Raw genomic sequence first — 57,671 nt, forward strand, 5'->3', positions numbered from 1 at the left:
TCTCGCCATTGCGGAAGATCAGGCCTTCTCCGTTACCGCCTGCAACACCGACGTCTGCCTCGCGCGCTTCGCCAGGTCCGTTGACGGCACAGCCCATTACCGCTACTTTCAACGGTACTTTAAGCGTTGAGACCGCATCTTCTACACGTGTTGCCAGCCCGATCAGGTCGATGGCACAGCGACCGCAAGACGGGCACGCAATCACCACCGGATCGTTGTTGACGATATCGAGACTGCGCAGGATCTGTTTGGCTACCTTGATCTCTTCCACGGGGTCAGCTGTCAGCGATACGCGGATCGTATCACCTATCCCCATCGACAGCACGGTTCCGATTCCGACGGCGGATTTAATGCTCCCCGAAAATTGAGTTCCGGCCTCGGTAACACCAACATGCAATGGATAATTGCGCTTTTGTGCCATCAGCGAGTAGGTCTGGATCATTGTTGGCACATCCGACGATTTCAAGGAAATCACGATGTTGTCGTAATTGAGATCTTCCAGAATTTCCACGTGATCCATCGCAGACTCTACGATCGCTTCAGGAGATGGGTATCCATATTTTTCCAAAAGTCGTTTTTCTACCGAACCGGAGTTGACCCCGATGCGAATCGGCACATTACGCTCTCGGCACGCCTCGACGACTCTTTTGGTTTTTTCCTTGGAGCCGATGTTGCCGGGGTTGATCCGAATTTTATCTATACCGCTTTCGAGGGCAATCAATGCCAGCTTGTGGTCGAAATGAATATCGGCCACAAGCGGCAGCGGTGAACGTTCCTTGATTTGTTTGATGGCGCGGGCTGCATCTTCGTTGATGACAGCCAGGCGTACAATTTGACAACCGACATCATGCAGTCGTTGAATCTGGGCCAGTGTGCTTTCTACATCGCGCGTATCTGCGGTTGTCATGGATTGGATGACCACACTTTTTTGGCCTCCGATCTGCACTCCTCCTACAAATACCGGTTTCGTCTCCTCGCGCTTGTACATTTTGCACCATCCTTTTTCTTTGTCTGTCTTGTATCATCTGTTATTACGTTTCTATGCAAACAATCGTTGCAAATCGTTCCAGGTCACGACCAGGATCAACAGCATCAAAAAAGCAAATCCGAGGAAGTGGACCATGCCTTCCTTATGTGGATCGACTGGACGTCCTCGCAACGCTTCTACTGCCAAAAAAGCCAACCGTCCGCCATCTAGCGCCGGCAACGGTAAGAGATTGAACAATCCCAGGTTGATACTCAGGACGGCAGCCCATTGCATGAGGACCGCAAGTCCTTGTTGGGCGAACTCTCCGGTCATCTTGAAAATCCCCACCGGTCCGCTCAAATCATCCAGGCCTACGCCTCCCGTGAACAGCATCCCTAACCCTTTCAGGATCATCACGGTAAATTTGTACGTAGAGGTTACACCGAATTTCAGCGCTTCTCCAGGTGCAGATGTAAGGGACTGCGTGACCATGATCTTTCCGACATTATTTTCGTCACTGACTACCTTAAGAGGTACCTTGGAGATTTGTCCATCACGTTCGATCTCAAAAAGCAGCTCTTTGTTAGGGGAACTGCTGACGATTTCCACAACTTGCTGCCAGGTAGCCACTTTCGTCCCCTCAATCGAGATTACCTTATCTCCCTTGAGCAGTCCAGCCTCAGCAGCAGGACCTCCGGCTTTCACCTCGCCGATGTAGGGAACATCATTCGGTACGCCAAAGGAAAGTCCAAGTGCTACGAAGAGCACGAAAGCCAGCAAGAAGTTGGCTGCAGGACCGGCAAAAATCGCCCAGAAGCGCTGCGAAACCGTCTTCCCTTTAAACTGGCGGTTCAAAGGTGCAATTTGAGCTTCGCGCCCGTCCTTCACCAATTGGGCTTGGGGATGTACCGAAAAATTGCGCTGCTCCCCGTCCACCTCGAGCGTCAAGGTAAGCGCATGTTCAAGATCGTAGCGAATCACGGTTCCCGTAATCGCTCTTGCAGAAGCTCCTTGTACGCCGTCCAACAAAAGATGGGTCACCTTCCCGACCGCATCACGTTCTATGGCGATTTCCATATTGGGTTGCAGCATATCCATTTCGGGATCTTCGCCAGCCATTCGCACCATTCCACCGATGGGGAGCAGGCGAAGGGTATATTCCGTCTCTCCACGCTTCACACTAAAGATTTTGGGTCCCATGCCAAGCGCGAACTCACGACATAAAATGCCTGCCCTCTTGGCTAAGAGAAAGTGACCCAACTCGTGGAAGAATACGAGAGCGCCAAACACGACTACAATCGCGACAATGGATTCGACGGAATCTAAATTGGGTAAAGGCAATTGAGCAGCCACCTTTCATTCCAGTTTCGTACTGCCTTAACCGTCTTACATAAATGCCCGGGCTTGCGAGCGCGCCCATTGGTCAGCAGCAAAAATCTCATCCAGCGTAGGATTGGGAATCCCTTTATGGGCATCACAGGTTTTTCGCACGATGGTTTCGATCGTCAAAAATCCTATAGAGCCTTTCAGAAACAGATCAACGGCAACCTCGTTGGCTGCATTCAATACAGCCGTGTAGGTACCGCCAGCCCTTCCGCATTCATAGGCCAATTGTAACAGAGGATAGCGCCCAAAATCCATGCCAGCAAAATGCAGCGTACCCAATTTTACCAAATCAAGCGGTTCGGTCATCAGCGGCATGCGATGCGGATAGCTTAAAGCGTACTGGATTGGCACCCGCATATCGGGAGTACCAAGCTGAGCCATGACCGCACGATCCTGAAACTCCACCATCGAATGGATAATACTTTCGTAGTGCAGGATCGTTTCAATCTGGTCGTAAGGCAGATCAAACAGCCAATGGGCTTCGATCACCTCAAAACCCTTATTCATCATGGTAGCGGAGTCGATGGTAATCTTGGCTCCCATGCTCCAATTGGGATGAGCCAATGCTTGTTCAAGTGTTACGTGGGAAAGCTCTTCTCGCGTCAGGTGTCGAAAGGAACCGCCAGACGCCGTAATGATCACCCGTGACAGCTCTTCTCGCCTTTCCCCCTGCAGGCATTGATAAATCGCGGAATGCTCACTGTCGACCGGTATGATAGCTACTCCTTTTTCGCGTGCTGCCTTCATCACGACAGGACCTGCACATACCAAGGTCTCCTTGTTTGCGAGTCCAATCGTCTTCCCCTCTTCAATCGCTGCCAATGTAGGTGCAACCCCAACGCTTCCAACCACGGCCGTCATGACAAATTCAGCTTCAGGATGACGAGCGACAAGCTCCATCCCCTCGCTTCCCACGACGATCTCTGACTGATTGTCGGGACCCAGCTTGGCCCGCAGGTCAAACGCTGCCTCCTCCGTAGCGACCGAAACCAACTGCGGTCGAAACGTCTTCACCTGCTCTGCCAAAAGCTCCACATTGGTCCCCGCAGCGAGTGCGACAACCCCGAACTGTTCCGGATGTTGTGCCACAACATCTAACGTGCTGGTACCGATTGAGCCTGTGGAGCCCAAGAGCGCTATTCGTTTCACGCGTTTCACCCTCTATATCTCTTTCTATATGCAAGCTTGCTCAGACAATACCTAACAGATGCAGAACCGGAAAGACAAGAATCATACTGTCAAATCGATCCAATACCCCTCCATGTCCAGGTATGATCTGACCGGAATCCTTCACACCGTAATGGCGTTTGAATGCAGACTCCACCAAATCGCCCAACTGACCCATGACCCCGGTCACCAGGGCAATCAGCAAGGCCTGAGAGGTCGGAATCCCTCCGAACAACATGTTTGCCACCATAACGATCACAAGCGACGTGAGCAGACCTCCCACAGCCCCTTCTGTGGTCTTGTTCGGGCTGATTTCGGGCCATAGCTTGTGGCGTCCTATGGCTTTCCCAATAAAATAGGCTCCCGAATCAGTGGACCAGATGCCCAGAAAAACGAGAATCGTCAGCATCAATCCGTCCGGAAGATTGCGTGCGGCAGCCATGTAAGTAAAACCGTACCCTATGTATAACGCTCCCACTATCGTAAGAGCGATGTGTTCAATGTGAAACTGATTTTTCCGTAAAACGGAGTAAATCAACAGCAAGAAAAAGACAGGCAACATTAGATCCGGCGTCCCAATGTCTACCCTGGCAGAAAATGCGAGCGACGGCCAAACAATGCCGAGCATCAATACATACGCCAATATTCCTGCCGGTACAAACGATTGAAGATTTGCCATCCGCAAAAATTCATATAAGCCTACAATGGCTAAACTCAAGACAAGCAGGGAGTACCAAGCACTTCCCAGATAGATCAGGAAAAGAAAGCCGATACCTCCAACCACGCCTGTTATAATCCGTTGCTTCAACTGATTCCACCTCTCGGCTATACCGCTCCGTAGCGACGAGCTCGGCCTTGGTATTCCACAATGGCTTGATAAAAGTGTTCACGGGTAAAATCAGGCCAAAGCACATCCGTAAACCACAATTCTGTGTAGGCCAATTGCCACAACATAAAATTGCTTAAACGAATTTCACCACTCGTGCGAATTAACAAGTCAGGGTCCGGGATATCGCTTGTGTACAGGTAGCGGGAAATGTCTTCTTCTTGAATATCGTCCGGGCTGAGTTCACCCGCTTTCACGCGTTCTGCCAATTCGGCAAATGCCTTGATCATTTCATGGCGCGCCCCGTAGTTCAGCGCAAAATTAAGTTGCAATCCTGTATTTTCACGAGTTTTTTCTTCTGCTGTCAATAGAGCCTGCAAGGTATGCTTCGGCAACTCATCCTTGCTGCCGAGCATGCGAATGCGCACACCTCGTTCTATCAATTCATCCAATTCTGTCGACAAAAATTCTTGTGGAAGCCTCATTAAAAAATCAACCTCGTCGCGAGGACGCTTCCAGTTTTCGGTTGAAAAAGCGTACATGGTCATGTAGCGAATGCCAATTTCGTCAGCCGTTTTCACGACTTCCTTCACTGTTTTCATACCCGCTCGATGTCCGGCCACTCTGGGCAGATTGCGCATATTGGCCCATCGCCCGTTGCCGTCCATAATTACCGCAACATGCACGGGAATTTTGCCAGACGGATCAACCTCAGTTGCCTCCGGCTGTTTTTCCTTTCGGGTCCATTTACGCGCTAGATGTTCTAACATAAGTGTTCCCCCGTAATGAGAGATATAGACATACATCCCCCTCCATAGAGGGGGATTTCTTCTTCCTTACACTTCCAAAATATCTTTCTCTTTATCTTTTACGATTTTATCAACTTCTGCAATAAATTTATCCGTTGTCTTTTGGATGCTTTCCTGGTGGCGACGAGATTCGTCTTCGGAGATCGTAGCAGACTTCTCCAGCTTTTTGATCTCATCATTGGCATCGCGACGAATGTTGCGAATCGCCACTTTGGATTCCTCACCGCTTTTTCCAGCCAGCTTTACCAATTCCTTGCGGCGTTCTTCCGTCAACGGTGGAATGACAAGTCGGATAATCACACCGTCATTGGAAGGCGAAATGCCCAAATCGGATTGCTGCAGAGCACGATCAATCTCTTTGAGGGCCGATTTGTCCCATGGTTGAATCGTCAGCATGCGCGGTTCTGGCACACTAATATTCGCCAACTGGCTGATCGGAGTTGGCGTGCCGTAGTAATCGACGACTACGCGATCCAGCATTGCTGGGTTTGCACGTCCTGCACGAAGACTTGCCAGATCTTTTTTCAAGCTGGCGATCGCTTTGTTCATGCGATCTTCCATTTCTTTGATTACACTTTGTGGCATCAGGATTCCCCCTTCACAATCGTTCCGATTTTTTCGCCCATCACGGCGCGACGAATATTTCCTTCTTCAGAGATATTAAAGACAATCAACGGAATGTTGTTGTCCATGCACAAGCTGGACGCCGTAGAGTCCATCACACCCAGGCCCTTGTTCAATACTTCCAGGAAGGTAAGATTGTCGAATTTTTTCGCGTTCGGATCCAGACTTGGGTCAGCTGAGTAGACGCCATCCACCTTGTTTTTCGCCATCAAAATCACTTCTGCCTCGATTTCAGCTGCTCGCAGCGCGGCTGTCGTATCGGTAGAGAAGTATGGGTTTCCGGTTCCCGCAGCAAAGATCACGACACGCATTTTTTCCAAGTGCCGGATGGCACGTCTGCGTATGTATGGTTCCGCCACTTGCCTCATTTCAATGGAGGTTTGAACACGGGTCGGTACATCCACCTGTTCCAAACCGTCCTGCAAAGCCAAAGAGTTCATGATCGTAGCCAGCATCCCCATATAGTCGGCTGTAGCACGATCCATTCCTTTGGAACTGCCGGAAAGTCCGCGCCAGATGTTGCCTCCCCCGACTACTACAGCTACCTGTACGCCCAATTCTACAATTTCCTTGATCTGGTTGGCGACGGAGAAAATGACTTTCGGGTCAATTCCGTAACCGAGATCTCCTGCTAGAGCTTCCCCACTCAACTTTAACACAACGCGTTTATAGGCAGGAATTGGCATGTGAAACGGCCTCCATTCATGAGTCATTCTCTGTGTATTGCCGGATTCCTTCCGACACACGCGGGCGCTATCGCTTTTACGTACAGGAGAGTTTCACTTTATGTGAAACTCTCAGTTCGAAAATAGGGAACACGAAGGTGTTCCCTATTCCCTTATTACTGCTTATTTACTTGCGCCATAACCTCAGCAGCGAAATCTTCTTGTTTTTTCTCGATTCCTTCGCCCACTTGGAAACGAGCGAATTCTTTCAGCGTCGCACCCGCTTCTTTCAGCAGAGTAGCCACTTTCTTGTCTGGATCTTTAACAAATGGCTGTTCAACGAGCACGTACTCTTCGAAGAACTTGGAAAGGCGGCCTTCCACCATTTTTTCTACGATATTAGCAGGCTTTCCTTCAGCCAGCGCTTGGTTTTTCAATACTTCGCGCTCGCGGTCGATCTCGTCTTGGGAAACCTCGTCACGGTTTGCAAAGCGAGGGTTGGAAGCGGCTGCATGCATGCCCAGGTCTTTTGCCAGGGAATCGTCTTTGGTGCCTTCCAGAGTCACCAGAACGCCGATTTTACCGCCCATGTGCAGGTAGGAACCAAATGTGCCAGCATCCGATTTTTCACTCAGGAAGAAGCGGCGGAAGGTGATGTTTTCTCCGATAGTGGAGATTTTTTCGTTGATGACATGTGCAAGGGTTTCGCCTTGGCCTTTGAATGGTTGTTCCAAAGCTTCCTCAACGGTAGCTGGGCGTTGGGTCACTACGTGTTCAGCAACGTCTTTCACCAGTTGTTGGAACTCAGGGTTTTTCCCTACGAAGTCTGTTTCGCAGTTCACTTCTACGATTGCAGCGAAGTTGCCTGCTTCTGCAGTTGCAGTCAGACCTTCTGCTGCGATGCGGCCCGATTTTTTCGCCGCTTTCGCGATCCCGCGCTCACGCAGCAAATCAATTGCTTTTTCCATATCGCCTGCAGTTTCTTCCAGTGCGCGTTTGCAATCCATCATACCTGCACCTGTACGCTCGCGCAATTCTTTAACCGCTTGTGCACTAATTGCCATTGAGTGAAACCTCCTTGAAAAGTTACGTTCTAAGTATAGTCTGCCTTACAACCAGCTGGTAAACCCTTCATCAGTCTGGGCCAAAGCCAACCAGCTTGCCGACTGATTCAGAAAAAAAGGATGGACGGGGTTTCTGACACCCTCAGTCCACCCTCTTACACTTGCTTACGCAGTTGTTGTGGTTTGTTGCTCTGTACCTTGGTTGCCTTCAAGCAGGGCGTCAGCCATTTTCGCAGTAAGCAGTTTTACCGCGCGGATAGCGTCGTCGTTACCTGGGATCACGTAGTCGATCTCGTCTGGGTCGCAGTTTGTATCTACGATCGCAACGATTGGGATACCCAATTTACGAGCTTCTGCAACAGCAATGCGCTCTTTGCGAGGGTCGATGACGAACAGAGCGTCCGGCAGTTGATCCATATGAGCGATACCGCCGAGGAATTTCTCCAGGCGATCCATTTCTTTGCGAAGAACGATTACTTCTTTTTTCGGCAAGACTTCAAATGTGCCATCTTCTTCCATGCGTTTCAGCTCAGCCAAGCGAGATGTACGCTTTTTGATGGTTGTGAAGTTTGTCAGGGTACCACCCAACCAGCGTTGGTTGATGAAGTAGTGACCTGTGCGTTCTGCTTCTTCTTTTACGGATTCTTGTGCTTGTTTCTTCGTACCTACGAAGAGCACTTTTCCGCCGTTTTGGGAGAGTTCACGTACGAAGTTGTACGCTTCCTCAACTTTTTTCACGGTTTTTTGCAGGTCGATAATGTAGATACCGTTACGTTCGGTGAAGATATAGCGAGCCATTTTCGGGTTCCAGCGGCGAGTTTGGTGACCGAAGTGAACACCAGCCTCGAGCAGCTGTTTCATCGAAATTACTGCCATATTTCACACCTCCTTCAAGAATGGTTTTTGTGATGCTTACCTCCGCCTCACCGCATCTCCCAGACAAAACTGCCCTTCAGGCAGCACCATTGCTGGAATTGGTGGACGTGCGAATTCAACACCGTTAATGAATATATCATATGGGTCTTTCATTTGCAACAAAGGGATGCCTTTTTTCGCAAAATGAAAGCCGCCTATTTTTTCGGCGGCGTTGTGATCAGCTTGACGATGTCTTTTTCCGTAGCCGGGACCGCGATTTCATACGTCCCGACCCGGATCCGATTCAGCATGTTTTGCGAGCGCAGTTCGTCTACCAGACCGTTATTCTCCGGAAGTATTTTTTCTTGCACAAGGATCTTTGACACGCTTTCCGCTGTTGCCTTGTACGGGATTGTAAAAGAGGCCAACACTGGCTGTTCCGGTGTTACTGCTTCGGCTGGAGCCGGCGCTGGTGCTGCGTTAGCCACAACCGGCACCTGGGCGGCGGCAGAATGCTTCGGCTGCGTTACAGCTGGAGCAGACACGGGATCCACCACTGGCTCTGCGACATCTGCAGACTCCGGCTTCTCGGGCGCTGTTGGCGGGGTAGCGGCAGGTTTTACGCTTACCTTCTTCTCACCCTGCAATTGCTCATACTCTTCTTTTGTAAGGACGACCATGTCCATACCGTCTGCCGCTGCTTTCATCTGCTCCGCCGTAATTGGTGTGGAAACGGAAGCTGGCTTGGGTACGGACAGACCAATGACCGCTGTAGCGACCAGGACTCCCGCACCAAAGCCGAGCAAAAGTTCACGTTTATGCATGAATCTGCCTCCCCTCATGCTTGGCGGCCAGCATGAAGATCAAGTCAATCTCGCCTCGCCCGACACCCAGTCGTTTCGCGATTTCATCCGGAGACAGCCCTTCTCCTTGCAATTCAAACACTCGGCGGTAACGTTCCCGCAAAGCGAGCATATCGACTTCAGAAGGTCCTTTTGCCGCGTTCCCTTCTTCGCCGGCTGTAATCGACGCATCATGGGCTTGAACCACAGGATGACGCTGATTCTCAAGTTCCTCTAATCGCCTGCGGAGCATGGCGACTTCCTGCAGCAGTTCATCATTGGACCGCTGGATTCTTTCCGTGGCTGCTGTCTGCTCCTGCCTGATCTGTTTGGCTAATCGCTGGATCCCTTGCTCCAGCTCGGCCTTCTCTGCGCTACGTTGTGTCCGAATCTCCGGCTGATTGCCCGTCCCTTTTTGCCTGACGAGCAAAGCGAGCAGCATAATTGCGAGTCCTGCTCCTATCAAGATGATATACACTACATCCATTTTAGCCACCCTTGCTTTGGCATAACTGTTATCAAGAATAATGATTGCGCCTCGCCTACAGCGAAATATCGATAAAACGACCCCTCATTGGATCTCGCATATCAACGGCCTCTCTCGCCTTTTCTACTGGCGTCTCCTCTGACCCTTCCGTCGAAATGACGATTACCGCAGGCTCGTCTTTTTTCTTCTGTTGCTGCTCCCGTTCACGAATCTGATTTTTTTCAGTCTGATCAACAATATGCGGCCGCTGCCGGTTCTGCTCGTCCAATTGCTTGCGCTCTTCATGCAACAAAAGCTGTTCTGTAGTGGGCCGTTGCTGCTGCTGGTCTTGAATCCGGCCTACTTCTGTCATGCGAGGTATTGCCACCTGCAACTCAACCGCCTTCAGACTCATTTGGCTACAGTCCTTTCTCCCTTTACAATCCAGCTTTCCTAGCTACATCAGTGTCGCGCCAGTGATTTCTCCATCCAAAACGATAAAACGCGTTCGAGCGTATTCATGTTTGATAAAGTGAACGAGCTTTCCAAATGTCATTTTAATGCCCGGATACATGTTTGAATAGACCTCAATGGCAGCAGGGCCACCTCCAACCAGTTCTGCTTCCACTTCTTTGCGGCGTGCTTCCAGGTTTTTTACTTCCTTTTCCAGCACTAGTCGGGTATTCGCTAGCTTGACTTGCATCATGCGTTTGTCTGCTGGTAGCTCGCCGTTCGCTTGCAAGATCTGATTGAGGACAGAAAGACCCTGGTCTGTTTTGCGTAAATTTTCATACGCGTTCTGCAGCTCTTTTTGAATCGAGGAAAGCTCTTGGCGAAGCTCCGGCTTCACACCTACCTCCAGAACAGTCGGCGTAGCATTTGTATTTCCGTAGACCCGAGCGACGATTTTCTCGCCTGCCTGGAGAATTCCTCCAATAATAATTCCCTTTGGTCCATTACAGATAATATGTTTGCCTGCACGGACAGTGGAAAACATGATGCTTTGCGAGACGATGACCTGGTTTCCGGCGGTGACATTGGCGTTTTGAATAAAGGAGGTTTGCACATTGTGTCCGGCTTTGATCGAGCCCTTATCCTGCGCGACAATCCCGCTCTTGATCTCGATGGAGCCTTGAGCTTCCAGTTCGGCTCCTTCAACACTCCCGAGCACACGGATATCTCCAGATGCTTTTACCCGAAATCCATTGAGAACGTTCCCGCGAATGACCACCGTTCCCACGAAATCAATATTTCCGACTCCGAAATCCACATCCCCGTTCACTTCAAATATAGGGAACACATTCAGCTTGTCCTTATCCGTGAATGAAACCTGGCCGTCGATCGCGGCATAAATCATGGTTCTCTCCTGATTTTGCACGACGTTTTTACCAGGTTTTAATACGGGTTCCTTTCCGGCTTTGGGCGCGATGGGCTCTCCGGTAACAGCCGTGCCCGGTTTGCCAGATGTGGCCGGTTTTTTCCGTGCCAAAAGCTGGCCTTTCGCAACATTCGGGATACTCGTCAAGTTGTAAAAATCAACGCGTCCGTCTTCCATTTCTTTGGGGCCATTCTCTTCGCCCACACTGGCCAAGTATGGATACTCAATCGTACCATCCTGTCCGGGTACGGGCGGCTCCCCATTTGCTACTGTCAGCATGGTATTTACAAACTTCGCAGGCATCAAACAAAATTCTCGTACTGCGTCTTTTCGGATGCCGAATGTCACCCGATGTTGTTCCAATGCCTGATAGACGTCTTTTTCCGTAATCAGGATATGTTCCAGATCTTTTTCTTCCGCTCTTAGAATGATTCCGGCTTCCAATTTGTCGGGCGATACCTTTACATCGATTTGAAATTGCCTTGTCGCTTCCATCATTCTACCCCCTCTTAGCCTACGGGAAGAATCCTACGTCGTTCGTTCCCACGGGCGTTAGATTAGCTGTGACTTCCACCTGGATAATGTAGAGCGCAGTCGGAATAAAGCCTTGGAGTGAAGTTGAGAAATGCGGGATGGAGACAAGCACATGATCTCAGCGATTTCTGATAGGGTCATCTCTTCGAAGTAGAACAACGAAACCACCGTTCTCTCTTTTTCGGGCAGCTTGTCAATCACATTAATCAACACTTCTTTTAAACTGGATACCTCAGCAACACTCTCGGGTCTTGGAGTGAATTCATCCACAATATAAGAATGCCTTGCTGTTTTTTGTTCCTCTTCATCCCCGACCGTCTCATCGATGGAGACCATCGTGGCCAGAGAGGTTTCATAAAACACCTGCTGCAATTCTTTTTCACTTATCCCCAGATACGTGGATACTTCTTCATCGGTCGGCATACGCAGTGACTGTTGTTCCAAATAGGTATATGCTTCTTCAATTTTCTTGGCCTTGTCTCGAACCGTACGCGGAATCCAGTCGTTCTCACGCAGTCCGTCGATCATGGCACCGCGGATCCGCCACATTGCATACGTTTCAAACTGGAGACCGCGCGTATGATCGAACTTGGCCAATGCGTCCAATAGACCAAAACGCCCGTAGCTGATCAAGTCGTCCTTGTCCACATTGGAAGGAAGGTTGATCGCCAAGCGGTTCGCCACTTTGTCGACCAAAGGCAAAAACTTTGTAATCAGATCGACTTCCGCCTCGCGACTTCCTTCTTCTTTCCACATTACCCATTTATCAAATTCTTTTGCTTTTTCCTGACTGGTTAGCCGTGCCACGAATTAGTCACCAACCTTTACTCATCTGATAAGCGCCGAATAACCTCTGCAACGGTGGTGGGATCCTCAGCTAAATGAGTGTGATCCTGGCGGGAAAATGTAAGCGGAGTAAAGGAATCCTCCTCAGCGGAATCCGAAACCTCTATCCCTTCCACCCCTTCTTCCGAACTCTCCGAAGTCATGGGAGACGCAGCCACTACTCCGTCTTTGCTCTCTTCAACTGTAGATGGAGTTGACGTCTGCGTGATGATGCCAAACAACCAGCGTATTGGGAAAGCAGCCAGGAAAAACAGCAGAAAGGCAAGACCGGCACGCTCCAAGGAAACCAGCCAGACGTTGCTCATCATAGCGACAATGAAGGTAACAACACATGCAAGAAGGGCCAATCCTGTATTAATCCACATGGTTCCCAGCATACCTATACTTCCTTCACACCTTGATTTACGGTCCGGATTTGCAAAACTCCTGTCGAGGAATCAAACTCAATGGTTCTTCCGCAATTTCCTCCCGTATCTTCCGCAATAATTTTTATTTGTGCAGCCTGTAAGGCCGTTTTGCAGGCTTCTACGTTGCGCGGCCCAATTCGCATCATGTCATTGCCTCCGAGAAAGGCGAACATTTGGGCTCCTCCTGCTAGCTTTGCAATCATATTCCGAGATGCTGCTCCTTCTTTTTGCATCTGCTGGATCAAATGGGGAATTGCCGTATCCGCGTATTTACCCACTGACAGCTCCCCGCCCTTTGCCAAAGACGATTCAGGGAGCATCACGTGGGCCATGCCGGCGACCTTGTGGATATGATCGTAGAGTACGACGCCTACACAAGAACCCAAGCCCGTGGTACGCAACCGGCTGGGCGGTTTCGCCACGCCGAGATCGGCCATTCCTATCTTAATAATCTCCATCGAACGGAACTCCTAGTGAACGAAATAGTATCGGTAATGATTCCGGGTCTGGTATCAAAAAGAAGTTTCCTTTTACTTGCTCGTTTCCTTCAAAGAAAGCCGTATCTATGGTGAGTGCAAAATCTCCAGTCTGTCCTAAAGCATACAACCCGTAGCTGAGAATCGCCCCTGCCATATCGACGGCAAGACCAGGAACAGATGGCTGAAGATTTAATTTTGTCAGATCAGCCAGTGAAGAGAGATAGGAGCCTGTGAGGATGTTCCCGACCTCGTGCAAGGCAGAGATCTGGAGTTCATCCCACTCCTCCACTTCTTTGTTGAACCCTGTGATCTGCGTAAGGAGGTGTTTGGCTGAATCCAGGTCAAGGATGAAGAACATGTTGCCGGGACTGTCTCCCTCCACGCGAAGAAAGACGGTCACGACTACATTCTCAGCTCCACCCACACAATCAGCTACTTCATCGAAAGGGATTATCCGTACTTGCGGCACCTTCATATCGATCGATTTCTGCATGAGTTGCGACAGAGCCGTAGCCGCATGTCCGGCACCGATGTTCCCGATCTCACGCAATACGTCGAACTGGAAATCCCCGAATTTTGTAAAGTAGGCCATGTTACTTATCCCTCTAATGCGTCCAACTGATTGATTTCCTCTGTGCTCAGCACCTTGTCGAGGTTCAACAGGATCAACAGGCGATTGTCCAGCTTGGCTACACCGCGCAGATAGGCAGCTTCTACTCCACCAACAACCTCCGGAGGCGGTTCGATCGCATCCACAGGAATATCAATGACATCATTGGCCGCATCAACAATTAAACCAACTTCCAAATCTCCTACTGCGACGATAATGGTTCTCGTCGAGTCTGAATACTCGCTTTCCTCCAGATCAAAACGCTTTCTCAGGTCAATGATCGGAGTCACGACCCCGCGCAAATTGATGACCCCTTTGACAAACTTCGGCGTACGAGGGACGCGTGTGATGTGCTCCAGCTTTTCGATAGCCTTTACCTGATGCACTTCCACACCGTACTCCTCATCTTGTAACCGAAAGACAATCACTTTCACTTCGCCTACGATAGCTTTTTGCTCGAGCATGTGGCTGCCCCTCCTTCTACTTGATCAATGCGTTGCAGTCAATAATGAGTGCTACTTGTCCATCCCCGAGAATGGTTGCGCCGGAAATCGCGAAAACATTCACCAAATACTTGCCGAGGGATTTCAAGACGATTTCCTGTTGTCCGATAAAGGAATCGACGACCAACCCCGCCATTTTTTCTCCTTTTCGCACAATGACTACTGCAACTTCGTCATCGGTCTCTTCCTGATTGCTCGGTACTTGGAAGATTTCTTCAAGCGAGACAAGCGGTACGACACGACCGCGGAAGTCGATGACTTTTTGACGATGCGCCAGCATGATTTGGTCCTTTTTGAATACAGCCGTCTCGATAATGGAGCTCAGCGGCACGGCATACTTCTCGTTTTTCACCTGAACCAGCATCGCCGAAATAATCGAGAGAGTCAGCGGCAGCTGTACGAGGAAGGTGGTGCCTTTCCCGCGGACTGAGTCCACACTGACACTTCCGCCCAACGCTACGATTTTGGATTTTACGACATCCAGCCCCACACCACGGCCGGAAATATCGGATATGACATCTGCTGTACTGAAGCCAGAAGCGAACAAGAGCTCATGGATCTGCTTGTCAGTCATCGTCTCAGCTGCCGACTGCGTGACGATGCCGCGCTCGATTGCTTTTTTCAACACCTTATCCTTGTTGATTCCGGCGCCATCGTCCTTCACTTCAATGAAGACATGGTTGCCGCTATGGAAGGCGCGCAGCTCAATTGTTCCTTCCTCCGGCTTGCCGGCATTCCTGCGATCGGTCACGGATTCGATACCGTGGTCGAGGGAATTACGCAGCAGGTGAACGAGCGGATCGCCAATCTCATCGATTACGGTGCGGTCCAGTTCTGTCTCTGCCCCGAAAATTTCCAGGTTCACTTTTTTATTCAAATCTTTCGCCAGGTCGCGAATCATCCTTGGGAACCGGTTGAATACCTGTTCAACTGGCACCATTCGCATGGTCAAGATAATATTTTGCAAGTCTCCGCTGATCCGGCTCATATGCTCAACCGTTTCTTGCAGCTCACTCTTTCCGATCTCTCGAGCCAATTGTTCCAGTCGACCTCGATCGATGACCAGCTCACTGAAGAGATTCATCAAAATGTCAAGACGCTCAATATCAACGCGGATGGTCTTTCCTCCAGCAGCAACTTTGCGAGTAGCGGCAGGCTGTGCCGTCTCTGCCTTTTTAGGCGCTGCAGCGTTCGAAACAGGTGCTTCGGGCTGTGCCGCCGGGGGCTCTGCCTGAGGAGCCTTCAGATCAATCGTCTCGATCTGAACCTCTTGAATCTCCGAGATGTTCTGAATCGCTGTACGTACCTTTTCCATGGGATGCATCGTGACGAACACCACTTCAAAGGAAAGATCAAAACGTTCATTTTCAATCTCTTGCACGGCTGGCGTCGTCTTGATTACTTCACCCAAAGACTCGAGTTGATCAAAGACCATGTATGCGCGAGCAGCCTTTAGCAAGCAGTTTTCATTCAAGATCACTTTGATCCAGAAAAGATTGTTGCCCGAATCTTTGGACTGCTTCAATACAGTCTGGGCATAATCATCCAGATCGAGATCAGGCTTGGCGGTTTCGGTGCTAGCAGACGCTGCCAGGACCTCTGGCTCTGCTACGGAAGCCGTTGCAGCCACCTCCTGCTGCGCCGTAAAGTCACCTGCCACGATTGCGCGAAGCTTGCGCACAGGATCGGATACGTCTGCCGAGCCGTCTCCGCCTTCCGTGATATGTATCACCATACCCTCAATCAAATCCACACTCTGAAAAATAACATCCATAATATCGCTGTTGATTGTCAGCTTGTTATTGCGGATCAGATCCAGCACATTCTCCGCTTCATGTGTCAAGCTCGCCATGTCCTCGAAGCCCATGGTCGCCGACATTCCCTTGAGCGTATGGGCGGATCGGAAAATTTCATTGACAATCTGGATATTTGCAGGATCATTTTCCAGGATCAGAAGATTTTCATTGATCGCTTGCAAGTGTTCTTTTGACTCTTCAATAAACATGTCCAAATACTGATTCATATCCATAGGTGATCCACCTCCCAAAATCAGTGCAAGAGCTTGCACAACAGCTCTGGTATCTTGTCCAAAGGAGCAACATGATCAGCAAGACCAGCTTGAAAGGCCGCTCGCGGCATGCCGTAGACGATACAAGTAGATTCATCCTCAACAATGCTCGTCACGACCCCGCTCTGCTTCATCTGTTGTAGTCCTTTTGTACCATCATTTCCCATGCCTGTCATGATAATTGCCCATTTGTCGACATTTGTCAATCTGCTTGCCGATTCAAATAGTACGTCGACTGATGGACGATGACCGGCACGTGGTTCTTGCTGGTGTAAATGTGCTTGCAAGCGCCCGTTGTTTGCATGCACCTCAAAATGAAATCCTCCTGGTGCGATATACGCGGTTCCTGGCTCCAGGAATTCACCATCCTTCACTTCTGTCACCTGTATCTGGGACAAAGAATGAAGACGCTGCGCAAGCGATTTGGTAAATCCGGCAGGCATGTGTTGAACAATTGCGATCGGAGCATCAAAGTTGCCAGGCAAGCTCGTCAACACGGTCTGCAACGCTTTCGGTCCCCCTGTCGAGGTTCCCAAAACCACCAGTTTCTGCTTTCCTCGTTGCAGTGGTGTTCTGGTAACTGGAGTTGAGGGAGGAGCAGGTGGTGTAAAAGCAAGTGGCTTGGTTGCCCTCACCTCTGGAAGCGAACTCTGAGGAGCTTTCTCGCTTTTTGTTTCCTCCGCTGCCAGCAATCGTTTGCGCGGCTTGGAAGCAGCTGCAGCTCTTACCCGTTCGACCAGCCTTTCCGCCACCTTGTGAATATCGAGCGAGATCGGACCGGAGGGTTTTGTCACGAAGTCAAATGCGCCCAGCTCCAAGGCCCGAATCGTTGCATCTGCCCCTTCTCTTGTCAGACTGCTGATCATGACGGTTGGAACAGGATTCTCACTCATCAACCGTTCAAGTGCTTCCAATCCGTCCATGACCGGCATCTCAATGTCCAGAGTCAGTACATCCGGCTTTAGTTTTTTGCATTTTTCGATACATTCCAGGCCATTTCTCGCCCGATCAATGACCTCGATATCCGGATTTTCAGCAAGGATATCGGAAATCACTTTTCGCATGAACGCGGAATCGTCTGTGACTAGAACGCGAATTTTGCTCATATCCTCTGTCTCTCCTTCCTATCTCCTGTTGCCCTATCGAATGAAGTGTTTCAGTTTCGCAATGAATCCCTTGAGCCCACTCGTTTGCTCTGGCGTTGTTGACGAATTTTGCAGATAGTGCCCCACCAGCTTGCGAATGCTCTTGGAGGCTTGCGAGTCCGGATATGTAAGGAGAAACGGCCGTTGCTGCTTCACTGCCTTTGAAACATGTGAGTCATCGGTGACGTACCCAAGAGATTGGATGTTCATGTTCAAAAAACGTTTTGCCACCATCGCCAGCTTGTCAGTGGTCTGTATTCCTTCTCGCTCCGAAGTAACGCGGTTAATGACAAGACGAATTGAAATTTCTGGATTGCGGCTGTGCAGCATTTTGATGACCGCATAGGCATCCGTGATCGCAGGCGGTTCCGGCGTCGTTACGAGAATCACTTCATCCGATGCAAGCATGAAGCGGATTGATTCGTTGGAGAGTCCTGCACCCGTATCAAAAATGATCGTGTCCGCATACCCTTGCAAGGGATCCAGCTGAGAAAACAAGCGATCCAGCTTCTCGTCCTCAAGCTGCATGATTTGGGTAAAACCCGAACCACCTGCGATAAACTCCAGATTCCCTGGCCCTTTTTCCAGAATATCCCAAACCGTCGTATCTGGCTCCAGCAGGTGAAAAAGATGTTTCTTAGGTGTGATTCCCATTAGGACATCCAGATTGGCCATCCCCAGATCGACGTCGAACAGTACGGTCCGATGACCTCTTTCTATTAACCCAAGACCGAAATTCAGGCTGAAATTGGATTTGCCAACGCCACCTTTTCCGCTTGTCACTGTCACCAGTTTTGTTGTCCGCGGCTGGTTCGTTCGTTGCATCCGTTCACGAAGTTGTTCTGCTTGGTCTCGCATGCTCGTCAGTCTCCCATGATCATGGCAGCGATCATTTCAGGTGTGGCCACCATGATGTCATCAGGTACGTTTTGTCCTGTCGTAATGTAGGAGAGGGCAAGTCCCGTCTCCCTGGCTACATTCAGCATGCTGCCATAGCTATGCGTTTCATCCGCTTTCGTAAAGATGATCTGACTGACGGGTACTTCCGAAAAATTTTGGATAATGGCTTTCATGTCGCTGTATTTGGAGGTCAGGCTAAGCACCAGGTAATTCACGCTGTTTTTTCCGTGCTGAATCAACTCGCGAATCCCTTCCACATACTCGTCATTGCGGAAATTGCGCCCTGCCGTATCCACAAATATCAGATCACAATCACTCAGGCGTTCCATTGCTTGAGTCATTTCCTTCGGTGAGAAGACTACTTCCAAAGGAACATTCAGGATATTCGCATAGGTTTTCAATTGTTCGACCGCTGCCATCCGGTACGTATCGGCAGTGATGAAGCCGATTTTTCTTTTGTCCTTCAACATGCTGTTAGCCGCAAGCTTGGCAATCGTCGTCGTTTTCCCAACCCCAGTGGGGCCAAAGAAAAAGGCGTATTTGATCTGCTTGTCCAGTTTGACATGAGGTTGCCTGCTGCTCTGCAAAATTTCTGCAATGATCGTCTGGCTAGTCTTGCGTGCTTCCAACTCCGTCCAGACCTGACCAGGTGAACTTGACTCCATCATGCGTCCGATGATCTCGGCAGCCCATTCCTCCATTACCTCCTGCTCAACCAGCCTGCCTCGCACTGCTTGAATTGCTTCGGGAAGCTGCTGACTCAGGTCGTGGACCAACAGCTTTTCGAACATCTTGCGCATATCCCGTACTTCATTTGCTAATTGATCCGCCGTGTTTGCATCAGCTTGATGTGCGATTTCCCGGATTGTGGCATTTGCCCCTCCCGCAGGCTGGGAACGCAGCTGGCCCCCTTCTCTCGCGGCTGGTACAGGCAAATCTGGAAGGTCGTCTTTGAGGAGTGTCGGGCTGGTCCTGCTTGCGGTTTCCTCGTTTGCTGTTCTTGTTGCTGTGTGCACTGCTGCTGTAGACGACGATCGGCTGTACGCTTGCTTGGCGGTGTACGTGCCAGCCATCGCGTGAGACGGTACATCACCTTGCCGATTCGATGCAGGGGTTCTTGCCTCCTCTGCCGTCTTTTCCTCGACAGCAGCTATCACTTCAATTCGTTGTTTGCCGAACATCCCGAATACGCCACCCGTCTTGATCGGCTTCGAATTCAGGATGACAGCATCGCTCCCCAGATCCATTCTGATTTTTTCCATCGCTTGTGGCATGGAATCGACTATGTACCGTTTCACTCTCACGAAATGTTCACCATCCCTACACTTTGCACTTCAACATGAGGCTCCAGTTCGCTGTACGACAAAACCGGGATGTCGGGCATCATCCGATCCAACAATTGGCGCAAATACATGCGAATTGCCGGGGAGGAAAGAAGAATCGGCTGCTGTCCGGAATTCACCATTTTGCTCACCTCTGATGACATCACCTGGTAGATCCGTTGTGACGTTTCCGGGTCCATCGCGAGATAACTTCCCTGCTCAGATTGTTCAATGCGTTCAGAAATCGCTTTCTCAAGACCCGCACCTGCCGTCAGGACACGCAAGGGTTGCCCAGGCTCTGTATACTGCAGGGTGATTTGACGGGACATGGCCTGTCTTACATACTCCGTCAATACCTCTGGGTCCTTCGTGTAGATTGCGTGATCTGCCAACGCTTCAAGGATGACAGGAAGATTGCGGATCGAGACTTTTTCCCGCAGCAATTTTTGCAGAACCTTCTGTACATCGCCAATGGAAAGTGCACCTGGGATCAACTCATCCACGAGTACAGGCGCTGTTTCGCGGACATTGTCGATAAGAGCGCGAGTCTCTTGTCTTCCCAGCAATTCATGAGCATGGCGTTTTACTACTTCTGTCAGATGGGTCGCAACCACAGATGGAGGATCGACTACGGTGTAGCCAGACATCTCGGCTATTTCCTTATTCTCTTCTGTTACCCATAATGCGGGCAATCCAAACGCAGGTTCCACGGTTTCTATACCAATTACGGAATCATCCTCAATACCGGGGCTCATTGCCAGGTAATGATCCAGCATGATCTCCCCTTTTGCCACCTGGTTGCCCTTGATTTTAATCATATATTCATTGGGACGAAGCTGAATGTTGTCGCGAATCCGAATGACCGGCACAACAATCCCCATCTCCAAGGCGATCTGGCGTCGAATCATGATGACGCGATCCAGCAAGTCTCCACCCTGCCGCACATCAGCCAAGGGGATCAAGCCATAACCGAACTCGAACTCGATCGGGTCGACCTGCAGAAGATTGACGACGCTTTCCGGGCTGCGTACTTCTTCGATCTGCTGTTCTTCCACCATGTCCGCCGATTCCTGCAGCTCGTTTTTTTGTTTACTGGCGAGCTTCCACCCTGCAAAGGCCATAATCCCGACTACGGGTATGACCGGCAACAGGCCAATCGGTGTGAACAAGCCAAGCAGCAGGATGCATCCCGATACGATGTACAGCAAACGCGGGAAGCCAAACATCTGCTTCGCAATATCCTCACCCAAACCTTCTCCCGATGTGTTGCGGGTAACGATAATACCGGCAGCCGTGGAGATCAGCAACGCCGGAATCTGGCTGACTAGAGCATCCCCGACGGACATGGTGGTGAAGCGAGAAGCTGACTCTGCAAAGCTCATTCCATGAATCAGCATCCCGATGATAAAGCCACCGATGATGTTGACAATAAAGATGACAATTCCGGCAATCGCATCCCCTTTAACGAATTTGCTCGCACCATCCATCGAGCCGTAAAAGTCTGCTTCATTTTCGATTTTCTTGCGCCTTGCCCTTGCATCCGCTTCCGTAATCATTCCGGCATTCAGGTCCGCATCGATGCTCATCTGCTTACCTGGCATCGCATCGAGCGTAAAGCGAGCGGCTACTTCTGCAACGCGCTCGGAACCCTTTGTGATTACGATAAATTGAATAATAATGAGGATCAGAAAGACAACGAAGCCTACCACCTGGTTACCGCCGACGACGAAACTTCCGAAGGTCTCGATTACCTTGCCACCCTCTCCTTCCGAGAGAATGTTGCGCGTCGTCGATACGTTCAGTGCTAGGCGAAAGAGTGTAGTAATGAGCAACACGGTAGGAAAGATAGAAAAATCCAGAACTTCCTTTGTATACATCGAAACAAGCAAAATGGTTAACGCAAGGGAGATATTGAGAATCAGCAGCAAGTCAAGCAGCTCTGAAGGGAGTGGGATCACCATCATGACCACAATACTGATAACAAATAAGACGGTTCCTAGCTCTTTATAACGAAATCCCACTGTAGATCCTCCTTCCTCTTATTTCACTTTCCCCTGCAGCTTGTAGACGTACGCGAGAACTTCCGCGACCGCTTTAAACAACTCTTCGGGAATTTGTTGACCAATCTCGACCTGACTATAAAGAGCCCTGGCCAAGGGCTTGTTTTCCATTGTAATAATACGGTGCTTCTTGGCGACTTCCCTGATCTTCAAAGCAAGGTAGTCCTGCCCTTTGGCGATCACCGTAGGGGCACTCATATCATTCGCATCGTAGCGAATCGCTACGGCGAAGTGAGTAGGGTTGGTAATGATGACATCCGCTTTGGGCAAATCCTGCATCATCCGTCTGACGGCCATGCTTCTTTGTCTCTCGCGGATTTTTCCTTTAATTAACGGGTCACCCTCCGCTTGCTTATGTTCATCCTTGATGTCCTGCTTGGACATGCGCAGATTTTTCTCATGCTCATAGCGTTGATAGATGTAATCCAGGATCGCAAAGATGAAAAGCAGCAATCCAATATAGACGCCCAGCTTCACCACTTTTCCAGCGGCAAAGGTCAGAACAGCTCCAAGTGAGAGCAATGATAGCTGTACCAATTCTTCTTTTGCGTCCCATAAAATAAGATAAGCGATAAAAATTCCGGCACTAATTTTTAATAGTGATTTAAAAAGTTCAACAATGGATCGCAGGGAGAATAGTTTTTTCGCTCCTTTAATCGGGTCGAGCTTCTCCAGTTTCAATTCCAGAGGTTTGGTTGTAAACAACCATCCCACTTGCATGTAATTGACGATCAATGCGATAAGAAAAGAGACTGCCATCACGGGTGCCACGATCTTAACAGCCTCAAAGATCAAATGCGTGACGATAAATCTTAAGTTATCCGGCGTAAGCTGCAAACCGCTGTATGTAACGAGCGACTCCCGCATGATTCCTTGAAACGTCTCAAGCATGGAGGAGCCAGTCATGAGCAAGAGGACAAAAAAGGCAGTCAAGGCAATCGCCGGAGAAAGATCTGAGCTTTTGGCAACCTGTCCTTTTTTTCGGGCGTCATCCCGCTTCTTGGGGGTTGCTTTTTCTGTCTTTTCTCCATTGAAATACTGCAAGTCAACAGGATAGGCGAACTGTATGCGTTTCATGCTTATCCTCCGAGCCATTTCATCATCTCCGCAAGCCCGCGGAACATTTTTTCAAACAAGCCATTCAGCGTTAGCAGAAATGCCGGCATCAGAACGACTAAAAGCGCAAACCCAGCCAACAATTTGATCGGCAAGCCGACAACAAAGATGTTAAATTGCGGTACGGATTTCGCCACAATCCCAAGTGAAACATCGACCAGGAACAAGGCAACGACCAATGGTGCTGCGATCATGAAGGCGCTCAAAAACATTTGCAAAAAGACTTTTACGGCTGTCATCATGACCTGCTCACTGCCGATCGGAGCCCACATGCGATCCAGAGGAATGACCTGGTAGCTGCTGATAATCCCACGAATCAACATATGATGTCCGTCTATACTAAAAAAATATAACGTAGCTAAAATGTTCTTGAAATTACCCGTAACGGGTACATACGCTCCTGTATTCGGGTCTACGACGTTCGCCATCGCTAAGCCCATCTGCAAATCCATCATTCCGCCTGCTACCCGTATCGCTGTGTACATCATCTCACAGATTAACCCGAGGATAATTCCGACAAGAACCTCCTTGAGTACATGGATCACAAAAGTCAGATCCATCGGAATAGGTCCAATCGCCGGTACGAATTGGTAGCTGATCAACGCCATGAGAAAGCCCAGAGCAATTTTAAATTGGCCTGGCACATTGCGCAGATTAAAAAACGGTGCGGAAACAAAAAACGCCGTCATGCGAACAAAAACGAGTAGGAAAGCAGGTAATTGCATGAGAATCAGATCCATACGCTACCCTACAAACCGATGGAGATTCCCGAGAATACCCATCGCAAAATCTAGCATGGTCTGCAGCATCCATGGTCCTACTGCAAGGATGATAACGAAGACACCCACAATTTTTGGAATGAATGCGAGAGTCTGCTCCTGGATTTGTGTCGTTGCTTGAAAAATACTTACACTCAAACCGATCAACAGGGCGATCCCGAGTGCAGGGGCAGCCACCAGAAGGATGGTGTAAACAGCATTTTGGGCAACTTGCATCAGCAGTTCTTGTGTCATCCCTCTACCTCCTCTTGCCCTTTACAAATTAGCCAAAGCTCGTCAAAAGCGACTTCACTACTAAATACCAGCCGTCCACCATAATGAACAACAGGATTTTGAACGGCAATGAAATCATGACGGGCGGCAACATCATCATCCCCATCCCCATCAAGATACTGGAGATAATCAAATCAATCATGAGAAACGGGATAAAAATCATAAAGCCGATCTGGAAAGCTGTTTTTAATTCACTGATTGCATAAGCCGGTACGAGCGCACTAAGAGGAATATCCTCGATCGTAGTAGGCCTTTCCGCCTTCGTATATTCCAGAAAAAGCTTCAAGTCTTTTTCCCGGGTCTGTTTCGCCATGAATTCCTTAAAAGGGACGACCGCTGCATCAAACGCCTGCTCTTGCGTAAGCTGGCCTTGCATAAAGGGCTGCACAGCCACTTCATTTACTTTGGCAAAGGTAGGAGCCATGATAAAAAAGGTCATAAACATCGCGAGTGCAATCAACACTTGGTTGGGAGGCATCTGCTGCGTCGCCAATGCATTGCGAACGAAGGAGAGCACGATTATGATGCGCGTAAAACTAGTCATCAAGAGCAGAATTGCAGGTGCGACAGACAACACCGTCAAGATCAGCAAAAGCTGAATGGCTGAGGATGTCTCCTGTGGCGTACCGTTTCCGCCCCCTATCTGCAAATCAATGGTTGGAATAAGCGGTGTCCCCACGGGAGCTGCCAAGACCATATTCGGGATTGCCAGCAAGATAACGGCAACCACCAGCAACTGCCAAAAAAATTTCATCTCCGGTCCCCTCTGTCCTGTGGTTCCTCGCTTCCCCACTCCTTTTTTTGAACGGGGCGCTTCTTTTGATCGTTCCACTGTGAATTCAGTAATTCCTCAAACGACTTTCCATCCATATGGCCGGTAAACAGCATTTCTTCCTCAACGTCTTTCTTTTTGCCGAATGGCAGCCAAGAAAATGTCTTTCGTAGCGGAGGGATTTCAGCATCTGCCAGGATGACATCCGCTTCTTCTCCCGGCTCGATCTCTTTAAGCAATTGCACGTTCTCTCCTACACCTACGATGTAAAGCCGATCGCCGATCATGATGACCTGCAACGTCTTTCCGTTGCCGAGTGGCGCAGCACTGATAATTTTAATGGGGCCTTGTGTCTGACCAAGCTGCTTTTTTCCCAAAAAACGCAGTACTCCATAGATCAAAACAATGATGAAGCCGAGAGAAAAAATCACCTGAACGAGATAACCAAGCATACTGCCTGTCTCGCTACCGGGAATGGCCGCCGGCTGTTGAACTTCTCCGGCGGGCGCATTGCTCGATGTCGTCTTTCCATTGTTGATCTCATCGAATACGGTTCCTCCTTCAGCCATGGCCAAAGTCGGGAGGGAGGCGACGAGTAGCATCGTGAGACAGACAACCCAAAAAAGTCGCGTCCCTGGAATCCAAATTCGTTTCATCAGCTCAAGGTCTTTTTTATCGCTTCCAAGACGCGATCTGCCTGGAACGGCTTCACGATGAAATCTTTTGCGCCCGCCTGAATCGCATCAATGACCATCGCTTGTTGCCCCATCGCAGAACACATGATGACCCGCGCGTTTGGATCCATTTTTTTGATTTCCTTCAATGCGGCAATCCCGTCCATCTCTGGCATGGTGATATCCATGGTTACGAGGTCAGGACCAAGTTCTTTGTATTTTTCTACAGCCTGTGCTCCATCGCTTGCTTCTCCAACGACGGTATAGCCGTTTTTCGACAGAATTTCCTTGATCATCATGCGCATGAAAGCAGCGTCATCTACAATTAGTACCTTGTTAGACATGGATCGTTCCTCCTAATGCTTGACAATGAATTTTGTTTTATTGCAACTTTTGTACACGATCAATCGGGCTGATGATATCCGTCACACGGACACCGAAGTTCTCATCAATGACAACAACTTCCCCTTTGGCAATCAGCTTGTTGTTCACCAGAATGTCTACATGTTCTCCAGCGAGCTTGTCCAACTGGATGATGGAACCTGCAGACAAATCGAGAATTTCCCGGATCAGCTTCTTGGTGCGTCCCAACTCAACGGTCACTTGCAACGGAATATCCATCAACAAGTTCAGATTCTGCTCTTCTGCGTAACCCATAGGACCACCTCCAAGTGGGGCAAATTGTGCTGGTTTGACATTTGCCTGGTTCACCATCGGATTGCCGTAGTGCTGCGGTGCCTGCGGTACAGGAGGCGCTTGATACGGCGGCGGGTAAGGCACGTAGCCGGGAGGAACAGCATACGCGTCCGGATACATCTGTTGACCGGGATAACCCATTGGCGGTTGTGCATACCCCGATGGCGGCTGTTGGTACATCTGGTCTGGCTGGGATGGTGCGCTTGGAGGTGCGGATGGTGCTTGTGCCGGTTCTGGCTGCACATGGACTGCTTGTGGTGCAGCACTTGGTATTGTCGGCATTTCCATTTCGGCCACAGGTGCGGCGGCGGCAGCTTCTTCCTCAGACCCGCCAACTAGCCGTTCGATCATGCTCTTCGCAAAATGGAGCGGCAAGAGCTGCATGATGTTCGAATCGATCAATTCTCCCTGATCGCCCACCTTCAAACGGAACGAGACCTTTACCAGTGGACTATCGTCCTCTTTAAAGCTGTCTCCGCCCTTTCCTTGCGCCAGATCCATCACATCAATCCCAGGCGGAGTGATATTGATAAACTGGTTGAAAATCGTCGACATGGATGTTGCGGAAGAGCCCATCATCTGATTCATGGCTTCCTGTACGGCACTTATGTGCAATTCAGTAAGCTCTGTGTTTTCAGGACGTCCTTCGCCCCCCATCATCAGGTCGGCAATAACGGCGGCGTCCTCCATCCGAATGACCAATACATTCGTTCCTGTAAATCCATCCGTATATTCAACATGCACGGCTACGTGGGGGACTGGAAATTCATTTTCCAATTCACTGACGTTTACGACCGAGACAGTCGGTGTCGTGATGTCTACTTTTCGGCTCAACAGGGTAGACAAAGCTGTAGCAGCACTTCCGAAGGAGATGTTTCCGATCTCTCCCAGCGCATCCTGCTCGAACGGGGACAGATAATCGGTGACGTCCGTGCTGCCTGCAGCGTCGGCTTCCTCTTCATCTTCAACCAGGTTGTTAGCGCGTAAAAGCGCGTCAATCTCGTCTTGAGAAAGCATGTCTCTACTCATTTTGTTCCTCCCCCTCCTCTATGACTTCATCGATCTGAACGGCGATTCGTCCTTTTTGCTTTCCCGGTTGACCCAGGAACTTCAATTGGCTGCCTACCTTGATTTTCAGCTTGTTATCCAACGATTGATCGAGTTGAATCACATCGCCTTTTTGCAATTGCATAAGATCGCCTACGGTAATGGTGGCTGTTCCCATTTCTGCAATGATTGGCAGCTTGGCTGTCTTCACTCGCTCTTCCACGCGAAGCCGCTCCTCTTCGTCGCGCGTCTTCTTTTGTTTAGAGAACCAGTACTGTCCTGAAAGCTTGGACATGATCGGTTCCAACACGACGTGAGGCAGACATAAATTGATCATGCCGGTTGTATCGCCAATTTTTGTACTAAATGAGATAACCGCAACAATTTCGTTGGGAGAAACAATCTGCATGAACTGCGGGTTCATCTCCAGGCCTTCCAGGTACGGATCCAACTCAATGATTTGTTTCCATGCCTCGTGGAAGGTGTCCAACGCCTTTCCAAACACTCTTTCCATCACCGTTGTTTCAATTTCCGTGAGTGCCCCCAGCTTGTCCGGGATGGCGCCTTGCCCACCCAAAAGCCGGTCCAGCATGGTATAGGCGATGTTCGGATTCACTTCCAAAACCATGCGGCCCTCCAAAGGCGGTGCCTCGAAAATATTGAGGATCGTCATCTTGGGAATGGAGCGAATAAACTCGTCATACGGCAATTGATCGACGGAGGCAACCGTAATTTGCACGAAGGTACGGAGCTGAGCAGAAAAATATGTCGTCAACAGTCTCGCGTAGTTTTCGTGGATACGCGTCAGACCGCGAATCTGATCTTTAGAAAATCGCAAAGCTCGCTTAAAATCGTATACTTTTATCTTGCGCTCAGTCTCTTCTTTTTTCAGCTCATTGGCGTCCATTTCTCCTGAAGAAAGGGCAGCCAATAACGCATCAATCTCACTCTGTGAGAGAACCTCGGCCATCTATCGTCACCTCCTTGCTATGTATACATCCGTGAATCTCTATGACAAGACACGTTTGGTAGTAATGACTTGAACAATCTTGCCTTCCTGCATCAAGGAGCTGATCTCATTCATGATCTTGGCCTCCAGCTTGTTTACGCCTTCCGTCCCCTTGATGTCTTCCGGCGTCAATCCAGCCAATGTCTTAATGATCACCTGATTTACTTGTGGGAGACGCTGCTCCAGCTCTGCCTTCGCATTTTTGTCCTCAGCCGTAATGGTAAAGCGGATAATCATGTAGTTATTGGTGAGTAGATTGGTCGTAATTTCTCCCGTATCGACTGAGTATTCCTGCATTTCTTTCGCAGATAGCACTTTTACTTCCTTTACATCCTGATTGGCTGTCTGGGAGGTAGGCGAAAGAAACGTTTGCCAAAGTACGAAAGAGATGACACCCAGAAGAGAAATCGCGATGATAATAATAAGTGCCATGTTAAACAACCGATTTTGAAACATCGCAATGCCCCCCGCTATTCATTTGCATCATCCGGGATTCTGGGTATTCCTGTCGCCGGATGAACATTTTGATAAAACGCTTGAACACGGTTCGCGACAGACTCCGCAGAATCCTTGACGATGTATTTTCTGTCGTTGAAGAGTGTGATTACCGTATCGGGAGTCGCCTCGACAGTCTCGATATGCGTCGCATTCAAATAAAAGACAGACCCGTTAAACCGCGTCAACTTGATCACATTGACAGCTCCTTTTTGCTATCTGTGGAGAAGGAGAGACTCTCTCCTCCTCCCTACTCAGCCACTATCCGATTAACGCTTCAGGTTTACCAATTCTTCTAGTACTGTATCGGATGTCGTAATGATGCGGGAGTTCGCCTGGAATCCGCGCTGGGCTACGATCATCTCTGTAAATTCCTCGGACAGGTCAACGTTGGACATCTCCAATTGGCCTGCAATGACGCTGACACGCGCTTCTGCTGCTGTCGTCGGCGTCATCGGATCATCATCACGCGGACCGGCGTTCACGGTATTCTCGTAGAGAGAGTTTCCGATTTTTTTCAGACCGCCCGGGTTGTTGAAAGTCATCAAGCCGATCGTATAAGGCGTATCGAGAGCACCCGTATCGTCCACAGTGGTGATCGAACCGTCTTTTCCGATCGAGTAGGAAATGATGCCGTCTGCCTGGTTGATTTGGATAGCTCCCCCGCCAGAATCGAGAAGCTTGAGCCCCTGCGGGTTAACCAGGAAGCCTTGTGCATCGCGAGTAAAGTTTCCTGCACGAGTGTAGTAAATCGTTTCTCCTTCATCCGGGCTCACCATGAAGAATGCGTCTCCCTCGATCGACAAATCTGTAGGAAGGTTGGTCGTCATCGGGCTTCCCGCATTAAACACGGTATCGATGGAAGCAATAGAGGAACCAAGACCGATCTGAGTCGGGTTCGTACCGCCTTTCCCTCCATCTTCGGAAGGTGCGCCAGCGCCTTGAATGTTTTGGCTGAGGATGTCCTGAAACATAACACGGCCTTTTTTATAGCCTACCGTGTTGACGTTGGCGATGTTGTTACCGATCACATCCAATTTCGTTTGAAATCCTCGAAGTCCGGAAATACCGGAATACATGGAACGCAACATGAGTGTTTCCTCCTTTTGCAAATTGGTTTTGGCTGCCTCTGTCATTCAGCAACCGCAGGCCTCCATCATCGTGGTCCAGCCTGTTTTATCCCACCTTTGATCAGACAAAGATGGCGCTGTCGATATTGGTAAACACGTTGTCCTTCATGTTTCCTCCATCTACAGCCGTAATGATCTTCCGATTTACGATGCTCACGACGTAAGCCACATTGTCCATCAAGATCAACGATTCTTTTGCTCCCTTGGAAGCCGCTTTTTGTACCGCTGATTCCAGTCGTTCGAGCTGCGGGCTCTCAAGCGAAATGCCCCGTTCACGCAATCGGTTCGTGGCGTGCTGGCTAAATGTCAGCGATTTGCTTCTTGCTGTCTGGCCAAGCGATTCCGTCAGATACTGATGAAAGGATACGCCACTTCCTGTTGCAGCTTGTGGTGTAGCTTTCGGTACGTGATTCGTTTTCGGAGGAAAGTAGGTTTGCCCCACATGAAATTGGTTCATGCTGCTTCCTCCTTTATACCAATCCTAGACGATATCATCGATCTCGCGAGATGGCATGCCCGGACTGCTCCACTGGTCGACTGCTTCACTTTCTTCAACCAAAGCATCCAATGAAAATTCAGCTTGCTCATCCTGTTGTTTTTGCTGGGACTGTTGCTCCTGCTGCTGCTTCGCCTGTTCGCGTTGCTGTTGGAAGCTGAAGTTCTCAGACTGCTGATGTGTCGTCACTTCCAGGCGCTCGACCTGTAATCCTTGCTGGCTCAATGCTGCACGCAAAGATCCCAGCTGGTTGTCCAGCATGTCCTTGCCGGCTTGTGTCTCAGCAGCGAATTGGGCTGTAATGACGCCGTTCTTGGAAGTAATCGTCACGTCTACCTTCCCGAGCGATTGCGGATTCAAAATCAATTTTGCCGTATGCACGCCGTTGACTTGGGTTAGGTTCATCTGCTTGACAAAAATCTGCGTCACTTGCTCAGGCAATTGATTGGCTGTCACCTGGTGAGCAGGCACATCTGCACGCTGGAACGATTGTCCTGATTGGACAGGCGCAGGCGTTGCAAGAGGAGCTTGTCCTCCGAATTGTGGTAAATTGCCGCCCTCGCTGTTGTCCTGATTCAACATCATACCGGACGTTTGCACATTGGCTTGTACGGTTTGGGACTGGATACCTGCTTCAGCCTTATAAGCGGACAATCCTTGGCTGATGCGAAGCGGTTGGATCGGCTTACTTGAATCCTCCTGCATCAATGCTCTCACCGCGAAGGTTTCGTTTCGAACCAGCGATTGATTTGTCTTGTTTCCGAGATCTGTCTGCTCATTCTTCAGCTTGGCAAGAAGTGCAGCAAGCTTTTGCATTTCATCGGAAACCGACTCTTTTTGGTTAAGATTGGCAAGGAGCTGCTTCACATCCACGGCTACCTGCGGGAGCGGAACCTGCACCTTCTGAATCAATTGATCCATCGCTTTGCTGTTGTTTGCGAGGAATGATTCCATCTCCTCATTCCCTTGGTCATGTGCTGCGAGCAACTGTTGGATGAGAGCCATCAGTTCTTCCAATGCTTTCATCTCTTCCTCACTCATGCCTTGACCCAACAAAGTGTCCGTCTCTTCACCCTGCAGATTTTGAAGAGCGAAGCCCATTTGTAGGGAAAATAAGTCTCCCAAGCCACTTGCGGCAGATGTACTGCCTGTTGCCGTTCCCACCTGTGCCGTCACAGTACCGGAAGCACCGTTCGGCAGGGAAAGATTGGCTACATTCATCTCATTCACCTCCCTGATTGGTTTATTGTTGCTTATAGAATCGACCCGAGTGTCCAGAAGACGCTCTATTGTCGCAGCAACTCCTCCGAGATACGCGCCGCCAAATTGTCACTGCTTTTCTTGTCTTCTTTGGCAATGGCAGACAAGGTTTGGGCGCGCCTGTCTTCCGGCAAAGCCGAAAGGAGCGATAAGGCTTTTTTCTTGTTGGTCGTCATCATGGAGCGGATGACAGCTGCAGAGTCCTCTGCAGGCATCTGGGCAAACGTTTTGACGAAGTCCTCTTCGTTATTCGCACCAGCTCCATCCCGCGTTTCGCTCAGAGCTTTTGTCAACAGCTGTACGCGTTCTTGCAAGGCTGCAATGTCATCGTCCTTGTTCACTACAGAGTCTTTTAGCAGGATCGATATATCGGCAGCCAGCTTCGGATTCATTTTTGCTAGAATCTCTGCCCGCTGATTGGGCTTCATTTTCGTCATGACTGTAACAGATTCATCCAAACTCAAATTTTCGATGATTGCGGCTGCATTTTTGGCGGACATGGTTGTGTATACTTTCGCCAAATCCTGATACTGCTGTTGGCGTTCGGCCTCTGTGGCTCGTTTGTCCTCCAAAAGCTTGCTTAAGTCTTGCACCTGTTTTTCCAGGGCTTGGATGGTAGCATCTTTTTGGGCGGACTCACCCTGCAGAGCGGCGATTTCCTGGTGACTATTGGCCTGTTCAGCTTGCAAGTTGACCACTTTCTCGCTCAGCTCTTCTTTTTCATCCACATTCGAGGGAGCCGCATATTCATCCGGCACAATTTTTTCCACGTACGGGATCTTATTTGCCCATTGGAGGACGTTCCCCAGCACATTGACACCTAAAAAGCTGAGGAGCACGCCACCAAGGAGGCTGGCAAACAATGCAGGGATGACGATCATGTAAAAGAACCATTCCCACCTGCTGTATTCCCGTTCTTCTTGGATCTCTTCCATGTGGTACCTCCTCAGTTGCTTCTGCGAAGATAGAGCTGGGTGCCGATCTCGTCCATCTCTTTTTGTTCCTTCAGCTTTTGAGCGTCGAGGAATTGCGTGAGTGAACGTTCGCGCAGTCTCTGCCACAGCTCCGATTCCTTCATTCGCTCTCTCAGACTGGATTGGCAGCGTTCCACTTCCTGCTCACAACCCCGCAGTGTTTGTTTCTGATGGTTGATCGAGCGTTCTACGGACTGCCGATACTGACTGATCATGATGAGTTCAGCAGCACTGCATGATTGATTTTGAACCTCTTCAAGCTTCAACGTCATCGCATCGTGGTGTTCGTACATCTGATACAGCATCCACTCCGCTTCGTTTTTCTGCTGAACCGACTTGCCAAATGCCCACTCCGCCTGTTCTTTTTCTTTTTCTTTCAGATCCAGAACCTTTTGGAGATGAAACTGGAACATTTTCATCTTAGTTCACTCCTCCAAAATGAGCTGTCAAAGCCTTGATCGTACTAGTAAGATCAGATGGTTCATGGGTGCCCTGGGCCGTAAAGTCCCGAATGATGTCACGATAGCGAATCGCAGCATCGATGTCGCGATTTGTCCCCGCTTTGTAGGCTCCGATATTGATCAAATCTTCCGCTTCCCGGAACGTCGCCATATGCCGTTTTAACTGTCTTGCGGCTTCTTGATGATCGTCACTCACGATCTCGGTCATGACACGGCTTACACTCTGCAAAATATCAATGGCAGGAAAATGACCTTTTTGGGCAATTTTACGGTCTAGCACAATATGGCCGTCCAGAATCCCACGTACAGCATCGGCGATCGGGTCATTCATGTCGTCTGAATCAACCAGCACCGTGTAGAAGGCCGTAATGCTGCCCCGATCCGCCGTTCCAGCACGTTCCAGCAGCTTGGGTAGGAGCGCAAAAACCGAAGGCGTGTATCCCCGTGTGGCTGGAGGCTCACCGATCGCAAGTCCAATCTCACGCTGGGCCATGGCAAAACGGGTGACCGAGTCCATCATCAGCATGACGTTCATCCCGCGGTCGCGGAAATATTCGGCGATTGAAGTTGCAATCATTGCACCCTTGATCCGGATCATTGCAGGTTGATCGGAGGTGGCGACAATCACAACGGATCGCTTTAAGCCTTCTTCCCCCAAATCACGCTCGATAAACTCCATTACCTCGCGGCCGCGCTCCCCGATCAGCGCGATAACGTTGATATCGGCTGTGGTATTGCGGGCAATCATCCCCATCAATGTACTTTTTCCGACCCCTGATCCGGCGAAAATCCCGACGCGCTGTCCCTTCCCGATCGTCAATAGACCGTCAATCGCTCTCACGCCTACACTCAGCGGTTCTTTAATCCGCGGGCGAAGAATGGGATTGGGCGGCATGTTGTTCGTCGGATAGGAGGTCAGCCCAAATGGCAACGCTCCTTGGTACGGCCGTCCCAATCCATCGAGAATCCTTCCCAATATCTCCGGTCCCACTTTGACATCCAGCGCACGTCCGGTTGCTACTACATCACATCCGGGTCCGATTTCCGTCAGTTCGCCGAGCGGCATCAACAGCACCTTGTTCTCCCGGAAACCGACGACCTCTGCAATGATCGGCTCCTGACTGTGATGCGGGGTTATGTGGCAAATTTCCCCGAGCTTGACTTCAGGCCCCTCGGATTCGATCGTCAGGCCGACAACCTGTGTCACTTTCCCATTCACCCGCATCGGGTCCAGTGCTTGCAGCGCTTGCTTGTACCTCGACAAATCAAGAATCGTCATCTTTGTTCACTTCCTCGGGCGATCTCCAGAAGTACTTGTTTGATTTCAGTGAGTTGCGTATCGATTCTTGCATCTACACTACCGAGCGGAGTGCGAATCACACATCCCCCGTCCTGTACGGTATAGTCCGGGTAGATGGACAACTCAGCTTGTCCATCCAGCAAGGAAAGCAACTGGGCGCGGCTATCCTGCACCAGTTCAAAATACTGATGGTTGACACAGATGGTCACATTTCCATGAACCCTTGAGCGGCGCAGAACTTTTTTGGCTATTTCCAAGACATAATCGGGCTTCTGTTCCACTTCCAGTCCAATGACCTTTTGGGCAACCTCCATGCTCAGTTCGACCATAAAAGGTTCTGCCTCTGCAATGATCCTGTCTTTTTCGGCAAATGCTTTTTCGAGTACTTCGCGTGCCTGCATGACAGCCGCAGTCTCTTCTTCATAAGCTTGGCGGCGGCCTTCGGTACGCCCCTCTTCATACCCCTCTCGGGAAGCATTCAAGCGAACATCTTGGAACAGATCATCTGCTTCGGAGCGCTTCTGCTCCCACCATTCGGCAATCTCCTGCATCGTCTGCTGCTTCAGCAGCTCTGCTTCTTCAACTGCCTGGCGAAGGATATTTTGAGCGGATTCTTCCGCGTCCTGAATAATTGTTTTTGCTTCCTCTTCAGCTTGATGCAAAATTTGTTGATTTTTTTGCAACCTTTCGGGATCAATCTCCGTCTGTAAAAGTACAGGCTTCACGGAGAGGAGAACAGAATCTTCTGAGGGCTGGTACGTAGCGCTCTTGATGATCCTAGACAATGATATCATCTCCTCCACCGCGTGCGATGATGATTTCACCCGCCTCTTCTAGGCGACGGATAATCGCAACAATGCGGGATTGCGCCTCTTCGACATCACGAAGTCGGACAGGCCCCATGAATTCCATTTCTTCTTTGAAGGTGTCAGCCATACGTTTGGACATATTGCGGAAAATGACTTCTCGCACTTCTTCGCTGGATACTTTGAGCGAGAGTTGCAGATCCGCGTTTTCCACATCACGAATGACACGTTGGATGGAACGATTGTCCAAAGTAGCAATATCCTCAAAGACGAACATACGCTTCTTGATTTCCTCAGCCAGCTCGGGGTCTTGAATTTCCAGGGAATCGAGAATCGTGCGCTCTGTCCCACGGTCTACACCGTTGAGAACAGCAACAATTGCTTCGATACCGCCAGCCTGCGTATAATCATGCGTCACTGTAGCAGAAAGCTTCTGCTCCAAAACTTGCTCGACCTGAGCGATCACTTCCGGAGAAGTGCTGTCCATTACGGCGATCCGTTTTGCGACTTCTGCTTGTCGTTCTTGCGGCAATGCGGAAAGGATCATAGCAGCTTGCTGGGCTTCCAAATAAGACAGCACCAGTGCAATCGTCTGCGGATGCTCGTTCTGGATAAAGTTGAGAATTTGTCCAGGGTCCGCTTTTCTGGCAAAATCGAACGGCCTTACCTGCAAGTTGGCCGTCAAACGATTGATGATATCCATGGCTTTGGTTTCACCAAGCGCTTTTTGCAGAATCTCCTTGGCGTATGTAATACCACCCTGAGAAATAACCTCTTTTGCGACAGCGATTTGATGAAACTCGGATAAGATCTTATCTTTTTCGTCGGTATCCACTTTTCGGACATTGGCAATCTCCAACGTCAATTGTTCAATCTCATCTTCACGCAAGTGCTTAAACACTTGTGCCGAGATTTCGGGCCCCAGCGAGATGAGCAGGATAGCCGCCTTCTGTCGTCCAGTCAACTCTTTAGCGCCGCGAGCCATACCTTTCACTCCTTAATCTTCTGCTAACCATGTACGAAGCAGTACTACGAATTCATCTGGCTTGCTTCGCGCCAACTTCTCAAGCTGTTTTCTGACGACAACCTGATCATTATCCTCTTGATACATCAAATCAGGGATTTCCAAAGGTTGCTGCGCATCCATCAATTCTGGATCATCAGTCTCCTGAAGTTGATTCTGACGCCGTCTGCGAATAAGCAGAAAGGCTACTGCTGCAAGAGCCAAAGCCGCGATTCCGCCTACAGTCCAAAGGAGAGCTGGATTGAGCGATGTAGAATCCGCTACATTGACTTTACCCGAGAATTCACGTGGCAAAACAGAAATATGCTGATCTAGTTCCTCTTGGGTCAATTCCAATCCACTGTTGCTCAGCGTCACACGTACGACATTGCGAAGCACTTGCTTGATGCTCTCGATTGTCGCATCATCCAGTTGGCCGCCCGCCGGAGGTTCGACACCAACGTTGATGGTAATGTCGTCGATCTTGTACGGGCTCATGACAACATTTCGAGTGATCCGGTTCACTTCCCGGTTGATGGTATCGTTCAGTTCTTCGTATTGGCTGTTTGTTCCTTGGGTGTTGGCACCAGGATAACTCGGCACTGCATTATCGCCTGTACCGGCAATTCCGCCTGGAGGTGCGCCTTGTCCGGAAAATGCTTTGGATAAACGTTGGGAAGAAATGATAAGTCCTTCGTTATTTTCTTTATCAGGAGCTTCCACAATATTTTCTACGCGGTTCTCCTTGTCAAAGTTCATATTGATAAACGTATGGACGATCACTTTGTCTCTGCCCATAATCGTACCGAGCAGGTTGTAGAGATTCTGCTGGATTTTCTTTTCGATTTCCGCCTTGATCTCTTCTTGCTGCTTGAAATTGCTTATAGACGCTTCACTGTCATTCCCGTCAGTCCGTTCCAATGGATTGGAGTATTGATCCATGATTGCGATAGCTTCCATTGGCAACTTGGGAACACTTCGGGAGACGAGCAAATACAGCGAGTTGATCTGCTTTTGATCCAGCGTTGTCCCAGGTTCCACATCAACGACGACAGATGCAGTCGCGGTATCTGCAGTTTGGGTTACCCACAGGCTTTCCTGAGGAAGAGTCAACATAACCTGCGCACTTCTTACGCCTTTGACCCGCTCCAATAATTTCTTTAATTCTTGCTGCAATGCTTCTTTTTTCATGACGTCAAATTGACGATCAGTCATGCCCAGTGTGCTGGAAAACAATTCCGTGTTAAACCCTGCTTCACTCGGAATTCCTTGTGCCGCCAGGTCAACGATCACGTCCTGTGCCATTTTTTCCGGTACCTCGATTCCCGTACCGTTGCCTGTGATTTTGTATGGGATTTTCTTACTATCCAGCTCTGCCTTGATTGCTCCGATTTCCTGTTCACTCAGTCGCTGATTATAGAGTGGCTTGTACACTGGTTGAGAAGCGATGAATATGTATAGTCCGAGTGAAAGGAGCAAAAACAAGGAAATCCCTGCGATCATCCACTTTTGTTTTTTTGAAAACTGGTTCCATTTTGCCCCCAGCTTTTCTCTGTATAAAGCTATACGCTCGTTCATGATTCACCTCTCGAAGGATACCAACAGCACTTAAATAGACATCCGCATGATCTCTTGATAGGATTCAATGACCTTGTTTCGCACTTGCATGGTCAAATCAAGCATGACAGATGCCTTTTGACTTGCGATTGTAACCTGATGGATCTCCACATTACCTGCAGCAAAACGGTCGGCCATATTGGCAGAATCGACTTGTGCTTGATTGACTTGATTCAAGGCATCTGTCAGAAACGCGGAAAAACCTTTCGTTACCTCTGCAGGAGTTTGGAGATTCTGCATCGATTGTGTCCGGATCGGACTAATTTGCGAGAGCGCGTTGATGTCCATTCTTCGTTTTCACCTGCCTTACCCTTATCTGATTTCCAGTGCTTTCATCATCATGCTTTTCGTTGCGTTGAGAACCGTAACGTTGGCCTCGTAGGCGCGGGAAGCGGAAATCATGTCCACCATTTCCTTCATCAAGTCAACGTTTGGCTTTAATACGTAACCTTCCGCATCCGCATCTGGATGCATCGGTTCATATACCCGCTTGAAAGGCGTATTATCCTCTCGAATTGCGGTTACACGTACCCCTTGCTCTGTTCCTTGCCCCGTAACAGTTCCTACAGCAGCTTGCAGAAAATTGTCGAAGCTTTGTTGCGACTTCGGAGACATCTCTACCATTTTTCGCTTGTACGGCTGCCATGCCCCATCTACAAAGGTCGCTCGAGTTGATTCATAGTTAGCGACGTTGGCGGCAATCGTATCCAGACGTAGACGATTGGCCGTCAGTGCCGAGCCACTGGTGTTAAGACCGTGAAACAAGTTCATAACCTATTTCCCCCCACCTTGAATCACATTTTTCAGTTTTTGGAATGATCCGGCTGTCAGCTGGGTCAAACCGTTGTACCAAATCGTGTTTCTTGCCAATTGATTCATCTCGGATTCCATATCGACATCATTCCCATTATTCTGCACGGTCTGATCAGGGTTGGAAATGATTTGCGGCGTTACACCCAACCCGTTTTTCGAAAATGGAATATGCCGCGCATCTGTACGATACGCTTCCAGCTTCCGTGTTCCTTGAATCCCGGTCAATTCTTGCTGCAAGAATTCTTCAAACACGACTTGTTTGCTTTTGTATTGAGGGGTATCTATGTTCGCAACATTATTTGCGATGGTTCGATGTCTCAGTGTTGCAGCATCCAGTGATCGTTCCAAGATCTGCAAATGATTGCTATTCAGCAAAGCTTCTCCCCCCATAATTTGATTTTGTTTGTGCAAATTCCACAAATGCACCAATAATTCCTCTATTTTCGACATTATTACGTAATCATCATAGCAAAATCGCTAATATTCAAAAAGCCCCTATTTCTTGTTCTTTCACAAAATGATTCAATGGGACTAATCAGGGTGAACGCTTATCATAAATGCTTTATTTGTAGAATGTTTCGTGCAACTGTCAGATTTTCACAGGTTAATTTACCCTGTAAAAACTATGAAAATTGGTATTTTTTAGGTAATCACATTTTATTGAATAGGACTAATTACCCAGTAAAAAAGACGGGGCAGCCGTAGCTGCCACGTCCATATGGTACGTTACGTTCCTTTTTTAAGCTCCATTATTACGAGCTTTTCAATTTCTCCAGTTCAGGCAATAGTTTTTCATTCAGTACTTTGATAAAAGTACCTTTCATTCCCAGTGAACGGGATTCAATCACGCCTGCACTCTCCAGCTTGCGCAACGCATTGACGATTACGGAACGTGTGATTCCGACACGGTCTGCAATTTTGGATGCTACGAGCAAGCCTTCTTTGCCTTCCAACTCTTCAAAAATGTGTTCAACAGCTTCGAGCTCACTGTAAGAAAGTGATCCGATCGCCATTTGCACAACAGCTTTGCTGCGAGCTTCTTCTTCAATTGCTTCCGAACGCTCACGCAGGATCTCCATTCCTACTACAGTCGCGCCAACCTCTGCGAGAATCATGTCATCGTCCACAAATTGTTCATTGATTCTACCCAAGATCAAGGTACCCAAACGATCCCCTCCACCGATAATCGGTACGAGAGTGGTCCAACCGGTACGGAATACTTCTTTCATCTCTTCCGGGAAAATCGTGTAAGGGCTGTCGACGTCCAGGTTTGCTGAGGTCTCTTCAACCTTCAACAGACCTTGGCTGTACGATTCAGGGAAACGGCGCTCCTCCAGCATTTTGCGCATACGCGCATTGTTCATTTCCTGGTGGATGGCAAAACCAAGCAGTTTGCCTTTTCTGCTTACGACAAATGTGTTGGCTTCAATGACATCGCTTAATACTTGTGCCATTTCATTGAAGTTCACGGCATGACCTGCAGATTTCTGCAGCATGCGGTTAATTCTTCTTGTTTTTGATAAAAGATCCATTGGTATTTTTCCTCCCATGGGCAGATCATCGCTGCCCAGCGTGCTATTACAAGATATATTGGCTTAAATCTTTATTTCCAGCAATCGTTCCCAATTTCTGTTGAACGTAATCTGGCGTGATTTGGACAACCTCAAGATGGATGTCCGGCGCTTCAAAGGAAAGGTCTTCAAGCAGCTTTTCCAGGATCGTGTGCAATCTCCTGGCACCGATGTTATCGGTCGATTGGTTGACTTCCGCAGCCATGCGCGCGATTTCCAGGATCGCTTCCGGTGTAAATTCGACTCGTACCCCTTCTGTTTCCAATAACGCCGTATACTGCTTGAGCAAAGCGTTTTTGGGCTCCGTCAAAATTCTGACGAAATCTTCGACGAGCAAGCTGGTCAATTCTACACGGATAGGGAAACGGCCTTGGAGCTCCGGAATCAAATCAGACGGTTTGGCAATATGAAAAGCTCCTGCTGCGATGAACAGCACGTAATCCGTTTTGACCGGACCATACTTGGTCATGATCGTCGAGCCTTCCACAATCGGCAAAATGTCGCGTTGTACACCTTCTCTGGAAACATCCGGGCCGCGCCCGTCTTTTCCCGCGATTTTGTCGATCTCGTCTATGAAAATGATTCCATGGTTCTCAGCACGGCGAATGGATTCCTGCGTAACTTCATCCATATCCACCAGTTTTTGCGCTTCCTGCTGAATTAATACCTTTCGGGCATCTTTAATTCGCAATTTTCGTTTCTTCGTCCGTTTGGGCAAAAGGTTGCCGAGCATATCCTGCATTTGCATACCCATTTGTTCGCTGCCCGGAACCTGAAACATGTCGAACATCGTGGGTGACTGGTCCTCTACATCGATCTCGATGACCTGGTCCTCCAGTTGTCCGTTGGCCAGCTGCCAAGCAACCTGTCTTTTTTGCTGCTGCACAGACGCTTCATCTGGATCTGGATTGTTTTGTTGCTGCTGCTGTTGTCCGCCGAAAAACATTTCAAGTGGATTTTTAAAGGAGTTTTGCTGCTTGCGTGAAGGAACCAGAACATCTACGATTGCTTCATTCGCGACCTTTTCCGCCTTTTCCTTTACTTCATCCATCTTTTCCTGCTTCACTGTGCGAATGGAGGCTTCAACAAGGTCGCGCACCATGGACTCCACATCTCGGCCGACATAGCCCACTTCTGTAAATTTGGTCGCTTCCACCTTGATAAAGGGAGCTCCCGTCAGCTTGGCAATCCTGCGAGCGATCTCTGTTTTCCCTACCCCTGTCGGCCCGATCATGAGAATATTTTTGGGCACGACATCGTCTTTCATCTGCTCCGGCAGCTTGCTTCTGCGATAGCGATTACGAAGGGCTACGGCAATCGCCTTCTTCGCTTGCGCCTGTCCGACGATGTATTTGTCCAGATGTTCGACGACCTTTCGCGGGGTTAACTGCTCATCATTTCGCACGGATAAACCTCCCTTTTGATCAGTTCAACTCATCCACTACTAGATTATGGTTCGTAAAGACGCAAATATCGGCTGCCGTATGCAATGACGCTTCTGCAATTTCGCGGGCACTCAGATGCGGGGCATATTTCTTCAAAGCGCGACCTGCAGCCAGCGCAAAGCTGCCTCCGGAACCAATCGCCAAGATCCCATCATCCGGTTCGATGATTTCGCCATTTCCTGACAGCAAAAGGATATGTTCTTTGTTGACTACGATCATCATCGCTTCGAGCCGGCGGAGGACCTTATCCATTCGCCATTCCTTTGTCAGTTCGACCGCTGCCCGCTGCAGATTGCCATGGTACTCTTCCAGCTTCCCTTCAAACTTTTCAAAGAGAGTGATCGCATCTGCAACTGATCCGGCAAAACCAGCAAGAACTTCGCCTCGGTAGAGACGTCTTACTTTTTTTGCTCCGTGCTTCATGACTGTGCTTTGGCCAAAGGTAACCTGACCATCCCCTGCCATCGCGACTGACCCATTGTGATGTACGGCAAAAATAGTTGTGGCATGAAACTGTTCCATAATATCGGCTTCCTTCCGATTACGTATTGGTGGAACCGGAATTACGCATCGATGCGCGCGGATGAGCAGTGTCGTATACATGACGAAGCCGCTCCTTTGTCACATGTGTGTATACCTGTGTCGTCGAAATATTGACGTGCCCCAACAATTCCTGAACAACGCGAAGATCGGCGCCTCCGTTCAGCATATGGGTCGCAAATGTGTGACGAAATGTATGCGGTGATACACGCAGATGAAGCGCATAAGTCTCGACATATTTGTCCACGATCCGGCGAACACTTCGATCCGATAACGGCTCTCCCCGGTAGTTCACGATCAGTCTGCCGTGGTCTTCCTTGCCCGCCATCAGCTTATCTCTTCCATATTCTAGGTATTGCCGAAGAATGTCACAAGCATAACTTCCGATTGGAACATATCGTTCTTTTGCGCCCTTTCCGTATACGAGGGCGACTCCCATAGATGGATTGACATCCTGTATCGTTAGCATGACCAATTCAGACACGCGCATGCCGCTTGCATAAAGCAGTTCAAAAATCAGTCGATCACGAATTCCCAATGGAGTAGTCATGTCGGGAAGGTCAAAAAACGCCTGCACTTCTTGCGGATACAAAAAGGAAGGGAGTTTCTTCTCCATTTTAGGAGTCGAGACCATTTGAAATGGATTCTGTTCCAACTGACCTTCACGCATTAAAAAACGACAAAGGCTGCGCAAACTGGAAAGCTTGCGGGCAATACTGCGACGGGAAAGCCCCTTTTTTGCCAAGTGTGCCAGGAAGGAGCGACCATGCAAATAAGAAACAGCAGCAAATGCAGTGATTTGGTGCTGTTCCATAAAAGCGACAAATTCTCGGATATCTGCCACGTATTGCTTCACCGTATGAGGAGAGGCGTTTTTTTCGATTCGCAAATAGCGAGTAAACATCAAAATCTCAGCTTGATATTGCGGCGAAGTGTCCATATGGGATGCACCCTCCTCGAAGCACCTATATAGTAACACAGTGGAAAATCAGATTTCAATGCAAATTGTGTCGTTATTGTGTAAAATTCTGAATTGTATCTAGCGCCCGCTCAGCAAGTTTTTCGTTTTTCTCCCGTTTGTTCCGAATTCGCTCCGGCCACTCTGGAACCAGACCAAAATTGGCATTCATCGGTTGAAAATGGTTCGGATCTGCAGAGGTGATATACTTCGCCATACTGCCCATGATCGTCTCCGGTGGAAGGACTAACAGCTCCTCACCCTTGGCCAGTCTGGCAGCGTTCATCCCAGCCAGGAGGCCGGACGCGGCCGACTCCACATATCCTTCCACGCCTGTCATTTGACCGGCAAAGAACAAGGTATCGCGATCTTTATATTGGTAGGTCGGCTTCAACAGCTTCGGAGAGTTGATGAAGGTATTGCGGTGCATGACCCCGTAGCGGACGATCTCACAGTTCTCTAAACCGGGGATCAGGGAGAAGACTCGCTTTTGCTCCGGCCATTTCAGGTGAGTTTGAAAGCCAACGATATTATAAAGCGTCGCAGCACCATTGTCCTGTCGAAGCTGGACAACAGCGTACGGTTTCTTGCCGGTATGCGGATCGGTCAATCCGACTGGCTTCATTGGACCGAACAGCATGGTTTGGCGTCCTCGTTTGGCCATGACTTCGATGGGCATGCAGCCTTCAAAGAAGATCTCTTTTTCAAACTCCTTCAGCGGAACTGCCTCCGCCGCGATCAACTCGTCATAAAAACGATTGAACTCCTCTTCCGTCATCGGGCAATTCAGGTAAGCAGCCTCACCCTTGTCATAGCGGGAAGCCATGAATACCTTGCTCATATCAATCGATTCTTTTTCAATAATCGGAGCTGCGGCGTCGTAGAAGTACAGATAATCTTCACCTGTCAGGCGCTTCAACTCCTCCGATAATGCCGGAGAAGTGAGAGGGCCTGTCGCGATCACGACAATGCCGTCAGGAATGCGGGTGATCTCTTCTGTCATTACTTCGATCAGGGGATGATTGCGGACGGCATTCGTCACGTATTCCGCAAACTCGTGCCGATCCACCGCCAATGCTCCGCCTGCCGGGACCGCACAGCGATCAGCTGCACCGATTATCACAGAATTGAATCGACGCATTTCTTCCTTTAATACTCCGACCGCATTGGTCAGTGCATTGGCACGCAAGGAGTTGCTGCATACCAATTCCGCAAACTTGTCTGTATGATGCGCAGGCGTCTGCGTCTTTGGTCTCATTTCATATAATCGAACCGGAACCCCGGCCTGGGCGATCTGCCAAGCGGCTTCACTCCCAGCCAAGCCGGCTCCGACGACGGTAATCGCTGCTTGTGTCATGCTGTCCATCCTCCAAGCCTATTGAAAATCACATCAGGAGTCTGCTTCCTCCTGATAGTCACAATTCGTGCATACGATGCTGACACCCTGTTTTTTACGTTTCTTCTCGACGAGCATATGCGAGCATTTTGGACAAGGACGAGCAATTGGTTTGTCCCAAGAAACGAAATCACATTCCGGATAACGATTGCATCCATAGAAAATTCTGCTCTTCTTAGATTTACGTTCGATAATGGATCCAGTTTCACAGTTCGGGCACTTTACGCCAATTTCTTTGACGATTGCCTTCGTGTTCCTGCAATCCGGGAATCCCGAGCATGCCAAAAACTTTCCAAATCGGCCAAGCTTGTAGACCATCACACTGCCGCAGAGCTCGCAGTTCTCGTCCGACTCTTCATCTTTGATTTCGACTTCCTTCATCTCTTCCTCAGCGTAAGCGACTCGCTTGGCAAAATCATGATAGAACGAATCCAGAACCTTTACCCAGTCCGTGATCCCTTCCTCCACCGCATCCAGACCTGATTCCATTTTTGCCGTGAATTCAACGTCGAGGATTTCCGGGAAGAACTCTTCCATCAGTGTAATAATGATTTCGCCAAGTTCGGTAGGGACAAATCGCTTCTCTTCCAGTGCGACATAGCCGCGTTTTTGAACGGTTTCTAGCGTTGGCGCATACGTGGAAGGGCGTCCGATTCCTAGTTCCTCCAGAGTCTTGACGAGTCGAGCCTCCGAATAGCGCGGCGGTGGTTGAGTGAAGTGCTGATTCGGTTCCAATTCACGTGATTCCAGAATCTGGCCTTCCTCGATCGGCGGCAGGAAGCTCTCCTCTTCCGTGCCATCATCATTTCCTTCAATATATACTTTCATAAAGCCCGGGAATTTCACCTTGGATCCCGTAGCCCGGAAGATCACTCCTCCCGCCTCAATATCAACGCTCATCGTGTCCAATACGGCAGAAGCCATTTGACTGGCGAGGAAACGCTCCCAGATCAAGCGATACAAGCGAAGCTGGTCACGCGAAAGAAATTGTTTGATTTCATCCGGTGTACGACTCACAGATGTCGGACGAATCGCTTCGTGGGCATCCTGAGCATTTTCTTTCTTGGCTTGGACGCGAGGTTCGGTCAAGATGTAGTCTTGGCCATACTTTTCGAGTATGTAGTCTTTCGCTTCCTTTTGCGCAGTCTCGGAGATGCGTGTCGAATCGGTACGCATATACGTAATCAAACCGACTGCGCCTTCCTTGCCTCCGACATCGATCCCTTCGTACAGCTCTTGCGCGATTCGCATGGTCTTGGCCGTACGGAAGTTCAATTTGCGGGCTGCTTCCTGCTGCAATGAACTGGTGATGAATGGGGCTGCCGGGTTGCGTTTGCGCTCCCGCTTGGTCACCTTTTTCACAGTAAAGGGCTGGTCTTTGATTTTCTCGAAGACCTGCTTCACATCATCTTCAGAGGAAAGCTCTACCTTCTCTTCCCCATATCCATAAAACTTAGCCTCAAATTCTTTGCCGTTGCTCAACAGCTTGCTTGCGATTGTCCAGTATTCTTCCGGAACGAACTGCTGGATCTCGCGTTCACGATCGATGATTAACTTTACAGTCACTGATTGAACGCGCCCCGCGCTCAAGCCTTTTCGTACTTTTTTCCAAAGGATCGGACTGATGTTGTATCCGACAAGCCGATCCAGAATACGCCGTGCCTGCTGGGCATTGACCAGGTCCATGTTGATGTGGCGCGGATGCTTGAACGCCTCTTTGATGGCATCCTTGGTAATCTCGTTGAAGACGACGCGCAACGGCTGACTCATATCCAAGCCCAGGTATTGCGCCAGATGCCAGGCAATTGCTTCCCCTTCGCGATCCGGGTCAGCCGCCAGATAGACTTTTTTCACCTTTTTTGCAGCGTCCTTCAGGCTCTTTAATACGTCACCTTTGCCGCGAATGGTTATGTATTTCGGTTCGAAAGACCGTGTCACGTCCACTCCCGTTTGGCTTTTAGGAAGGTCTCGCACATGGCCCATTGATGCTTTTACAATATATTTGCTGCCAAGGTATTTCCCGATGGTTTTCGCTTTCGCAGGGGATTCTACGATTACGAGCGTGTCAGCCATTTTTTTCCTCCCCTTTTAGTAAGGAATCTCCCCTATTATTAATGATGCTAATTAGATTTGTCAAACACTTGAACGCGCAAATGGCGCATCAGATTGACAATGGGGACCTATCGACGGGCATAATACCCACCTGGGAGACAGGCAATATGCCCTTTCGCTTCTAATACCAGAAGTGTCTGATGCAGCATTCCTCTTTGGGATGCGGGAACTGCCTGCAGCAACTCATCGGTGTGAATGCCTTCTTCTGAAAGCTTTCGGTATACAATCATCTCTTCCTCTGACATCGACAAGATTCGTGTTCTTTCTATATTATTATCTGCTCCGAACGAGGATAAAATATGCTCCCACTCTTCCAGGATGTCACTGACTTTTGTCACGAGCTTGGCACCTTGCTTCAGCAGGTTATGCGGACCGGCACTCAACGCTGAAAAAATCGGTCCCGGGACTGCAAACACATCCTTTCCTTGCTCAAGCGCACAATCGGCCGTGATTAATGAACCGCTTCGCTCCGCCGCCTCCACGATTAGTACGCCGGCACTCAATCCACTGATAATTCGGTTGCGCTCCGGAAATAGCCCTGGAATCGCCCGAGTGCCTGGAGGGTATTCAGAGATGAGCAGTTCCGTCAACTCCATTTTTTGGTACAGTTTCCTATGCCCTGCCGGATAGACCTGATCGATCCCGCAGCCCATGACTCCGATCGTTCTGCCTCCGTTTTTTAAAGCTGTGTCATGCGCTTCCCCATCGATTCCATAGGCAAGGCCCGAGACGATCGTAAGCCCTGCATGCACCAATTCTTTCGTCAGGGTAGCGCATACGGCACGACCATAAGGTGACGGCTTGCGTGATCCTACTACCCCAATCGTTTTTTCCTCCAGGAGCAAAGTAGGGTCTCCTCGGTAAAAAAGGGCAAGAGGCGGATCCGGAATCTGCCGCAAACGCTCTGGGTAACCAGGATCGGTACAAGCCAGGAAGCGGATCTCCCTCTCTTCACGTTCACAAGCGAGCTGCTTCACGACCTCCATCGGTGACTTTTTGACATTCGGCGGAAGAGTTGTGTCCTTTATTTTCAACAGGTGAAATAGATCTTCCCAATCCTCCAAGGCCGCTGCATACGATCCGTAGGTTTCATAGATAGCACGGATTCGCTTGCGGCCAAGCCCCGGAATCATGATCAGGAAATAGAGTATGTCCCGCTCCCGGGTGGTCAGATCGTTCATCATCCATCTCTCCTTCGTCAATGACTGGATTTCTTGACGTCATTGTACTCCAGCACATTGTAGCGAAAGACAAAGGAGGTGTTCAAAAAAAGTAAAGACGGACCTGCATAGCAAGTCCGCCTTTACTCATATGTTGGTCGACTTATTTCGACATTACTTTATCCAGCATGCCGCGCTCTTTCAACACTTCTACCAGCGTTTCACCGATGGCAGCAGGTGTTTTTGCTACGCGAACACCGCAAGATTCCAGCTTCGCGATTTTCTCAGCAGCTGTACCTTTTCCGCCGGAAATGATCGCACCAGCATGGCCCATGCGTTTTCCTGGAGGCGCTGTTTGACCGCCGATGAAGCCTACTACTGGCTTCTTCATGTTGGCTGCGATCCAGTCAGCTGCTTCCTCTTCTGCAGTACCACCGATTTCACCAATCATGATAACTGCTTCTGTGTCTGGGTCTTCGTTGAACATTTTCAGAACATCGATGAACTCCATCCCTTTTACAGGGTCCCCACCGATACCTACTGCAGTGGATTGACCGATGCCGCGAGTAGAGGTTTGGTGAACCGCTTCATAAGTCAGGGTACCAGAGCGGGATACGATACCCACTTTACCTGGAGTATGGATGTAGCCTGGCATGATACCGATTTTGCACTCGCCTGGTGTGATAACGCCTGGGCAGTTAGGACCAATCAGTTTGGTTTTCTTGCCTTCCATGTAGCGTTTTACTTTCACCATGTCGAGGACTGGGATACCCTCTGTGATACAGATTACGAGGTCCAGCTCAGCGTCAACTGCTTCCATGATCGCATCTGCTGCGAAAGGAGGAGCTACGTAGATAACAGATGCATTCGCGCCTGTTTTTTCTACTGCTTCCGCTACGGTATTGAAAATCGGAATACCGTCTACTTCTGTGCCACCTTTACCAGGTGTTACACCGCCCACCATTTGCGTACCGTATTCAACAGCACCGCGAGTGTGGAACAAACCAGTAGCACCGGTGATCCCTTGTGTAATCACTTTTGTATGTTTATTAACGAGAATACTCATCGCGTATTTTTCCCACCTTTTTTAACGTATCTGATCGACTTGTTTACTTCACCAAAGATACGATTTTCTCAGCGCCATCAGCCATGGATTCAGCAGCTACGATGTTCAAACCAGACTCGTTGAGAATTTTCTTTCCGAGTTCCACGTTGGTGCCTTCGAGGCGAACAACCAGTGGTTTGTCCAATTTGATTTGTTTCGCTGCATTCACAACGCCATTTGCAATGACGTCACATTTCATGATGCCGCCGAAGATGTTGACAAAAATACCTTTTACTTTTTCATCGCGAAGAATGATTTTGAAAGCCTCAGTAACTTTTTCTTCAGTAGCTCCGCCACCAACGTCAAGGAAGTTAGCTGGGTCGCCACCGTAGAATTTCACGATGTCCATTGTAGCCATCGCCAGACCTGCGCCGTTTACCATGCAACCGATGTTGCCATCGAGCGCGATGTATGCCAGGTCAAATTTGGAAGCTTCGATTTCCTTCTCGTCTTCTTCATCCAGGTCGCGCAGCGCTACGATGTCAGGGTGACGATAGAGCGCGTTGCTGTCGAAGTTCAGTTTGGCATCCAATGCCATTACTTCACCGTCGCCAGTTACAACGAGTGGGTTAATTTCTGCAATAGAGCAATCTTTTTCAACGAAAGCTTGGTAGAGGCTCATCATGAACTTCGCTGCTTTGTTGATCAGCTCTTTCGGAATATTGATCGCATAAGCCAGTCTGCGCGCTTGGAAAGCATTCAGACCAGTTACCGGGTCGATTACTTCTTTGAAGATTTTTTCTGGAGTGCGTTCAGCTACTTCTTCAATCTCTGTACCGCCCTCTTCAGAAGCCATCATGACGACGCTGCCTGTTGCACGGTCAACGACGACACCAACGTAGTATTCCTTTTTGATGTCGCAGCCTTGTTCGATCAGAAGGCGTTTTACTTCTTTACCTTCTGGTCCTGTTTGGTGGGTGACGAGCACTTTACCCAGAATTTCTTGGGCGTATGTACGCACCTCGTCAAGATTTTTCGCAACTTTTACGCCGCCTGCTTTACCGCGTCCACCTGCATGAATCTGAGCTTTTACTACATTGACTTGAGTACCGAGTGCTTTGGCAGCTTCCACTGCCTCTTCCACTGTAAAGGCAACGCGGCCTTCAGGGACTTTTACACCGTACTGTTTAAGTATCTCTTTACCTTGATACTCATGAATGTTCATTCTCCATCCTCCTATGGCAGATAAAGATCGGCAGGTATTTTGACGGGACTATAAAAAATCTGTCCCAGTCAAATCCTCCACTATCAGTGCAACAGTTCTATTCTACGACAAAACTTGCAAAAGTGGTAGTAATATGTTTCTCATTTATCCTCACCAATAAAGTTCTTATTCATGAGTCCATTCCTCATTTTCCAGACGAATCAAGGAGTTTCAGAATATACTGGTCAGCCTGATTATGAGAAAACCACGACTTTTCTACTTGAAAGTATTGTGGATAAAAAATGACGGAACGTGTCGAATCTCCGGTGACAAAATGCAAGACAAGGCGAGGCTTGCCTGGCTGGGAAGGAGCTTCTGGCAACGAAGTAGCGCCTTTGATCGAACGCACGATTTCGTGAGCCATCCCCTGCTTGATGGTAGTAGCTGTCAGGTCGATTTCTTTGTTCTCCATCTGCTCCGTCCCTGTCGCTTCGACTCGCAGCTTCGTCGCTTTGAACAGCTTCTCCAACGAATCTTCGGCTTTCTCCCTTGGAGGCAACAAAGAAGTCAATTGCGAAAACAAAGAACCCTCCACATGGAAGATATGCGTCTCTCTTCCAAACGGGATCGAGATGAGAGTCGGCGTCAGAACGGTGACTTCCATGGCTCTTTCGTTTGAATGGATCCTCATCCGGTAGTAGGGATGCAGCGGATATTGTCTTTTTCCTTGCTCACGTTCTGGAACCGCTTCGCGAAGGATTTGTTTTACGGCGTCCCGCTCAGAGTCCAGCAATAATTTGGTCGAGGAAAGATCCTCAGCAGTGAGGAAAATACTGTTCACCTCCTGCGAGATAATTCCGATGCCGGTCTGGCGGTGTATCCAGTCATAAAAACGGATGGCTCCGGGGCCTCGAAACGTTCGATCCCCGTACTGACTAGCTTTTTCACCAACCGACACAACCAGCGGCGCTAGATTTTTTCTGTACAATACCAGTGTAAAGCGCACATCCTCTTGTTTTAACGAATCAGGCGATTCTTCCAGTTCGTTTCCTTGCTCGGCAAGTTCTTTGAGAAAAACAGGCATATGTAGAGGAATTTCCTGCCCATCCGTAGACATGACAGTCACCTTTTCCACTGCACCCAGTTCTGTTTCGATACTCCCTCTCATGTCAGATCGGATTGTCTAATCCTGAGAGCAGCCTGTCACCAATAAACCAGCTACCAGTATACGAAACAGGTAAGCACGAAAAGACGATTTCATGCATCCAGCCTCCCTTGCGTGCGCATAGTACACTGCATTTGCTACAGAAGCCCCAATCGACGGCTAATCTCACTGCCCAGCTTGCGCTTCACGTAAATCTCCCCGATCTGATGCGGATCTTTTACTAGGACAGATCGATTATTGGTCCGAATGACCACGTACTTTTCCCCATTTTTATCCAAACCACAAATTAATTCGGAGGATACCTCGACAAAAATTGCCACGACGTATTTATCCAGGACTTTCTTCAAGGAAATTTTCGGAAATGGCGTGAGGAAGGGCGTTGTTTTGTCCTGTATGTATTGCGTGATAGCCAAGAGATACTTATCCGGGTCCCCGTACTGTTCAATTTCGTGATTAACGCCAACAATCTCCCCTTCATCCGTGATGCCAAGGAACAGATTCCCATTGTTAGAATTGGCAAATGCCACAACCGTTTTGATAATGCCGCTTTTGGACAGCAGAAAATCACGCTTGAACTCAATCATATCATTTTCGCCCAATTGTGTAGCTACCTGAGGATCCTCGACGCGGCCTAAATAGCGGAATCGGCTGATCGCTCCCAAACGATACACATATTCTTCAAAAATATCGGCTGGAAGCGAGATGTCTTCCAAGACAGCATCTGTATTCTGCCAAAGTTTGTAAGTTTGAGGTGAAAAACACATATCAAAAAGAACAATATTTCCAAGTGAACGGATGTTCATTCCGATTGAAGCAGGTTTCTGCGGCAATACTTGGTAAGGTGTCTCCCCTTGGGCCAGAAGCACACCCGCATAAATCAAGGTATCAAAATAATGGCGGGGCAACGTGGCCTTGTGCTTCAACAAATCGCGGTCATGGCTAGACGGTGTCGTCCCTTGATACAGGTCAAAGTTGACCTTCTCTTCATCCAAAGAGAGGACGACAGCTATAAATGAATATTGTTGGCGCATGGTTTCCCTCGATTTCACGTTTTGGCTTCTCAATTGTTGGTCATATTTTAACGCAATTCTCCAGCAATTGACTAGTCATTTCTCACTATTGACCGCTTTAGACCTAATACAAAAGTACTAAAAAAGCGAGTGACACTCCCAAATTAAGAGGGTCACTCGCCTTATGCGGACAATATTCCATTCAGTTTTTTCAGGATTGATAGGTCTGCAATATCGTTTGCAATGTAAGGGAAAGGCCCATTGCCCCCTTAATCTTCAGTTTCCCCATCATAAAAGCGGTAGTCGGATTTAATTTTCCATGAACGAGCTTGATAAAATTCTCGTCGGAGAGCTCCAATGTACAACCCGCTTCTTCTGTGGCTTCCTTTGTATATGTAGCTCGACTATTCTCAATTTTCACCTGATAAGTACCGCCATCCGCTCCACTCAATTGAAAGTGGTAAACCGCCGTCATTCCTTCGATCCCATGAGGATTTGAGTTTATTTTTTCCAACAGATTCGCAATGGTTTGTTCTACCGACATGTCAACGCCTCCTATCTGGTATCCGCTCCCGATAAAGAAAGAGCCGGGAAGCCCCGGCTTATTTCACTCTTACAGCAGTGCCTGTCGCAATGACCATCATCATGCCTTCTCGCAGCGTTTCAAAGTCGAGATCGACACCAATGACAGCGTTGGCACCCAAAGAACGGGCTTTTTCGGTCATCTCTCGCAGAGCCAGCTCGCGGCCCTCGGACAGTTTGCTTTCATAGGATCCGCTTCTGCCTCCGATGATGTCGGTGATCCCAGCTAGAAAATCACGGACTACGTTCGCCCCCATGATTACCTCGCCACTGACGATACCCAGATATTCCGTTACTTCTTTCCCTTGCAGGGTGTTGGTTGTTGATACAATCATATTTGCAGCCTCCTCAACTTATCAGTCATTCTATTCTTTACTACGATTGAAAAACAATCCAGTTTCATTGCATTGACTTCATCCATTATCCAAAAGTGTATGTTTTGCGGGCAATCCCTATTCCCCGTCATGTCTCGGGTTCTTCCCTAGAGCACCGTACCCGTGAGCCGTTGCTTTGTCGATGTAGACAGCAGGCTTGCCTTCTCAATCAGCTCCCGAAACGAATAGGTAAAAAAGTTCGGATCGAGATAGCCATTCACATGACCAACGGCTGCCGATACCTGCATGTGACGTATTCCGATCGGTGTTTCCATCTGATTGATATAGGATTGGATTTGATCGTCGGCTGCCATTGAAATGACGACAAACTCGTCACCAGCGTATCTGCTCACATAGTCGTGTCTTTCATCCAACATGGAGGCAAGCAAGGCGGAATATTCCCGAATGACATCATCGCCAAATGGATGACCGTATCGTTTGTTGATTTGCCCGAAATTGTTCAGGTCAATAAATAGCAGGTGGAACTGTTTTTTTTCATATAATAAGCGCTCTCCAATGGTTTGGATATAGGGAGCGCGAAATAATCCCGTTAACGGATCTCTAAATTCAGCCAATTTAATCATGATGTTCTCTCTTGTTATCCAGCCTGCCAATTCGTCCTCTGCCATAATCAGAGCCTGCTCAACACCGTGTTCTTCCATCATTCGGCCTGCATCCCATACCGTTTGATCCGAAGATATGCAAATTGGCCCCGGACCCATGGCGTCTGCAACAATTCGATTGGGATGGGAAGCACAAATATCCCTGGGGGTCAGCATTCCTATTACTTCGCCATGGTCCATAACAAGTAACGAGTTTACCCTGTTTTCGCTCATTCGCTCGGCAGCGTGGGCGACACTCTTATCCGATGTGATCGTATGGAGAACCGTTACCATCATATCGGAGACCTTCATGACAACTCCACCTCTCGCTGAACGGTTACCGCAATTTTCAACTCGGATCGCAAAACCATGGAATCGCTGATCATTCGCTCCGCTTCTTCCGTGATGATGCCCATCAACAATTTCTCATCCAGCATTTGCAGGAGTGAATTACGTAGCAAAACTGCCTCGATTTTGGGATGATCCATTTTAATCAAAGTGAATTGCTCCGGTGAGAGGGCCTCTGCCATTCTCCTTACCGCTTCCGGGCCAATGGGAGCTTTTTTCCCAACTATCAGCAAGTCTTGCATAGGAGGCACTTCAAATTCCGATATTTTAAGGGAGAGGGTTGCTTTCCTCGAGTAAACGTTTTTATCATTCATATCCATCCAATCCTCCAACATCGTCACTGCGCTTCTTCATACTCCTGACAGTCATCAGGCTCTCTCAACAAAACTTCCTCGAACTCTCCTTCCCAATCGTTTCATGAGAAGACGGATTCAAAAGCACCTCGCCTGCATCATTTCACGAGCGGGAAATGCAGAGCCAGACAATATTGAGTATGGGAAGGAGCCATTTCATTACGCATAGGACTAAAATTCAGTAACATTTTCAGAAAGTAAGTCTCATTAACTAATCGAAATTCGACATTTTGTGTCTTTGTTCCTACTTGATTCGCCAAATTTTTGCAATATCCTTTTGAATAAGCACTTTTTTCCTGTAAAAACCAAATATTTTAAAATTTACAGGAAAACACTTCTTCCTTGTAAGTGTTGTTGCAAATGGAGACCGCATTGTATATAGTGGATATTATAGGTCTATAATAAGAGGAGTCACTTGGAAAGGAGGGAATGAACATTCAGTTCTCAAAAAGTACTGATTATGCCCTACATGCCTTACTTCATCTCGCTCACTCAAAGCTTCACCAAAACATTGGAATCAAGGAATTATCCGCTGCGCTTGGCGTTTCGGAAAGCTATTTGTCGAAAATCATGTCCAAGCTTCGGCAAGATGGTATTGTACGCGCTGTGCCCGGAGTAAACGGAGGGTACGAGCTGGCACGGCCGGCCGAACAGATTACATTTCTTGAGGTTATCCAAGTGATTGAAGGCAGGCAGCAACTGTTTGAATGCTCGAATTTGAGTTCGCAGCAGCACCGTTTGTTGGCTGAAGATGGTGCTGGAGAATCTCAACGAAAAAGTGAATGCTTGGTGAAAAGAGTCATGGACGGCGCCGAACAACATCTGTATCAATACCTCCGAGAGCATACGATCCAGTCAGTGCTGGACGAGGTTTTCAAGCAAAGCAATCATGCTGTAAACAAGAAGTGAATCACTTCTTGCACTTGAATTATAGACATTACAGATCTATGGAGGTAACGATGAGAGAACAACTTCTCGATGTAGCGATTATTGGTGGAGGACCGGCCGGGCTGAATGCGGCCCTTATGCTTGGGCGGGCGAGAAAAAACGTGGTGGTGATTGATGAAGGCCGTCCCCGAAACGCTGTGACTCGTGAGACCCACGGGTTTCTTACACGAGACGGAGTAAGTCCTAGTGAATTTCGACGAATTGCGCAGGAAGAGATCAGCGCCTATCCCTCTGTGTCTATCGTGGCGGATACAGCCGTGTCGATCACGGGCACGGATGGCCAGTTTCTCATTACTACTGCGCAAGGAGAAACCTTTGCCTGCAAAAAGCTGCTGTTCGCCGTTGGAATGAAAGATCAGCCGCTCGATGTTCCTGGGCTGGCGGAGGTCTATGGGAAAAGCGCCTTCGTCTGCCCGTATTGCGATGGCTGGGAATTACGAGACAAACCGCTTGTCATCATTTCCAAGGGCGCTGGAGTCATGCATTTCGCTCCATTACTCTCCGGATGGACGAATCGTTTTACCATCTGCACGAACGGCCCCGATGAGCTGACTGAAGCGCAACGTGAGGAACTCCGCCAGCATCGCGTCCCCGTATTGAATACGCCGATCCGTTCTATCGACTCAATCGACGGTATGGTACAGCAAGTTGTTCTCGAGGACGGAACGACAATTCCATGTGAGGGGATCTTTTTTAGTCCGGAGCTGGTTACCGGATCGGACCTGCCGCAATCCATCGGATGCCACATCACGGAAGCAGGAATGGTCGTCGTAGATGACTTTGGGAAAACGAATATACCAGGGGTCTACAGCGCCGGGGACGCGGCATCGCGACAGTATCAGGCCATTGCGGCAGCCGCTAAGGGAGCATTTACCGCTGCGGCTATAAACAATGAACTAAATTTGGAGGCTTGGAGAAGAAACGGATGAGGATTATTGCTCTAAAGCAAGGTTGAAAGCAGATCATTCTGTTTCTGGATTGACCCGCAATGCTCCCCCTCGATGGTGATCATGGATTGCGGTGAAGCAGCCGGTGAGCAACTCTGCCAGCAGCATTCGCCTAAAGAACAGGCGTTACAGCGCGCCTGCTACCATGATCACCGCCAGGGCATTGCTTACATGAACCGGCTATAATCCGTTATCATTCTATTTTTTGATAACACAATCCGACTACCCCGTTCTCGTATGTTTTGGTGCGACATAAACGAAGGGATTGTTGTTTTTCAGCCAAAGCAAACAATCGTTGACCTTGGGAAACGATCACAGGATGCACAAGCAGCCACAACTCATCGAAAAGATCATTTTGGATAAAAGATTGCCATGTATGTACTCCGCTTTCGACTGAAATTTGATTCACTTGTTTTTTTAGTGCTTCCAGTTCTCGGGCAAATGACTGAGCGTCTGTGACGACGATTTGCTGTGAATTTCTCCAGATCAAGTCCACTTCGGAACGGGAAATCACCACTTTGGGGATTTCATTGATTCTCACAGCGATAGCTCGTTCAAGGGAATTGGAAGAATTCTCCGCCTGCTGCCAATGCTGCGCTAGGGAAGCGTATGAGTTCCTTCCCACGATTATCGTATCCACTGAATTGTAGTATTCCAAGTAATCTTCGAAAATCTCTTCGCTTAATGTCATCCACCGATCTTCTCCCGAAACAACTCCATCCAGCGACATTTGCATGGTTAAAATGATATTGCCCATCAGTAGACCTCCATGTACGTTTTTTGGACGAAAGTACCAATTTAACTTTTATCATGATAGTAATATAATACAATTCACTTTGATGATCAAACATAAAATGGTATAGTAGAATCATGAAAAGAGAAGAAAACAAATCAGACTGCCCGATCAATTTCACAGTAGAAATTTTCGGAGACACATGGTCTTTGCTGATCATTCGTGACATGATAGCGCTCGGCAAAAAAACGTTCAGCGAATTTCTGGAATTGGAGGAGCGGATCGGTCCGAGTGTATTGACAGATCGTCTAGCTCATTTAGAGGCAAAGGGAGTCATCACGAAAAAACAGAGTGAAACCGATAAACGAAAATTTATCTACTCGATTACGGAGAAAGGCTTGGATCTGATTCCGATTGTGTACGAGATGGCTCTATGGGGCTCGAAGCATAGCCCGAATCCGGTAGCTCCAGACGCTTGGTTCAAGGCGATGAAGCATGACAAGGAGCAAGTGCTGAGATTATATCGTGAAGCCG

General features: G+C 49.0%; 64 protein-coding genes (2 of these 64 running past the window's edge). 3 read left to right on the plus strand and 61 right to left on the minus strand.

Going from position 1 to position 57,671, the window contains the following annotated elements; genetic code table 11:
- The 60 genes from ispG to T458_RS42535 all read right to left on the minus strand — a co-directional run.
- Positions 1-988 carry the 5' portion of a flavodoxin-dependent (E)-4-hydroxy-3-methylbut-2-enyl-diphosphate synthase gene (ispG, locus tag T458_RS42240; protein WP_023557119.1) on the minus strand. Its footprint begins 83 nt before the window's first position, so only the first 988 of its 1,071 coding nucleotides appear in the window; it begins with the start codon at positions 986-988; its stop codon lies beyond the left edge, outside the window.
- 51 nt (positions 989-1,039) lie between these two features.
- Positions 1,040-2,308 (minus strand): RIP metalloprotease RseP, encoded by a 1,269-nt coding sequence (gene rseP, locus T458_RS42245; RefSeq protein ID WP_023557120.1) that lies wholly within the window; start codon positions 2,306-2,308, stop codon positions 1,040-1,042.
- A gap of 45 nt (positions 2,309-2,353) precedes the next feature.
- Positions 2,354-3,502, minus strand: coding sequence for a 1-deoxy-D-xylulose-5-phosphate reductoisomerase (locus T458_RS42250; RefSeq protein WP_031305823.1), 1,149 nt, complete (start codon positions 3,500-3,502; stop codon positions 2,354-2,356).
- Between the two features lie 40 nt (positions 3,503-3,542).
- Positions 3,543-4,328, minus strand: a complete 786-nt coding sequence (locus tag T458_RS42255) for a phosphatidate cytidylyltransferase (RefSeq protein WP_023557122.1) — start codon at positions 4,326-4,328, stop codon at positions 3,543-3,545.
- A 17-nt stretch (positions 4,329-4,345) separates the two neighbouring features.
- Entirely contained in the window at positions 4,346-5,116 is a 771-nt protein-coding gene (locus tag T458_RS42260; RefSeq protein ID WP_031305825.1) for an isoprenyl transferase, read from the minus strand.
- 66 nt (positions 5,117-5,182) lie between these two features.
- Positions 5,183-5,740: a ribosome recycling factor gene (gene frr, locus T458_RS42265; protein ID WP_023557124.1), complete on the minus strand. Its 558-nt coding sequence runs from the start codon at positions 5,738-5,740 to the stop codon at positions 5,183-5,185.
- The gene (gene pyrH, locus T458_RS42270; protein ID WP_023557125.1) at positions 5,740-6,465 is read right to left on the minus strand and encodes a UMP kinase; all 726 of its coding nucleotides are present in this window, start codon (positions 6,463-6,465) and stop codon (positions 5,740-5,742) included. Before pyrH ends, frr begins: the two co-directional genes overlap by 1 nt.
- Before the next feature lie 155 nt (positions 6,466-6,620).
- Positions 6,621-7,508, minus strand: coding sequence for a translation elongation factor Ts (gene tsf, locus T458_RS42275; RefSeq protein WP_023557126.1), 888 nt, complete (start codon positions 7,506-7,508; stop codon positions 6,621-6,623).
- A gap of 165 nt (positions 7,509-7,673) precedes the next feature.
- Complete coding sequence (gene rpsB / locus T458_RS42280; RefSeq protein ID WP_023557127.1) at positions 7,674-8,384, minus strand: 30S ribosomal protein S2; 711 nt, start codon at positions 8,382-8,384, stop codon at positions 7,674-7,676.
- A 194-nt stretch (positions 8,385-8,578) separates the two neighbouring features.
- Complete coding sequence (locus tag T458_RS42285) at positions 8,579-9,187, minus strand: DNA polymerase III subunit gamma/tau (RefSeq protein ID WP_023557128.1); 609 nt, start codon at positions 9,185-9,187, stop codon at positions 8,579-8,581.
- Positions 9,180-9,692, minus strand: coding sequence for a DUF6115 domain-containing protein (locus T458_RS42290; RefSeq protein WP_023557129.1), 513 nt, complete (start codon positions 9,690-9,692; stop codon positions 9,180-9,182). Before T458_RS42290 ends, T458_RS42285 begins: the two co-directional genes overlap by 8 nt.
- A 55-nt stretch (positions 9,693-9,747) precedes the next feature.
- On the minus strand, positions 9,748-10,086 hold the full coding sequence (locus T458_RS42295) for a hypothetical protein (protein ID WP_023557130.1): 339 nt from the start codon (positions 10,084-10,086) through the stop codon (positions 9,748-9,750).
- Between the two features lie 42 nt (positions 10,087-10,128).
- The gene (locus tag T458_RS42300; protein ID WP_084567983.1) at positions 10,129-11,547 is read right to left on the minus strand and encodes a FapA family protein; all 1,419 of its coding nucleotides are present in this window, start codon (positions 11,545-11,547) and stop codon (positions 10,129-10,131) included.
- A gap of 54 nt (positions 11,548-11,601) precedes the next feature.
- On the minus strand, positions 11,602-12,390 hold the full coding sequence (locus T458_RS42305; protein WP_023557132.1) for a FliA/WhiG family RNA polymerase sigma factor: 789 nt from the start codon (positions 12,388-12,390) through the stop codon (positions 11,602-11,604).
- 17 nt (positions 12,391-12,407) lie between these two features.
- On the minus strand, positions 12,408-12,806 hold the full coding sequence (locus tag T458_RS42310) for a hypothetical protein (RefSeq protein WP_023557133.1): 399 nt from the start codon (positions 12,804-12,806) through the stop codon (positions 12,408-12,410).
- Positions 12,807-12,808: 2 nt separating this feature from the next.
- Positions 12,809-13,294 (minus strand): chemotaxis protein CheD, encoded by a 486-nt coding sequence (locus T458_RS42315; RefSeq protein ID WP_023557134.1) that lies wholly within the window; start codon positions 13,292-13,294, stop codon positions 12,809-12,811.
- Entirely contained in the window at positions 13,281-13,907 is a 627-nt protein-coding gene (locus T458_RS42320) for a chemotaxis protein CheC (protein ID WP_023557135.1), read from the minus strand. The genes T458_RS42315 and T458_RS42320 overlap by 14 nt, the downstream gene beginning before the upstream one ends.
- Positions 13,908-13,912: 5 nt before the next feature.
- Positions 13,913-14,389, minus strand: coding sequence for a chemotaxis protein CheW (locus T458_RS42325; protein WP_023557136.1), 477 nt, complete (start codon positions 14,387-14,389; stop codon positions 13,913-13,915).
- A 16-nt stretch (positions 14,390-14,405) separates the two neighbouring features.
- Positions 14,406-16,457, minus strand: a complete 2,052-nt coding sequence (locus tag T458_RS42330) for a chemotaxis protein CheA (RefSeq protein WP_023557137.1) — start codon at positions 16,455-16,457, stop codon at positions 14,406-14,408.
- A 20-nt stretch (positions 16,458-16,477) separates the two neighbouring features.
- Positions 16,478-17,602 carry a protein-glutamate methylesterase/protein-glutamine glutaminase gene (locus T458_RS42335; RefSeq protein WP_023557138.1) on the minus strand — a complete coding sequence of 375 codons (1,125 nt, stop codon included), beginning with the start codon at positions 17,600-17,602 and terminating at the stop codon, positions 16,478-16,480.
- A gap of 33 nt (positions 17,603-17,635) precedes the next feature.
- The gene (locus T458_RS42340; protein ID WP_023557139.1) at positions 17,636-18,499 is read right to left on the minus strand and encodes a MinD/ParA family protein; all 864 of its coding nucleotides are present in this window, start codon (positions 18,497-18,499) and stop codon (positions 17,636-17,638) included.
- A gap of 5 nt (positions 18,500-18,504) precedes the next feature.
- The gene (gene flhF, locus T458_RS42345) at positions 18,505-19,845 is read right to left on the minus strand and encodes a flagellar biosynthesis GTPase FlhF (protein ID WP_023557140.1); all 1,341 of its coding nucleotides are present in this window, start codon (positions 19,843-19,845) and stop codon (positions 18,505-18,507) included.
- The gene (flhA, locus tag T458_RS42350; RefSeq protein WP_023557141.1) at positions 19,842-21,884 is read right to left on the minus strand and encodes a flagellar biosynthesis protein FlhA; all 2,043 of its coding nucleotides are present in this window, start codon (positions 21,882-21,884) and stop codon (positions 19,842-19,844) included. The genes flhF and flhA overlap by 4 nt, the downstream gene beginning before the upstream one ends.
- 18 nt (positions 21,885-21,902) lie before the next feature.
- A complete protein-coding gene (gene flhB, locus T458_RS42355; protein WP_023557142.1) occupies positions 21,903-23,000 on the minus strand; it encodes a flagellar biosynthesis protein FlhB in 1,098 nt (365 codons plus the stop codon).
- A gap of 2 nt (positions 23,001-23,002) precedes the next feature.
- Positions 23,003-23,779: a flagellar biosynthetic protein FliR gene (gene fliR, locus T458_RS42360; RefSeq protein WP_023557143.1), complete on the minus strand. Its 777-nt coding sequence runs from the start codon at positions 23,777-23,779 to the stop codon at positions 23,003-23,005.
- A 3-nt stretch (positions 23,780-23,782) separates the two neighbouring features.
- Entirely contained in the window at positions 23,783-24,052 is a 270-nt protein-coding gene (gene fliQ / locus T458_RS42365) for a flagellar biosynthesis protein FliQ (protein ID WP_023557144.1), read from the minus strand.
- Between the two features lie 28 nt (positions 24,053-24,080).
- Positions 24,081-24,845 (minus strand): flagellar type III secretion system pore protein FliP, encoded by a 765-nt coding sequence (gene fliP, locus T458_RS42370; protein ID WP_023557145.1) that lies wholly within the window; start codon positions 24,843-24,845, stop codon positions 24,081-24,083.
- Positions 24,842-25,519 (minus strand): flagellar biosynthetic protein FliO, encoded by a 678-nt coding sequence (locus tag T458_RS42375; RefSeq protein WP_023557146.1) that lies wholly within the window; start codon positions 25,517-25,519, stop codon positions 24,842-24,844. The genes fliP and T458_RS42375 overlap by 4 nt, the downstream gene beginning before the upstream one ends.
- Positions 25,519-25,881, minus strand: coding sequence for a response regulator (locus tag T458_RS42380; protein WP_023557147.1), 363 nt, complete (start codon positions 25,879-25,881; stop codon positions 25,519-25,521). Before T458_RS42380 ends, T458_RS42375 begins: the two co-directional genes overlap by 1 nt.
- Before the next feature lie 37 nt (positions 25,882-25,918).
- Positions 25,919-27,262: a flagellar motor switch phosphatase FliY gene (gene fliY, locus T458_RS42385; RefSeq protein WP_023557148.1), complete on the minus strand. Its 1,344-nt coding sequence runs from the start codon at positions 27,260-27,262 to the stop codon at positions 25,919-25,921.
- Entirely contained in the window at positions 27,255-28,250 is a 996-nt protein-coding gene (gene fliM / locus T458_RS42390; RefSeq protein WP_023557149.1) for a flagellar motor switch protein FliM, read from the minus strand. Before fliM ends, fliY begins: the two co-directional genes overlap by 8 nt.
- Positions 28,251-28,289: 39 nt before the next feature.
- On the minus strand, positions 28,290-28,745 hold the full coding sequence (locus T458_RS42395) for a flagellar basal body-associated FliL family protein (RefSeq protein ID WP_023557150.1): 456 nt from the start codon (positions 28,743-28,745) through the stop codon (positions 28,290-28,292).
- A 14-nt stretch (positions 28,746-28,759) separates the two neighbouring features.
- Complete coding sequence (locus tag T458_RS42400) at positions 28,760-28,981, minus strand: flagellar FlbD family protein (RefSeq protein ID WP_023557151.1); 222 nt, start codon at positions 28,979-28,981, stop codon at positions 28,760-28,762.
- A gap of 72 nt (positions 28,982-29,053) precedes the next feature.
- Entirely contained in the window at positions 29,054-29,875 is an 822-nt protein-coding gene (gene flgG / locus T458_RS42405) for a flagellar basal body rod protein FlgG (RefSeq protein ID WP_031305828.1), read from the minus strand.
- Between the two features lie 100 nt (positions 29,876-29,975).
- A complete protein-coding gene (locus T458_RS42410; RefSeq protein WP_023557153.1) occupies positions 29,976-30,371 on the minus strand; it encodes a TIGR02530 family flagellar biosynthesis protein in 396 nt (131 codons plus the stop codon).
- A gap of 24 nt (positions 30,372-30,395) precedes the next feature.
- Positions 30,396-31,631, minus strand: coding sequence for a flagellar hook-length control protein FliK (locus tag T458_RS42415; RefSeq protein WP_023557154.1), 1,236 nt, complete (start codon positions 31,629-31,631; stop codon positions 30,396-30,398).
- Between the two features lie 65 nt (positions 31,632-31,696).
- A complete protein-coding gene (locus tag T458_RS42420) occupies positions 31,697-32,605 on the minus strand; it encodes a MotE family protein (protein WP_023557155.1) in 909 nt (302 codons plus the stop codon).
- Positions 32,606-32,616: 11 nt separating this feature from the next.
- Positions 32,617-33,063, minus strand: a complete 447-nt coding sequence (fliJ, locus tag T458_RS42425) for a flagellar export protein FliJ (RefSeq protein WP_023557156.1) — start codon at positions 33,061-33,063, stop codon at positions 32,617-32,619.
- A gap of 1 nt (position 33,064) precedes the next feature.
- Complete coding sequence (fliI, locus tag T458_RS42430; RefSeq protein ID WP_023557157.1) at positions 33,065-34,384, minus strand: flagellar protein export ATPase FliI; 1,320 nt, start codon at positions 34,382-34,384, stop codon at positions 33,065-33,067.
- Positions 34,381-35,199, minus strand: coding sequence for a flagellar assembly protein FliH (gene fliH / locus T458_RS42435; RefSeq protein ID WP_023557158.1), 819 nt, complete (start codon positions 35,197-35,199; stop codon positions 34,381-34,383). The genes fliI and fliH overlap by 4 nt, the downstream gene beginning before the upstream one ends.
- Positions 35,183-36,196, minus strand: coding sequence for a flagellar motor switch protein FliG (gene fliG, locus T458_RS42440; RefSeq protein ID WP_023557159.1), 1,014 nt, complete (start codon positions 36,194-36,196; stop codon positions 35,183-35,185). The genes fliH and fliG overlap by 17 nt, the downstream gene beginning before the upstream one ends.
- A gap of 12 nt (positions 36,197-36,208) precedes the next feature.
- Positions 36,209-37,792 (minus strand): flagellar basal-body MS-ring/collar protein FliF, encoded by a 1,584-nt coding sequence (gene fliF, locus T458_RS42445; RefSeq protein WP_023557160.1) that lies wholly within the window; start codon positions 37,790-37,792, stop codon positions 36,209-36,211.
- A 30-nt stretch (positions 37,793-37,822) separates the two neighbouring features.
- Positions 37,823-38,119: a flagellar hook-basal body complex protein FliE gene (fliE, locus tag T458_RS42450; RefSeq protein WP_023557161.1), complete on the minus strand. Its 297-nt coding sequence runs from the start codon at positions 38,117-38,119 to the stop codon at positions 37,823-37,825.
- Positions 38,120-38,143: 24 nt separating this feature from the next.
- A complete protein-coding gene (flgC, locus tag T458_RS42455; RefSeq protein ID WP_023557162.1) occupies positions 38,144-38,602 on the minus strand; it encodes a flagellar basal body rod protein FlgC in 459 nt (152 codons plus the stop codon).
- 3 nt (positions 38,603-38,605) lie between these two features.
- Positions 38,606-39,019: a flagellar basal body rod protein FlgB gene (flgB, locus tag T458_RS42460; RefSeq protein ID WP_031305830.1), complete on the minus strand. Its 414-nt coding sequence runs from the start codon at positions 39,017-39,019 to the stop codon at positions 38,606-38,608.
- Positions 39,020-39,396: 377 nt separating this feature from the next.
- The gene (gene codY / locus T458_RS42465; RefSeq protein WP_023557164.1) at positions 39,397-40,176 is read right to left on the minus strand and encodes a GTP-sensing pleiotropic transcriptional regulator CodY; all 780 of its coding nucleotides are present in this window, start codon (positions 40,174-40,176) and stop codon (positions 39,397-39,399) included.
- Between the two features lie 46 nt (positions 40,177-40,222).
- Positions 40,223-41,620: an ATP-dependent protease ATPase subunit HslU gene (gene hslU, locus T458_RS42470; protein WP_023557165.1), complete on the minus strand. Its 1,398-nt coding sequence runs from the start codon at positions 41,618-41,620 to the stop codon at positions 40,223-40,225.
- A 19-nt stretch (positions 41,621-41,639) separates the two neighbouring features.
- Positions 41,640-42,182: an ATP-dependent protease subunit HslV gene (gene hslV, locus T458_RS42475; protein WP_023557166.1), complete on the minus strand. Its 543-nt coding sequence runs from the start codon at positions 42,180-42,182 to the stop codon at positions 41,640-41,642.
- Between the two features lie 19 nt (positions 42,183-42,201).
- The gene (gene xerC, locus T458_RS42480; protein WP_023557167.1) at positions 42,202-43,140 is read right to left on the minus strand and encodes a tyrosine recombinase XerC; all 939 of its coding nucleotides are present in this window, start codon (positions 43,138-43,140) and stop codon (positions 42,202-42,204) included.
- Positions 43,141-43,213: 73 nt separating this feature from the next.
- Positions 43,214-44,515, minus strand: a complete 1,302-nt coding sequence (gene trmFO / locus T458_RS42485; RefSeq protein ID WP_023557168.1) for an FADH(2)-oxidizing methylenetetrahydrofolate--tRNA-(uracil(54)-C(5))-methyltransferase TrmFO — start codon at positions 44,513-44,515, stop codon at positions 43,214-43,216.
- A gap of 33 nt (positions 44,516-44,548) precedes the next feature.
- The gene (gene topA, locus T458_RS42490; RefSeq protein WP_023557169.1) at positions 44,549-46,627 is read right to left on the minus strand and encodes a type I DNA topoisomerase; all 2,079 of its coding nucleotides are present in this window, start codon (positions 46,625-46,627) and stop codon (positions 44,549-44,551) included.
- A 107-nt stretch (positions 46,628-46,734) separates the two neighbouring features.
- Positions 46,735-47,850, minus strand: coding sequence for a DNA-processing protein DprA (gene dprA / locus T458_RS42495; RefSeq protein WP_252989834.1), 1,116 nt, complete (start codon positions 47,848-47,850; stop codon positions 46,735-46,737).
- A gap of 139 nt (positions 47,851-47,989) precedes the next feature.
- Positions 47,990-48,892 (minus strand): succinate--CoA ligase subunit alpha, encoded by a 903-nt coding sequence (gene sucD, locus T458_RS42500; protein ID WP_023557171.1) that lies wholly within the window; start codon positions 48,890-48,892, stop codon positions 47,990-47,992.
- A 43-nt stretch (positions 48,893-48,935) separates the two neighbouring features.
- Entirely contained in the window at positions 48,936-50,096 is a 1,161-nt protein-coding gene (sucC, locus tag T458_RS42505; RefSeq protein WP_023557172.1) for an ADP-forming succinate--CoA ligase subunit beta, read from the minus strand.
- A gap of 184 nt (positions 50,097-50,280) precedes the next feature.
- On the minus strand, positions 50,281-51,192 hold the full coding sequence (locus T458_RS42510; protein ID WP_252989835.1) for a hypothetical protein: 912 nt from the start codon (positions 51,190-51,192) through the stop codon (positions 50,281-50,283).
- A gap of 185 nt (positions 51,193-51,377) precedes the next feature.
- On the minus strand, positions 51,378-52,271 hold the full coding sequence (locus T458_RS42515; protein ID WP_023557173.1) for an AlbA family DNA-binding domain-containing protein: 894 nt from the start codon (positions 52,269-52,271) through the stop codon (positions 51,378-51,380).
- A 190-nt stretch (positions 52,272-52,461) separates the two neighbouring features.
- Positions 52,462-52,794, minus strand: coding sequence for an SCP2 sterol-binding domain-containing protein (locus tag T458_RS42520; RefSeq protein ID WP_023557174.1), 333 nt, complete (start codon positions 52,792-52,794; stop codon positions 52,462-52,464).
- 58 nt (positions 52,795-52,852) lie between these two features.
- Positions 52,853-53,167 (minus strand): YbjQ family protein, encoded by a 315-nt coding sequence (locus T458_RS42525; protein WP_023557175.1) that lies wholly within the window; start codon positions 53,165-53,167, stop codon positions 52,853-52,855.
- A 146-nt stretch (positions 53,168-53,313) separates the two neighbouring features.
- The gene (locus T458_RS42530) at positions 53,314-54,120 is read right to left on the minus strand and encodes a CBS domain-containing protein (protein ID WP_023557177.1); all 807 of its coding nucleotides are present in this window, start codon (positions 54,118-54,120) and stop codon (positions 53,314-53,316) included.
- Entirely contained in the window at positions 54,117-54,470 is a 354-nt protein-coding gene (locus tag T458_RS42535) for a hypothetical protein (protein ID WP_031305832.1), read from the minus strand. The genes T458_RS42530 and T458_RS42535 overlap by 4 nt, the downstream gene beginning before the upstream one ends.
- A gap of 474 nt (positions 54,471-54,944) precedes the next feature.
- Between T458_RS42535 and T458_RS42540 the strand changes: the two genes are divergently transcribed.
- Positions 54,945-55,418: an RrF2 family transcriptional regulator gene (locus tag T458_RS42540; RefSeq protein ID WP_031305833.1), complete on the plus strand. Its 474-nt coding sequence runs from the start codon at positions 54,945-54,947 to the stop codon at positions 55,416-55,418.
- Positions 55,419-55,468: 50 nt separating this feature from the next.
- Positions 55,469-56,386: an NAD(P)/FAD-dependent oxidoreductase gene (locus T458_RS42545; RefSeq protein WP_023557180.1), complete on the plus strand. Its 918-nt coding sequence runs from the start codon at positions 55,469-55,471 to the stop codon at positions 56,384-56,386.
- Positions 56,387-56,597: 211 nt separating this feature from the next.
- Here T458_RS42545 and T458_RS42550 read toward each other — a convergent pair whose 3' ends face one another.
- The gene (locus T458_RS42550) at positions 56,598-57,161 is read right to left on the minus strand and encodes a dihydrofolate reductase family protein (protein ID WP_023557181.1); all 564 of its coding nucleotides are present in this window, start codon (positions 57,159-57,161) and stop codon (positions 56,598-56,600) included.
- Between the two features lie 113 nt (positions 57,162-57,274).
- Between T458_RS42550 and T458_RS42555 the strand changes: the two genes are divergently transcribed.
- A protein-coding gene (locus T458_RS42555) for a winged helix-turn-helix transcriptional regulator (RefSeq protein WP_023557182.1) crosses the window boundary here: on the plus strand, positions 57,275-57,671 show its 5' portion. Its footprint extends 62 nt past the window's final position; the window shows 397 of its 459 coding nt (coding positions 1-397); its start codon is at positions 57,275-57,277; the stop codon falls past the right edge of the window.

Source organism: Brevibacillus panacihumi W25, assembly GCF_000503775.1.
Taxonomy (GTDB): domain Bacteria; phylum Bacillota; class Bacilli; order Brevibacillales; family Brevibacillaceae; genus Brevibacillus; species Brevibacillus panacihumi_A.

Excerpts from the sequence above, each read along its gene's own strand:
- T458_RS42515 (WP_023557173.1), bottom strand. The coding sequence starts at position 52,271 with ATGCGCCAACAATATTCATTTATAGCTGTCGTCCTCTCTTTGGATGAA.
- fliJ (WP_023557156.1), bottom strand. The coding sequence starts at position 33,063 with ATGAAAATGTTCCAGTTTCATCTCCAAAAGGTTCTGGATCTGAAAGAA.
- fliM (WP_023557149.1), bottom strand. The coding sequence starts at position 28,250 with ATGGCCGAGGTTCTCTCACAGAGTGAGATTGATGCGTTATTGGCTGCC.
- T458_RS42520 (WP_023557174.1), bottom strand. The coding sequence starts at position 52,794 with ATGTCGGTAGAACAAACCATTGCGAATCTGTTGGAAAAAATAAACTCA.
- fliH (WP_023557158.1), bottom strand. The coding sequence starts at position 35,199 with ATGATATCATTGTCTAGGATCATCAAGAGCGCTACGTACCAGCCCTCA.
- T458_RS42260 (WP_031305825.1), bottom strand. The coding sequence starts at position 5,116 with ATGTTAGAACATCTAGCGCGTAAATGGACCCGAAAGGAAAAACAGCCG.
- fliR (WP_023557143.1), bottom strand. The coding sequence starts at position 23,779 with ATGGATCTGATTCTCATGCAATTACCTGCTTTCCTACTCGTTTTTGTT.
- T458_RS42525 (WP_023557175.1), bottom strand. The coding sequence starts at position 53,167 with ATGATTGTATCAACAACCAACACCCTGCAAGGGAAAGAAGTAACGGAA.
- T458_RS42545 (WP_023557180.1), top strand. The coding sequence starts at position 55,469 with ATGAGAGAACAACTTCTCGATGTAGCGATTATTGGTGGAGGACCGGCC.
- fliE (WP_023557161.1), bottom strand. The coding sequence starts at position 38,119 with ATGGACATCAACGCGCTCTCGCAAATTAGTCCGATCCGGACACAATCG.
- rpsB (WP_023557127.1), bottom strand. The coding sequence starts at position 8,384 with ATGGCAGTAATTTCGATGAAACAGCTGCTCGAGGCTGGTGTTCACTTC.
- T458_RS42420 (WP_023557155.1), bottom strand. The coding sequence starts at position 32,605 with ATGGAAGAGATCCAAGAAGAACGGGAATACAGCAGGTGGGAATGGTTC.
- fliG (WP_023557159.1), bottom strand. The coding sequence starts at position 36,196 with ATGGCTCGCGGCGCTAAAGAGTTGACTGGACGACAGAAGGCGGCTATC.
- T458_RS42415 (WP_023557154.1), bottom strand. The coding sequence starts at position 31,631 with ATGAATGTAGCCAATCTTTCCCTGCCGAACGGTGCTTCCGGTACTGTG.
- T458_RS42340 (WP_023557139.1), bottom strand. The coding sequence starts at position 18,499 with ATGCGAGACCAAGCAGAACAACTTCGTGAACGGATGCAACGAACGAAC.
- T458_RS42380 (WP_023557147.1), bottom strand. The coding sequence starts at position 25,881 with ATGTCTAACAAGGTACTAATTGTAGATGACGCTGCTTTCATGCGCATG.
- T458_RS42320 (WP_023557135.1), bottom strand. The coding sequence starts at position 13,907 with ATGGCCTACTTTACAAAATTCGGGGATTTCCAGTTCGACGTATTGCGT.
- T458_RS42530 (WP_023557177.1), bottom strand. The coding sequence starts at position 54,120 with ATGAAGGTCTCCGATATGATGGTAACGGTTCTCCATACGATCACATCG.
- T458_RS42395 (WP_023557150.1), bottom strand. The coding sequence starts at position 28,745 with ATGTTTCAAAATCGGTTGTTTAACATGGCACTTATTATTATCATCGCG.
- T458_RS42325 (WP_023557136.1), bottom strand. The coding sequence starts at position 14,389 with ATGCTCGAGCAAAAAGCTATCGTAGGCGAAGTGAAAGTGATTGTCTTT.
- flhB (WP_023557142.1), bottom strand. The coding sequence starts at position 23,000 with ATGAAACGCATACAGTTCGCCTATCCTGTTGACTTGCAGTATTTCAAT.
- T458_RS42315 (WP_023557134.1), bottom strand. The coding sequence starts at position 13,294 with ATGGAGATTATTAAGATAGGAATGGCCGATCTCGGCGTGGCGAAACCG.
- T458_RS42300 (WP_084567983.1), bottom strand. The coding sequence starts at position 11,547 with ATGATGGAAGCGACAAGGCAATTTCAAATCGATGTAAAGGTATCGCCC.
- codY (WP_023557164.1), bottom strand. The coding sequence starts at position 40,176 with ATGGATCTTTTATCAAAAACAAGAAGAATTAACCGCATGCTGCAGAAA.
- T458_RS42550 (WP_023557181.1), bottom strand. The coding sequence starts at position 57,161 with ATGGGCAATATCATTTTAACCATGCAAATGTCGCTGGATGGAGTTGTT.
- topA (WP_023557169.1), bottom strand. The coding sequence starts at position 46,627 with ATGGCTGACACGCTCGTAATCGTAGAATCCCCTGCGAAAGCGAAAACC.
- T458_RS42285 (WP_023557128.1), bottom strand. The coding sequence starts at position 9,187 with ATGCATAAACGTGAACTTTTGCTCGGCTTTGGTGCGGGAGTCCTGGTC.
- T458_RS42290 (WP_023557129.1), bottom strand. The coding sequence starts at position 9,692 with ATGGATGTAGTGTATATCATCTTGATAGGAGCAGGACTCGCAATTATG.
- sucD (WP_023557171.1), bottom strand. The coding sequence starts at position 48,892 with ATGAGTATTCTCGTTAATAAACATACAAAAGTGATTACACAAGGGATC.
- fliI (WP_023557157.1), bottom strand. The coding sequence starts at position 34,384 with ATGACGATTCTTGATTTGTCGAGGTACAAGCAAGCGCTGCAAGCACTG.
- dprA (WP_252989834.1), bottom strand. The coding sequence starts at position 47,850 with ATGATGAACGATCTGACCACCCGGGAGCGGGACATACTCTATTTCCTG.
- fliF (WP_023557160.1), bottom strand. The coding sequence starts at position 37,792 with ATGAACGAGCGTATAGCTTTATACAGAGAAAAGCTGGGGGCAAAATGG.
- T458_RS42535 (WP_031305832.1), bottom strand. The coding sequence starts at position 54,470 with ATGAATGATAAAAACGTTTACTCGAGGAAAGCAACCCTCTCCCTTAAA.
- trmFO (WP_023557168.1), bottom strand. The coding sequence starts at position 44,515 with ATGACACAAGCAGCGATTACCGTCGTCGGAGCCGGCTTGGCTGGGAGT.
- hslV (WP_023557166.1), bottom strand. The coding sequence starts at position 42,182 with ATGGAACAGTTTCATGCCACAACTATTTTTGCCGTACATCACAATGGG.
- T458_RS42375 (WP_023557146.1), bottom strand. The coding sequence starts at position 25,519 with ATGAAACGAATTTGGATTCCAGGGACGCGACTTTTTTGGGTTGTCTGT.
- T458_RS42335 (WP_023557138.1), bottom strand. The coding sequence starts at position 17,602 with ATGAGCAAAATTCGCGTTCTAGTCACAGACGATTCCGCGTTCATGCGA.
- T458_RS42330 (WP_023557137.1), bottom strand. The coding sequence starts at position 16,457 with ATGGATATGAATCAGTATTTGGACATGTTTATTGAAGAGTCAAAAGAA.
- sucC (WP_023557172.1), bottom strand. The coding sequence starts at position 50,096 with ATGAACATTCATGAGTATCAAGGTAAAGAGATACTTAAACAGTACGGT.
- xerC (WP_023557167.1), bottom strand. The coding sequence starts at position 43,140 with ATGGACACTTCGCCGCAATATCAAGCTGAGATTTTGATGTTTACTCGC.
- T458_RS42310 (WP_023557133.1), bottom strand. The coding sequence starts at position 12,806 with ATGCTGGGAACCATGTGGATTAATACAGGATTGGCCCTTCTTGCATGT.
- T458_RS42295 (WP_023557130.1), bottom strand. The coding sequence starts at position 10,086 with ATGAGTCTGAAGGCGGTTGAGTTGCAGGTGGCAATACCTCGCATGACA.
- tsf (WP_023557126.1), bottom strand. The coding sequence starts at position 7,508 with ATGGCAATTAGTGCACAAGCGGTTAAAGAATTGCGCGAGCGTACAGGT.
- flgG (WP_031305828.1), bottom strand. The coding sequence starts at position 29,875 with ATGTTGCGTTCCATGTATTCCGGTATTTCCGGACTTCGAGGATTTCAA.
- frr (WP_023557124.1), bottom strand. The coding sequence starts at position 5,740 with ATGCCACAAAGTGTAATCAAAGAAATGGAAGATCGCATGAACAAAGCG.
- flgC (WP_023557162.1), bottom strand. The coding sequence starts at position 38,602 with ATGAACTTGTTTCACGGTCTTAACACCAGTGGCTCGGCACTGACGGCC.
- T458_RS42510 (WP_252989835.1), bottom strand. The coding sequence starts at position 51,192 with ATGTCTACGGATGGGCAGGAAATTCCTCTACATATGCCTGTTTTTCTC.
- pyrH (WP_023557125.1), bottom strand. The coding sequence starts at position 6,465 with ATGCCAATTCCTGCCTATAAACGCGTTGTGTTAAAGTTGAGTGGGGAA.
- fliQ (WP_023557144.1), bottom strand. The coding sequence starts at position 24,052 with ATGACACAAGAACTGCTGATGCAAGTTGCCCAAAATGCTGTTTACACC.
- fliY (WP_023557148.1), bottom strand. The coding sequence starts at position 27,262 with ATGAGTAGAGACATGCTTTCTCAAGACGAGATTGACGCGCTTTTACGC.
- fliP (WP_023557145.1), bottom strand. The coding sequence starts at position 24,845 with ATGAAATTTTTTTGGCAGTTGCTGGTGGTTGCCGTTATCTTGCTGGCA.
- T458_RS42410 (WP_023557153.1), bottom strand. The coding sequence starts at position 30,371 with ATGAACCAATTTCATGTGGGGCAAACCTACTTTCCTCCGAAAACGAAT.